Raw genomic sequence first — 47,478 nt, forward strand, 5'->3', positions numbered from 1 at the left:
CGATGATTTGGGGCGCGACATGCTCTCCCGGCTGGTGGTAGGAGCACGTCTCACCTTCGGCTGTGCCCTGGTCGTGGTGGCGATCGCCATGGTGGTCGGCTCTGCCATTGGTATCCTCGGTGGCATGAGCAAGGGGCTCAAATCGAGTGTGCTGCACCATCTGCTCGATACTCTGCTCTCCATCCCTTCCCTGTTAATGGCCATCATCATGGTTGCCATTCTGGGCCCGGGCCTTGGCAACACCCTGATCGCCATTACCCTGGCATTGATCCCCCCCTTTATACGGGCCACTTACAACGCGGTGCATGCCGAGATGCAGAAGGAGTACATCATTGCCAGTCGGCTCGATGGCTCACCCCCCTTCAGGATCATGCGTCTGGCTATTTTGCCCAATATCGTCGAAACCCTGGTGGCCCAGACTACTCGCACCTTGTCGGCAGCCATCCTCGATATCTCGGCAGTCGGTTTTCTCGGCCTCGGCGCCCAGTCTCCCCAACCGGAGTGGGGCACCATGCTGGCTGATTCGAGCGATCTCATCTATCTCGCCCCCTGGACCGTCACTTTGCCGGGCATGGCTATCCTGTTCAGCGTGCTGGTGACCAATTTAGTTGGTGAAGGCATTCGTGAAGCACTCAAAGAGGGGAATGACTGATGCCGCTGCTCGATATTCGCAATCTCACCATCGAGATCGACACCCCGCAAGGCAAGGTCAAGGCGGTGGACAAGGTGAGCCTGACCCTGACCGAGGGGGAGATCCGCGGTCTGGTGGGTGAATCCGGCTCCGGCAAGAGTCTGATCGCCAAGGTGATCGTCGGCATCGAGAAGGACAACTGGACGGTACGTGCCGACCGGATGCGCTTCAACGACATGGATCTGCTGACCATGGCCCCCAAGGAGCGCCGTCGCATCATGGGTCGCGAGATCGCCATGATCTTCCAGGACCCCATCAGCTGTCTCGACCCCTCCGAGGAGATCGGCACCCAGCTGGAAGAGGCGATCCCGACCGATTCGTTCGAGGGACAATTCTGGCAGCGCTTCCAGTGGCGCAAGAAGAAGGCCATCGCCCTGCTGCACCGGGTAGGCGTCAAGGATCACCGCAAGGTGATGCGCGCCTATCCCCATGAGCTGTCGGATGGCATGTGCCAGAAAGTGATGATCGCCATGGCCATTGCCAACCAGCCGCGTCTGCTGGTAGCCGACGAGCCCACCAGCGCCATGGAGTCCACCACCCACTCCCAGATCCTGCGACTGCTGGACAAGATGAACAAGCTGGGCAATACCACCATCCTGATCATCAGTAACGATATCGCCGCCATCGCCAACCTGACCGATACCATCAACGTGATGTATTGCGGCCAGATGGTGGAGGTGGGCACCCGGGAGCAGATCCTCGAAACCCCGCATCACCCCTATACCGATGCCCTGCTCAAATCGATCCCCGACTTTGACAAGCTGGTGCGCCACAAGTCGCGCCTCGAGACCCTGCCCGGCGTCATACCGCCGCTGCAACACCTGCCCATCGGTTGCCGTCTGGGGCCGCGCTGCCCCTACGCCCAGAAGCAGTGTGTGCAGACTCCGTTGATGAACAAGATCAAGGGCCATCAGTTCAGCTGTCACTTCCCGCTGAACATGGAGGAGCCGAAAAAATGATGACCGTTAATGCCCCCATGAAGGAGCCCCGCTTGTGATCGAGCCATCCCTGTTGCAGGTCAGAGGCCTTAGCAAAACCTACCAGAACCGCACCGGTCTGTTCCGTCGTCAGGCGGTGGAGGCGATCAAGCCCCTCTCGTTCGATCTCGAAGTGGGTCAGACCCTCGCCATCGTCGGCGAAGCTGGCTCCGGCAAGAGTACCCTCGCCCGCATTCTGGCTGGCATGATCGAACCCACCAGCGGCGACATCGCCATCGACGGCCAGCTGATGGTGCATGGCGATTACCAGACGCGCTGCAAACTGCTGCGGATGATTTTTCAGGATCCCAACACCTCGCTGAACCGCAAGATCCGGGTCGGCCAGATCCTGGAGACACCGCTGCGCCTCAACACCGAGATGACTGAAGAGGAGCGCCGCGAGAAGGTGGTGCAGACCCTGCGTATGGTGGGGATGCTGCCGGATCACGCCCTCTTCTACCCGCAGATGCTCTCCTCCGGTCAGCAGCAGCGGGTGGCGTTGGCGCGCGCGCTGATCCTCAACCCCAAGATAGTGGTGGCCGATGAGGCGCTCTCCACCCTGGATATCTCGGTACGCTCCCAGATCATCAATCTGCTGCTGGAGATGCAGGAGACCATGGGACTGAGTTATGTGCTGGTAGCCAACGATTTGGGTATCGTCAGCCATATCAGCGACGAGGTGCTGGTAATGCACGAAGGTCGGGTGGTGGAGCGCGGCAAGACTCTCAAGGTGTTTGCCGATCCCCAGCATGAGGTGACTCGCCGTCTCATCCAGAACTACAACAACGAATACCGCAAATAGAGAGGCGCTGGCCGCTCCCTTGCCGCTGTGTTTCGCCGAGCTCACTCGGCGAGATCAAAAAAGCCCACTGCATGCAGTGGGCTTTCTGTTACCGGCGTTGCTGCTTAGGCTTGCAGCAGCAGACGGTTGATGCGGGAGACGAAGCTCGCCGGATCGTTCAGCCCGCCCTGCTCGGCCAGCTGGGCCTGTTCGTGCAGCAGGGTGACCCACTCACCGAACAGTGCCTCGTCTTCGATGGTGTCGAGTTTCTTCACCAGCGCGTGGTCAGGGTTGAGCTCCAGAATGTACTTCTGCTCCGGTACCGGCTGGCCGGCCGCACGCATCAGCTTGATCATCTGGGTGCTCATACCGTAAGCGTCGGTGACGATGCAAGAGGGGGAGTCGGTCAGACGGTGAGTGACACGCACCTCTTTCACTGCATCGCCCAGGCTCTTCTTGACCCGCTCAACCAGACCGGCATTGGCCTTCTCGGCCTCTTCCTGTGCCTGCTTGGAGGCTTCGTCTTCCAGATCGCCGAGATCCAGCTCGCCACGGGTGACGGAGATGAGCTGCTTGCCGTCGAACTCGGTCAGGTGGCTCATCAGCCACTCATCCACACGCTCCCACATCAGCAGCACTTCGACACCCTTCTTGCGGAAGATCTCGAGGTGCGGGCTGTTCTTGGCAGCGGCATAGGAGTCAGCAGTGATGTAGTAGATCTTCTGCTGGCCTTCCTTCATGCGACCAACGTAATCCTCGAGAGAGACTGTCTGGGCTTCGCCCTCTCCAGCGGTGCTGGCAAAGCGCAGGAGCTTCGCGATCTCTTCGCGGTTGGCGTAATCCTCGGCCGGGCCCTCTTTGAGCACGTTACCGAACTCTTTCCAGAACTTGGCGTACTTCTCGGCATCGTCTTTCGCCAGCTTGGAGAGCATGGTCAGGACGCGCTTGGAGCAAGCTTTGCGCAGGGAGGCGGTCACCTTGTTGTCCTGCAGGATCTCGCGGCTAACGTTGAGCGGCAGATCGTTGGAGTCCAGCACCCCTTTGACAAAGCGCAGGTAGGTCGGCATAAACTGCTCGGCGTCGTCCATGATAAAGACGCGCTGTACGTAGAGCTTCAGACCGTGCTTCTGCTCGCGGTTATAGAGGTCAAACGGTGCGCGGGCCGGTACGTAGAGCAGGCTGGTATACTCCTGCGCCCCTTCCACCCGGTTGTGACCCCACAGAAGCGGGTCTTCAAAGTCGTGGGCGACGTGCTTGTAGAACTCCTGATACTCCTCGTCCTTGATATCTTTCGGGTTGCGGGTCCACAGTGCCGTGGCGCGGTTGACCTGCTCCCACTCGCCCGGGGTGCCGACGATGGTCTCACCATCCTCTTCCCGATCCGGGGTGCCCTCTTTGTACATCTCTACAGGCACGCTGATGTGATCGGAATATTTGCCCACCACGGAGCGCAGACGCCAGTCATCGAGGAACTCGTCCTCTTCGGCACGCAGGTGCAGGATGACATCGGTACCGCGACCCTCTTTGGTCACATCAGCGACGGTGAAGGAGCCTTCGCCTTCCGATTCCCACTGTACGCCCTGCTCCGGAGCAGTACCGGCGGCACGGGAGACCACGGTCACCTTGTCGGCCACGATAAAGGCGGAGTAGAAACCGACCCCGAACTGACCGATCAGTTGGGAATCCTTACCCTGATCGCCGGAGAGGTTTTTGAAGAATTCTGCGGTGCCGGACTTGGCGATGGTACCCAGGTGCTCAATCACCTGATCACGGGTCATACCGATCCCGTTATCGGAGATGGTCAGGGTACGCTTCTCTTTGTCCACCACCAGACGCACACGCAACTGGCCGTCGTTTTCGAACAAAGAGGCATCGGAAAGCGCCTTGAAGCGCAGCTTGTCCGCCGCATCGGATGCGTTGGAGATCAGCTCGCGCAGGAATACTTCTTTGTTGGAGTAGAGGCTGTGAGCCATCAGGCTCAGCAGTTGTTTGACTTCAGTCTGAAAGCCGTGGGTTTCGGCATGAACACTTTGGGTCATGGACCAATCCTCAGAAACATCGGGTTGAACATATGCCCAACCTAGATGGGGACAGCGCTCCAAATATCAAGGGGGCGAATGTGCAATCCTGCTCATTCGCCCCCTTTTTCCATTCAACTGCCGATTTTCTGATCAGGCCGTAATGGCACAATCCTCTCCAGCCCCTTATTTGAGGCGCTGGCGCCCCATCAGGGAGTGGGAGAGCGTGGTGCCATCCACCAGCTCCAGCTCGCCCCCCACCGGCACCCCATGGGCGATGCGACTCACCTCCACCCCGGCGGCACGGGCCATGTCGGCGATATACCAGGCGGTAGCATCCCCCTCGATAGTGGGATTGGTGGCGAGGATCAGCTCGCTGATGTGCTCTTCCTTCAGACGGCGCTCGAGAATATCGAGCCCCAGCTCCTCCGGGCCTATGCCGTCCAGCGGCGACAGATGGCCCATCAGCACAAAGTAACGACCGGAAAACTGGCCGGTCTGCTCGATGGCGGCCACGTCCGCCGGGCTCTCCACCACACAGAGCAGGCCATTCTCTTCCCGCTTGGGATTGGCGCAGATATCGCAGCGATCGTTCTCGGTAAAGGTGCGGCAGTGGCTGCAGTGACCGATCTCGGTCAGGGCGCGGGAGAGCAGCTGGGCCAACCGCAAACCGCCGCTGCGCTCACGCTCGAGCAGGGTAAAGGCCATCCGCTGGGCAGACTTGGGCCCCACCCCCGGCAATACCTGCAGGGCTCTCATCATCTCATCGAGCAGGGGACTGAACTTCATAACACTCCTTACACAGGCCAGCCCCTCGCCACCACCAGGGCCACGACGGGTCAGCAAAACAGGATAACGCCATTGGCGCAGGACTATACCCGAGCCGGCCCATGACTGCCATTTGCTTTGCTGGCCAGCGCAAAAACGCGGCGCTTATATTTGGTCAAAGACAAACGGGTGGTGTAATAAAAGATCGCTCCCCTCATCAGGACAAGGAGGTTAAATGGAGACACAACATATAAAGCCTCTGGTCCGCCGAAACGGGCTAACCCTGATCTGGGCCGGGGGGCTCATCACCAGCCTGATGCTATTACTACTCTGGTTGCTTGTGGAAGGCCCGGTGCTCCCGGCCTATATATTGCTACTGAGTGGCATAATGATAACCTTGATAGGCTGGTTCAAGCTCAATGAGCCCCCGATCAGCCTATCCCTATGCCAGCACTCCCTCCACTATCACCACAAATATGGCGGCTGGGCACTGAAGTGGCACAACATCCAGCGTATCGATCAACCCAGAATCCATGTTGGTTGGGATCTCCAGCCCCTGCCCTATATCGGTTTCAAGATAAAACAGTATGACGAGTTTCTGACACTGATCACTCCCAGACTGGCCGTGCATCTGTTGACAGAGCAGCGCCCTGTGTTGCTGCATGCCCTGCATAATGAGCAGCTCCATGGGCAGCCAGTGCATACCAATGACCCCTTACAAGGCATCGACTGGCTGGAAGAGAGTCACTTTTGCTCCCCGCAAGGGCTGCACTACGATGGAGCATTGGCCATGCTGGCTCAACGGATGATTCGCATGCGCCACTTGCTCGGTTATGACCTGTTGATCCCGGTAGGCAGCCTGGATCGGGAACCGGATGATTTCCTCAAACTGCTGCGCCAATACAGGCAGGAGGCGATCGTCTCTCCACTACCTTCATCAGAGCCACATGCTCAATAACCCCCATGCCAAGTGGTTGTCGCTACGTCCCAGGCACTGAACGGTGAGCTATCCAACGCGGTTGTAACACCCATTAGACGATTGCAGAGAGTGCTGATGAGAACTACCGATTCCCATAACACTAAATACTCATACCCTGAAGTAACCACCCTTCACCATGTGGTGCGGTGTTTATTTGAACAGTTAACTGCCATGGGTCATGGCAGTTAAAGAGGCTCATTTTTCGACATTGGATGCCAAAACGCTCAAGCGCTCTTGGCAACACGTTTTTATTTGTAATGGCTAACCAAAATCTAATTACCATACAAGTAACCCGAATTGCCGACGCACCTCCTACAGCGAATCATCACTTTTATTTAAGCCTTATTTTTTATACACTTAAATACATGTCGGGAGATTATTGGATGGCTTTTCCCTCAGATAACGAAGGATGTCGAGCCGAGTAAAACCAATCAGGAAGCAGAACACGTGTCCTCGAGAAGCAAACAAACCGTCAAGCTTGATGATGTCGCGGCCCTGGCCAAGGTGTCCCCCTCGACAGTCTCACTTTATGTACGTCATCCAGACAAGGTAAGAGCCAATACCGGCCATAAAATTCAGCGTGCCATTGATGAATTGGGTTATGTGCACAACAAAATTGCCAGTCAGTTTACTGCCGGGCGAAGCTCGGCAATGGCAATTATCGTTCCTTCCATTTCCAATATTACCTTTAGTACCTTTGTCCAACAGATTGAACATATCGTGAGTGATGCAGGTTTTCAGCTCTATATTGCATCTCATGATCACTCAATGGAAAAAGAGGAACAGCAGATCCGCTCCATTTTACAATGGTCTCCTGCTGCCATAACCCTCACTGGCGCGAAGCACAGTGATACTACGATTCGTATGCTGGAGCACAGTGCGGTGCCTGTGGTTCAAGCATGGCAAATCGGTGAAGCCAGTCCGTTTGTCGCGCAGGTCGGTATAGATCATTTTCAGGTGGGTTACGATGCCGCATCTTACCTGATACGCTCCGGCTGCCATAAAATTGCCTATTTCACGACCCGTTTTAACGATGACGTGCGTGCGCAGAGCCGCTACAGCGGCTTTTGCCAGGCACTTGAGACGGCGGGTATGGATCCCTTGTTGGTCGAAATCCCTTACAGCGACAATATTTACCCCGCCGCACGCGAACTACTCATCAAGACACTGCTCAAAGAGCGCAAACTCGACGGCATTTTTGCATCAAACGATACCATTGGTACTGCATTGCTGATGGAGGCGATTGCACGCAATATCCCGGTACCAGAGCAACTATCTATCATCGGGTTTGGCGATTTTCCTAGCAGCGGTTATCTGGCCCCCGTGACCTTGTCCAGTATCAATATCAATATTCACTCTGTTGCCAGCCAGGCTGCATCTATGATGTTGCGGATGGCTCGCGATCCCGATTATAAAGGCGAGATCATTGATGCCGGATTTGACTTGATCCCCAGACAGAGTACCCGGTTTGTTTTGTGACCAAGCCAATATAGTCACACCATGAACCATCACAAAACCATGGCCTTGATAAATAGCCCATAAAGATAAATGCCCCCCATGTATCTACCAGAACACTATCCATTGCGTCAGATATTTTTAAGCAGGGCACCAGTCACTGCCAGCGCTACAAGATTTTGGTTAAGTAATATCGCTGATGAAACACCGGGCACTTTTCCAACGTCATCACGACGGAATAACCCCTCGCTTGGTAAAAAGGCTTTGCTTGAAAACTAAAAGTATCGAGCTGTGAAAAACGGCAGCCGCGCTCTAGGGCAGCCTGCTCCATTGCTGCTAATAACCGGCCTCCTACACCGCGCCCCCGCAGGCTACTGGCCACCCACAGATACTCGATATAGAGCCAGTTACCGTAGGTATGGCCACTGCATCCTCCGGCACGACGCATCTGCTCATCCTGATAGAAGATGGCAAGTGGGCGACGTATCTGTTCACCGACAAACTCACGATTGGTTTTGATCAGGTTGTCTCGTAAAAAATCGATGTCGTCCTGGCTGGGGTTTTGCACAACGTCAAGAGTGTCAATCATGCTGCTCTGCTCCTCTGGTGAAACATAATGGCCGTGAACATTGTCACGGCCATGGGTTATCTGGGTCGCATCCTCTATGGCGAACGCCGGTGCGATTTACGCCAGATCCTTTAGCTCGGCAAACAGCGAAGCCCAGGGACTTTTGGCACGATAGAACACCGGGGGCTGGCCAATCGGTGCAGGCAGAGTGACCCGCTGGCCCCCTGTAAAGCGTTGGCCGCTCCAGACATGCGTCCACTGCTCACCTGCAGGCAGGTAAGTTGTCCACTCACGCACATCCCCTTGGTGAACCGGTGCCACCAGCAACTCTGACCCATAGAGGTATTGATCCTGTATGACGTAGGTCTCGGGATCATGTTCAAAATGCAGCATCAGGGCACGTTGAACCGGATACCCTTTCTCGGCCGCTTCATCCACCAGGCTACGCAAGTAAGGAGTCAGGTGGCAATAAACTCGGGTCATCCGGGCAAAATGCGCCAACGTGCTGCCATCCTGGTCAAACTGGAAATTCTCATCAGGGCGGTTACCTTCGTGGGTACGCATGACTGGGGTAAAGGCAGCCATTTCAACCCAGCGGTCAAACAGCTCCTTGGTTCGACGGTTGCCAAACAGTGAGGTGTAGCCACCGATATCCGAGTGGTGATACGCGTTCCCCAACATACCGGAGGAGAGCGCCCCCGAGATCACCGTGACCAGACCGTCGTGACGGCTGAAATCGACACATTGATCGCCTGCCCACAGTAGCGGACAGTATTGCTGCACCCCGGTGTAACCGGCTCGCATAAAGAAAAGGGCATCACCGGTTTGGCCGTTCATCGCGATCGCTTCTGCGTTGCACTGGGCCCACAGAGTCGGCCAGGCATTGTGCATCAGCTTGGCATCGACACCGTTGTGCAGGTAGATGTTATCGGTCGGCAGGTACTCGCCAAAGTCAGCCATCCACCCCTTGATCCCCATGTCCAGCATGTTTTTACGCAGCACGGTATCACGGAACCAGGCCATGGCGTCTGGATTGGTAAAGTCGACACAGCCGCAATAGAATTCGCCAAAGTCGACCAGCGCAACCTGACCATCCTTGTCCAGCGCCATATAGCCGAACTCTTTGGCGATTGGAAACAGCTTGCCATCTTCACACAGGTAGGGGTTGACGTAGGCCATGAACTCGATGCCCTGGTCATTGAGCGCCTTGATCCTGGCGGGCAGATTGGGGTAGCGATCCTGATGGTGCTGCCAATCCCAGTCCCAGAACAGGCGCTTGCCAAACGAGGTGACCCGCAAGCCGCACCAGTCTTCACTCCACAGACCCGAAACCTTGATACCATGGTCAAGGGCGTTTTCCAGACGACTGAAGGTATTGACCTCCCCCCCCTTCAGACCAAGGATCGCCCCCTTGTAAACCCACCCCGGCAACCTGGGCTGGCGGCCAAACCGGGCAGACAGTTTTTCGATAATGCCCAGATAGCTCTCTGCGGTGCGCAACTCGATGGCCTGCGGAATCGCCCACACTTGCAGCTCATGAAACCCTTCGTGACGAAAATCGAAATCGGCATAAGCGGTGGTGTCGATATGGCAGCTGTATTTGCGAGAGGAGACAAACGTGGGTTGCGGATAGTTGGTGTGGTAGTAATCCCCACCGGCTTTGCCCATCACATCGGCTTTCCATTTGATCTCGCTGTGGGGATGGCGACCAACACCGGGCTCTGAGGTCCACAACGGAAAGTGACGGCCACGCAAATCAAAATAGGACATCTGCTCGCCACAACCCCAGACATGCTCTTTACGTTCGGCCGGCAATCTGACCCAAAAGCGGTTATATGCCTCGTCCAGTATGGTCGGATAAAGCATCACATCATCGCCATCACACACCACAGCCACCTGTAGCAAAGCCGGGGTCAAGGCATTCGGGGCAAAAACGAACAGGTTGTTGTCAACCTGTTCGATATGAGTCAATGCGACGCGAGACTCGATATAGTCTTCGATATCAAAATTGCCGCGATAAATTTCCATTTTTTCCCGGCCCTTACCTATATAAAACGCCGGGGCATCCGCTTGATGAGAAAATAACAACTGCTGCTGGTGCTGAATCGTTAACGCCTGTGACGAAAATTCGAGTTGCATTGCATAAGCTCCTGTTTAGTCGGGCCATCCCCGCTTGCTCGCAAACACAATAATAGCGCTACGATTTCATTTCAATCGCGTAAAACCCAAACAGCGATCTCGATCACCAATCAACACTCGCCACACGAAAACGTTTGGCTCGTTTGCAAACACCATTTGTAAGAGAATCCTTAACCACCAGCGCAATCTCTCGATCTGGATCCCACTTTTTAACAATCACCCTTGCGCCCGCAATCGCATCGCTACGATTATTGTCGTGCCGGATGGGTTCCACACTATGGAGAATAAAATGGTTGTTCAGGCGCATATCGAAAGCAGACTGCCTTTTAGGGAAAAACTTGCCTATGGCGTCGGCGATTTTGGTTACAACTTTGTATTGAATATCACCACCCTCTACCTGCTTAAATTTCTGACCGATGTAGCAGGTATCAATGCGGCGTGGGCAGGCGTCATCTTTTTGGTGGCGAAAGTGTTCACCGGCTTCACCGACCTGGGCACCGGCATTTTCCTCGACACACGCAAGAGCTTCGGACCTCGCGGCAAGTTTCGTCCGATGCTGCTCTGGACCATAGTGCCCCTGTTTGTCTGCAATATGTTGCTGTTTTGCAATTTTGAGCTCAACAGCGAGACCAAGACCACCCTGTTCATCGTCTGCTTTATGGCCTTTGGCCTGTTCTTTAGCTTGGGCAATGCCAGCTATGGCGCCATGGTGCCCTCTATGACCAAAAATGTTCAGGATCGCGCAGAGCTGGCAGCATGGCGTCAGGGCGGAGCCAACACCGGCCTGTTGTTAGCCACCGTCGGTTTCATGCCCATCGCCATGTTGTTTGAATCCCAGGAGACCGGCTACATGGTGGCAGCCCTGGCCTACACCTCGGTCGGCTTGGCGGCGGTGCTCTTTTGCTACCTCAACGTCAAAGAACACCACACCATCATAGGTAATGACCCTGACCAGATAGTCGAGAAGCCCACCATCAAGGAGGGGCTCAAGGCGGTACTCAAGAACAACCAGTTGCTGGTGCTGGCAGTAGCCAACCTGCTGACCCTCTCCGCATTCAACGTCAAACTCACCGTGCAGGTCTTCTACGCCCAGTACATTCTGGGTGATGTCTCCATGGTCTCTTACATGAGCTTTGTCAGCATGGGGTGCATCTACCTCGGGGTGTTGTCTGTGCCTGCGCTGGTACGCCGCTTTGGCAAAAAACCTGTCTATCTGGCCGGATTGTGCCTGTGGATCTCCGGCGACATTGCCAACTACCTGTTCGGTGGCACCGTCATGAGTTACGTGCTGTTCACCTCGCTGGCGTTCTTTGGCACCTCTTTCGTCAACAGCCTTAACTGGGCGTTTGTCTCAGATACCGTTGAGTACGGTGAGTGGAAAACCGGTACCCGTACCGAAGGCTTGGTCTACTGCGGCATGACCTTCTTTAGAAAGTGTTCGCAAGCTATCGCAGGGTTCGTCCCCGGGTTTGCTCTGGCACTGGTTGGCTACATGCCCAATGTGGAGCAAACCGATGCCGCCAAAGCCGGGATCACCGGACTGATTTTCATCTACCCGGCAAGCCTGGCCATCGTAACGGCACTGGTGATGGCCCTCTTCTACACCCTCAACGAGCAGCGCTATCAAGAGATCATCGCCAGCCTTGGTGCCCGCCGTGTGGCGACCACCCAAAGCTGACTCTCATGCAACTGGCAGCGGCGTGCTGGCTACGCTGTTGCTCTCTTCAAGGATGTGATCCCATGACATATCGCAATGTGGCAAGTGACCGTCTGGCATGGCAGGAAAAGATGGCCTACGGAGTGGGTGATCTCGGCTATAACTTCCTGCTCAACTGCACAACTCTCTATTTGCTGATCTTCCTGACCGATGTGGCAGCCATTCCGGCAGCATGGGCCGGAGCAATCTTTCTGGTTTCGAAGTTCTTTACCGCCTGCACCGATCTGGTGACCGGCAGCGTGCTGGATAATCGTTCCGAGCTCGGCCCCAGAGGTAAATTTCGCCCCTTCCTGCTCTGGACCATAGTGCCACTGGCTCTTATCAACACCGCCCTGTTTACCAGCGTTGAGCTCCCGGTCATCGCTAAAACAGTACTGTTTACCCTGCTGTTCATGATGTTTGGTGCCTTTTACAGTTTTGGCAATGCCTCCTATGGCGCCATGGTCCCGGCCCTCACCAAGCGACTCCAGGACCGAGCCGAGCTCGCCGCCTGGCGCCAGGGCGGAGCCAATACCGGATTACTGCTCTGCTCGGTGGGGTTCATGCCGCTGGTATTGCTGTTTGACAAACCACAGGTCGGCTATAGCGTTGCGGTACTGATTTATTCGGTCATGGGGGCTGCAGCAGTACTCTTTTGCTACAGCAGAGTTCGTGAACGCCATGTGCTGCCATCGGTTGTCAACGAATCGGGGTTTTCGGCAGTACAAACCAACGCACGGGCCGTGCTGGCAAACCGTCCGCTGGGCATCCTGGCGCTGGCCAATCTGCTGACGCTAGCAGCGTTCAACACCAAGCTGATTGTTCAGGTTTTTTACGCCCAATATGTGATTGGCGACGTATCGATGATCGCCTACATGAGCTTCATCAGCATAGGGTGTATCTACCTGGGTGTATTGCTGGTCCCCTTTGCCGTGCACCGTTTTGGCAAACTGCCTGTCTATCTGGCCGGCATTGGCGTGTGGATATGCGGTGACCTGCTCAACTACCTCTACAGCGAGAGTGCTCTCGATTACATCCTCTTCACCTCCCTGGCCCTGTGGGGATCCGCTTTCGTCAACAGTCTCAACTGGGCGTTCATCTCTGACACCGTCGAGTATGGGGAATGGAAAACCGGCATCCGCACAGAAGGGCTGGTCTACTGCAGTCTGACCTTCTGCCGCAAATGTTCGGCCGCGCTTGCGGGCCTCATTCCCGGGCTGGTGCTGGCATGGTCAGACTATGTTCCCAACGCGACGCAAAGCACCGAGACCCAAAGCAGCATCGCCAATCTGATGTTTCTCTACCCGATCTGTGCCCTGATTTGCGCTGCTGCCTTGATGTTGCTGTTCTACCCGCTCACTGATGCTCGCTATCAACAGATCGTCCGGGAGCTGGCACAACGCCATGCCCTTGCTTCTCCCCGGAAACCCCATCACCGAATGAGTGAACAATCTACTCCATCGCCTGACCCCCCCCCTCTTCGTGCGGGTCAGAATGGCTGAATTTAACATGCTGTTTTTATTGAATTAATCCTTAACCAAATCAGACAAAGAGAGCGCTATTCCTATGTCATTCAACAGTGAAAACCTGGCCAAGCTCGATATCTCGGCGCTGCGTAGCCAACGCTGGTATGCCCCCGACACCATCCGAGCCTTCGCCCATCGTCAACGCAGTCAGCAAAGTGGCTTGAACCGCGACGAATTCATGGGCAAGCCCGTGATCGGGATCATCAATACCTGGAGTGAAATGAGCCCCTGCCATAGCCACCTGCGTGAGCGCGCCGAGGCCGTCAAGCGAGCCGTCTGGGCCGCGGGAGGCTACCCCGTTGAATTGCCCGCGCTGTCGGTCGGGGAAGTATTGGTCAAGCCGACCACCATGCTCTATCGCAACTTTCTGGCGATGGAGGCAGAAGAGCTGCTGCGCCAGCATCCGATCGATGGGGCTGTGCTGCTCGGCGGTTGCGACAAATCCACGCCAGCCCTGCTGATGGGCGCCATTTCGATGGACTTGCCAGTGATCTTCTGCCCCGCCGGCCCCATGTCGAGCGGCAAATGGCGCGGTCATGTCACCGGTGCCGGTACCCATACCAAGAAGTTCTGGGATCAATTGCGCTTGGGGGCCATTACCCAGCATGACTGGATCGAGCTGGAGGGGGCGATGACTCGCTCCATCGGCACCTGCAATACCATGGGCACAGCATCCACCATGACCTCCATCGCCGATGCCATGGGCTTTATGTTGCCGGGGGCCAGCTCCATCCCCGCCGCTGACTCGCGACACGTCCAGATGGCAGCCCAATGCGGCCAAATCATCGTCGACATGGTGTGGCATGATCACAAACCTTCCCGCTGGCTGACCCGAGCCAACTTCCTCAATGGCGTAGTGGCCTACATGGCGCTCGGCGGCTCCACCAATGCCGCGATCCACATGATTGCGATGGCCAACCGGGCGGGCATCAACCTCACTCTGGAAGACATGGAGTCGGTGGCACGGGAAGTCCCTGTGCTGGCCAATCTGTTTCCCTCTGGTGATCAGTTGATGGAGGAGTTCTTCTTCGCCGGCGGTCTGATGGCCCAGCTGAAAAAGGTGGAGTCATTCCTCCACCTCGATGCGATCGGGGTCACCAATCGTCCCGTTGCACAGTGGATTGCCAACGCGACCTGTTATGACGACAACGTGATCCGCTCGCTAGATAACCCTGTGGTACCGCTCTCCCGTGGATGTGCATTGACAGTATTGCGCGGCAATCTGTGCCCCAACGGGGCTGTGATGAAATCATCTGCCGCCAAACCCGAACTGCGCCACCACAAGGGCCCTGCCATCGTCTTCGACAGCCATCAAGAGCTCTCGGATCGCATCGATGACCCCGCCCTGGAGGTAACCAAGGAATCAGTGATTATCCTGCGCAATGCCGGCCCGGTCGGCGCGCCGGGCATGCCGGAGTGGGGCAACCTGCCGATCCCGAAAAAGCTGCTGCAACAAGGCGTCACCGACATGGTGCGGATTAGCGATGCCCGCATGTCCGGTACTCACTATGGCACCTGTATCCTGCACGTTGCCCCTGAAGCGGCCATTGGTGGCCCACTGGCACTGGTACGTACCGGTGACCTCATCGAGCTCGATATCGCCAATGGCCGCCTCAACATGCTGGTCAGTGATGAAGAGCTGGCCGAGCGCCGCCGCACGCTCAAACCGGTACACAAAGTTTATGAACGCTCTTATGCCGCACTCTATCAACAACATGTGACCCAGGCCGATCAGGGCTGTGACTTCGATTTCCTCCAGGCTGGCAGCAAAGTGCCCGAGCCCCCGATTTTCTAAAGGAGCAAACAATGAATCCGTTCAAACTTGCGATTACTCAAGGTCCACGCCCACTGGGCACCTGGATGATGACTGGCAGCGATACGGTGGCGGAAGCCATGGCGACTGTCGGTTTCGATTTCTTGGTGCTGGACCAGGAACATGTGCCGGTCGATAGCCTGGATGCGATCCGTATCGATCGCGCCATTCGTGCCAGCAACCCGGCCACCACCCCACTCTACCGCCTGGCCTGGAACGACACTGTGTTGATCAAACGGGCGCTTGATGGCGGTGCAACGTCGCTGATGGTGCCGTTTGTCAACAGTGCAGCAGAAGCCCGCAAAGCGGTAGAGGCGGCCTACTACCCTCCCCTAGGCAAACGCGGCTTTGCCGCGGTGCATCGTGCGTCCGGTTACGGTGCCGAACCCGAATTCGTGCGTAAAGCCCGGGAAGAGCTCTGCCTTATCCTGCAAATTGAGACCCCTGACGCCATTGATGCCATGGAAGAGATGGCCATTGAAGGAGTGACCGGCTTCTTTATCGGCCCCGGCGATATGAGCGCAGCCATGGGCCATATTGGCAATCCCTCTCACCCCGAGGTGCAAGCCAAGATCCGTGAAGGGCTGGAGAAGTGCCAGCGCTTGGGATTGCCTTGCGGGATCGTCGGTGGAAACCCCGAGCTGGTGAACAAATATCAAGAGATGGGTTTTAGCTTCGTGGCGCTCGGCTCCGACATGAGTTACCTGCTGGCTCGCGCCCGTGAACAGCTCGCCGCGATCCGGGGGGAACGTCTGAGCATATCCGGTGGCGAGGTTTACTGATGAAGAGGCTTCACCGCCAAAGCGGCCCGCTTGATCTGGAGCTCATCCCCGAGCTTGGTGGCGCTATCGGCAAACTGACCTGGCATGGCAGGGAGATCTTGCGCTCCCTGCCCGATGGTCAGAACGTCACAGTCAACCAGGGGGGCTGTTTTCCCCTGGTACCTTACTCCAACCGTATTGCTCATGGACGGTTTCACTTCGCCGGATATGATTACGCCCTGCTGCGTAACTTTGGCGATCATCCCCACTCAATTCATGGCAACGGCTGGCAGCAGCCATGGCAAGAAGGGGATGCAGATGATGACTCTGTCGTGCTGACCCTGCACCATGACGCACAGGGAGCATCCGCGGCGCAATGGCCCTGGCCTTATCGGGCAACTCAGCGCTTCACCCTGCAAGAGAATGCGCTGCATATCATACTCACTTACCACAATCTGGCCGATCACGCTGTCCCGGCTGGGCTGGGCTTTCACCCCTATTTTCCCCGTGCGGCGCACGCCGAGATCCAGTTCGACGCAGGCGGTGTGGTACTCAACGACCACAAGTCCCTGCCCACTGGTCTCGCGCCACTACCGACCCAATGGAACTATCGCACTTGGCGCAAACCTGAACCCGCCAGTGTCGATAACTGCTTCCATCACTGGAGTGGCTGTGCACGGGTGCGCTGGCCAGATGAGAAGCTGATGGTGACCCTGAGCTCACCCGATGCGCCTCACGCCATCCTGTTTCTGCCGCCCGCCGATCGTGACTTCATCGCCATCGAGCCGGTTTCTCATATCAATGATGCCATCAACAACGGTGGCTTTGGTGACCCTGCGCTGGCCATGGCCACTGTGCCAGCCAATGGGCAGTTGCAGATCTCCATGCTGCTTGAGGTTTCTCACTATGCCTAATCCTGCTCTGCTACTTGCCGACTACCGCGGCCATCTGCCCGAGTGCCCGACCTGGAGCACTGATGAACAGGCGCTCTACTGGACCGATATTCTCGAGCGTTGCCTGCACCGCTATCACCCCGAAAGCGGCGCCATGACGACAATCCCCTTCCCCGAAGAAGTGGGCTGTTTTGCCCTGCGCGAACAGGGTGGCTTTATCGCAGCGATGCGCACCGGGATCTATCTGTGTGATCAACACGGGCAAATTGAGCGTAAAGTCGCCGATAACCCCAATAACCCAGCGCTGGCCCGTTTTAATGATGGCGGTACCGATCAGGCGGGTCGTTTCTATGCGGGCACTTACTGGAGCCCACGAGATTACAACGGCGCCCTGCTATGCCGGGTTGATGCCGAGCTGCAGATGTCGGTGATCCAGTGCGACATTCTGGGAGCCAATGGCTTGGCATTCAGCCCAGACATGCGCTGGATGTACACCACTGATACCCCCAACCGCCGCCTTTATCGCACTCCGTTGGCCCGCGACGGTTCACTCGGTCAACGGCAACTGCTGCGCGAGTTTGCAGCCCGCGCCGACGAAGGGCGCCCGGATGGGGCTGCAATCGATGTCGAAGGATGCTACTGGAGCGCCCTGTTTGATGGCCATCGTATCGCCCGCTTCTCTGCAGAGGGGGTATTGCTGGCCGAATATCCCTTGCCGGTACGTTGCCCCACCATGGTCTGTTTTGGTGGTGAAGACATGAAGACCCTCTTCATCACCACCACTCGCGAAAATATGGACGCCGCCGAACTGGCAGCACGTCCGCTCTCAGGTGCGCTGTTCAGCATGCGTGTTGACATCGCCGGTCTTGCTAAACCCACATTTAAGGAAAACAACAGATGAAAACTATTGGCTTTATCGGTCTTGGTCTGATGGGCGAAGCGATGTCAAAGAACATCGTCAAAAAATTTGATGGCAATGTGTTGGTATTCGATATCAATCAGGAGGCTGTCGCCCGGGTGGTCGATGCAGGCGCCATCGCCTCCCCTTCCATTGCCAGGTTGGCAGCCGATGCGGATGTGATCATCTCCATGGTACCGCGCTCCGAACACGTCAAAGCGGTCTATACCGAACTGCTGCCACACCTTGGCCCCGGCAAGATCACCATCGACATGTCCACCATTGACCCGGCAGTGTCAATCGCCTTATCCCGCCAGGTAGCAGAAACCGGTGCCGTGATGCTCGATGCGCCCGTGGTCAAATCCGTCCCTGCCGCCGTGGCTGCCGAGCTCGGGATCTACATAGGTGGCGACCTGTCCGCCTACAAAAAGGTCAAGCCATTGCTAGCCATGATGGGCAGCAACCAGATCCACCTGGGGGGCAACGGCCGTGGTTTGATCATGAAGGTGCTGCACAACACCTTGGTCGCCCAAATTCAGAACAGTGTCAACGAAATGCTGGCCACCGCCGATCATTTCGGCATCGATAAAGAGAGCTTCAACACCGCCGTCTCTTACGGTGGCGGCAGCAACTTCTATCTGACCAGCAAGATAGGTGCCCTGATCGCCGAGAACTACAACACTGTCTTCTCGCTGGAGAACATGGCCAAAGATATCGGCATTATGAAGAACCTCATGGGAGAAGAAGCGCTGACCCTGCCCGGAGTCGAATTGGTGAATAACATTTACCAGCAAGGCCTGAATAACGGTTTGGGCCGTGAGGATTTCTGTGCCACTTATAAGTTGGTAAAGCAAAACATTCAATAGCTGGCTGATAAAAACCATCGCATGAGGTAATTAATTTACCTCATGCCAATCGCTGTACGATTTAATATCAACTTACCATTGGCGAGTCAATCACTATGCGTATCCACCCCAAAATATGCTTAATCCCTCTTATATGCTGCAACGCAGCTTTCGCGGGCGGTTATTTTGAAAGCCGTGAGGCATTTAACTTTGCTACCGACCAACATGAGTTATTGTTGCGACTCGGCTATAACTGGGAATCTGGTGCGGGTATTATGGCCAGCAATGCGTATAATACCGATAAACTAGACAAGCTAAAGCACAGTTATAACGAAATTGAAGGGTGGTATCCGCTATTAAATTTAACCACCAAACTCTCGGTCAATGCCGGTGGTTTGGTTAACTCCTCTAGCTCTGGCTCTGGTGGCTCTGCGTATCTGGATGGAAAGTACAACTTTACCGATAACTTTTCCGTTATTGCACGATACCGTTACAATCATCAAAATTATCTAACTACGGATCTTGATGGTTATGGCGATAATAACGATACCAATGAATACGCACTGTATATTGTCAATAAAATAACGCCAGCTTTGACCCATACTTTTGAATCGCACTATTTTTCTCGCGTTAATAATTTCAACAGTGCTAATGGGAAAGATCATCACTGGGAGCTAACCAGTCAAACCCGCTATCGAATCAATCCACAATGGATGCCTTATCTGGAATTACAGTGGTACGATAGAAATATTGCCTATGATGCAGAGGCATACCGGATCCGTATTGGTGTTAAATACTTTTTCTAATGTTGCCAGATGAATTCAATCTATGACTCACGGAGAGCAGTTATGAACTATTCCCAGCAAGTACAATATCACTCTATTGCCGGCAAGGTCGCCGTTATTACAGGTGGCGCCAGTGGCATTGGCGAAGAGTTGGTGCGCGCATTTGTCAGCCAAGGAGCCAAAGTCGCCTTCCTCGATTTTGATAAATCAGCAGGCGAAGCACTCGCGCATGAGCTCGGCTGCCTGTTTCTGTTTTGCGATGTCACCGACCTGACTCTGCTCAAAGCGTGTTTTACGACCATTGAACAACAGCTGGGCAGTGTCGATATCCTGATCAACAACGCGGGCAGCGATGATCACCATAAAATTGAGGATCTGACCGAGGAGTATTTCGAAAACCGCATCAATATCAATCTGCGTCACCAGTTGTTTGCGATCCAAGCCGTGCTGCCAGGCATGGAGCAAAAAGGGAGCGGCAGCATCATCAATATGGGCTCCATCAACTGGATGCGGGGCCGCCCCGGGAGAGTCTGCTACTCCCTGTCAAAAGCCGCCATCCATGGTTTTACCCGTACCCTGGCGCAGGAGTTGGGCGCGAGAGGCATTCGGGTTAACAGCCTGGTACCAGGCGCAATCCGCACCCCCAAACAGGATGCGATGTGGGCGCAACTCGACCCTGCCGCGGTGAACCAGTTTGTCGAACTGCAAGCTCTCAAATTCCGTCTCGATGGCTCACATTGTGCTCGCATGGCCCTCTTCCTGGGTTCTGACGAATCCAATGGCTGTACCGGCCAAGATTTCATTGTTGATGCAGGGCTTACTCTGAACTAGGGCTCTGTCCCAAGGCTGTCTGCTTGAAATGATGAGGTTTGAGCAATATCTGGCTGGCATGGCATTCAACCATGCCGGGCAATCCAGAAGAGGCAAATGCTGCAGATATTGCTTGTTTTTATAGATACGCGCTTGGCTAGATGGGACAGGTCTCGATGCAAATGGGGAAAACGCCATTAATCCGAGCAAGAGTGGTCTCCATGACCCTCTCTTACATCTGAGGGTACCGGAAGAAGATCCCACCATCTTCAGAATGATGCGATCAACTGATATGCAAACCACCAACAGTTGAGATAGTCGGGGCGCATAATAAATCATGCATAAAGAAAAACCCCTGCTCTAAAGCAGGGGTTTACTGTTTGGCGGTGAGGGAGGGATTCGAACCCTCGATACGTTGCCGTATACACACTTTCCAGGCGTGCTCCTTCAGCCACTCGGACACCTCACCAAATTTTTGCTCACTGTTTTATGTGCTTGAGCTGCACATTCGCTGGCGGACCATGCCGCGGCGACGGGGCGTAATGTAAGGGATACGATGGCTTTTGGTCAATGCAATTTTTTACTTTTTGCGTTCGTTTGCTCAATATCCGAACCAAGTGACCAAAAATATGCCGTTTCGTATCCCTTTCAATCAATTTACTGCCGCTTCGTGCAAATGTTCACCTTTGAGCGCCTCTTCCAGCGAACCGTAGAATTCCAGCTTGCCGGGCTGCGGCCGCACCTTGGCACGGGCCAGGGTCTTGAGCGGTTGGAACTGCAACTCGGCCACCCGCAACTCGACCCCGGCTTTGGCCATCTGCTTGCCAAAGTGGAGGAAGGCAGACAGGCCGCCCGCATCGAGGATGGAAACCGCCTCCATCTGCAACACCAGCACCTGGTGCCCTTTCACTTGCGCTTCCAGCTCGGCAAAGACCCGTTCGGCCGCGGCAAAGAAGAGCGGGCCGTTGATCTTGTAGAGCAGGCCGTTGTCCGGCACCTCGTGGGCATAGCGCTTGTGCTCGGCCAAATCGTGCAGTTTGGTCATCTTGGCGATTTCACGCATAAAGAGCAGGGAGGCCAGGATCACCCCGAAGGTGATGGCGATGACCATGTCGAAAATGACGGTGAGTGACAGGCAGACCAGCAGCACCAGCACATCGGATTTGGGCGCGCGACGGATCAGCTCCACCACCTTGTGCGCTTCACTCATGTTCCAGGCCACGATGAGCAGCAAGGCAGCCATGGCCGAGAGCGGCAACCAGGAGAGCCAGGGGGCCAGCACCAGAATGGCGGCCAGCACCACCAGCGCATGGACGATCCCCGAGATGGGGGACGTAGCACCGGCACGCACGTTGGCGGCAGAGCGAGCGATAGCGGCGGTAGCGGTAATGCCGCCAAAGAAGGGGGCGAAGATGTTGCCAAGCCCCTGCCCCACCAGCTCGGCGTTGGAGCTGTGTTTGCGACCGGTCATGCCATCGAGCACCACGGCGCAGAGCAGCGACTCGATCGCCCCCAGCATTGCCATGGAGAAGGCGGCAGGCAGCAGCCGCTCAACAGCCGCCAGGTTCCATTCAACCGGCAAACCATCCGGTCCGGGCAAGGCCCAGGGCATCACCAGGGTCGGCACGATGGGCGGGATCCCCATCCCTTGAGTGCCATCGGCCAGGGTATAGCTGAACTTGCTGCCGATGGTGGCCACATCCACCCCAAAGTAATGGAGGCCAAAACCCAGACCTACCCCGACCAGCACTGCGGGCAGGTGGCCAGGCACCGGCAGACGCAGGCGCGGCCAGAGCAGCAGCACGGCCAGCGTTGCGACCCCCACCAGGGTATCGCCCCACTGCCAGCTTGGCAGGGCGGCGGCCAGCGCTTCGACCTTGCCCAGATAGGTTTCCGGCATCTCGGGCACGCTTAGGCCAAAGAAGTCCTTGATCTGCAAGGTGGCGATCACGATGGCGATACCACCGGTAAAGCCCAGCGTCACTGACGGGGGAATGTACTCGATAAGGCGGCCAAGACGGGCCATCCCCATCGCCACCAGAAAGAGGCCGGAGATGAGCGTCGCCATCAACAGACCACCGACCCCGAACTGCTGGGCGACAGGATAGAGGATCACCACAAAGGCAGCGGTCGGGCCGGAGATGGAGTAGCGGGAGCCACCGGTCACGGCGATCACGATTCCGGCAATGATGGCGGTATAGAGACCGTGTTGCGGCGGCACACCGCTGGCAATGGCCAGTGCCATGGCGAGCGGGATGGCGATGATGCCCACCGTCACACCGGCGATAAGATCACGGCCGAAGCGGGCCATGCTATAGGGTTCATCAATACAGGACTGGCGTAAGGCTATGGCGAGCTTCACGCTATTTAAAGAGGCTTGCTTGTGCATGTATATCGTAATACCAGAAGAGGGAGATAAAGGCCGGAGAGATCCGGCGCCCGATCATCATCAAGGGCCGGCAGGGCTGTCGACGCGGCGATGGTATCCTGCGTAACCTTACTCCAGACGGGTCATTTTTTCGATGGGCAGGATCAATGAAAAGCACTCTGCCCCATGATTTGGCCCATTTACCGCCAAATCGCCGATCTTGACTCCAGCTCTCCCCCTTTTAGCCACAAAGATTACCATTTGAGCCTCACCTGGTTACCAGCACGTTCGCGACATCATGCTGTCATCATCAGGTTGATGCGAACCGAACCAATGCCCCCTGCGCCGGTTGGGGGGAGCGATGGCAAGGGACTGATTGTGCTGAAAATAAACCGCAAAGCGCAACTTTTGGGCAAACAATCCGAAAATCCGGTTTTCGAGAAATTCGCGGGTTGACACCCGCCGCCCTGGTCATTAATATTCGCCCCGTCTTAACGAGACAGGCAATTCCTCCTTAGTTCAGTCGGTAGAACGGCGGACTGTTAATCCGTATGTCACTGGTTCAAGTCCAGTAGGAGGAGCCAATTCCCTCGTAGTTCAGTCGGTAGAACGGCGGACTGTTAATCCGTATGTCACAGGTTCAAGTCCTGTCTTTGGATTGCGAAAAGAGCCCAGTTTTATAACTGGGCTTTTTCGTATCTATCTCTCCATTGTTTCAAGCTGATCCACCCCCCCCCCACACAGCTTGCTTTGCCACATTCCCCTCGCAGTGAACGATCCACTCTCCCTGTTTTCTCTCAACTCAAATTCGACTAACGATTACTCCGGTCCCTATCCGGTCCGCTCTGCTGGCGAATGGGTCAAGATCTAGCCCAAACCAGAAGCCATCCCCTCCCCTGACGTAAATCCCACCCAGAAAAACCTCCGGTCACAGCTTCCGGTCTTTCGGCTGGGAGACCATGGGGATGCTCAGACCGGAGCAGGCGACTCTGGCGTGGAGATAACACAGATTGAAAGATGGAAACGCTCAGGAAGGGCAAGGGAAGAGGAATGGTTAGTGGGCAAGACCGGAGCAGCTCTGGGGGATATCCGGTCGCGAGATTCACTACCACACAGCACCGCATTTATGACAATATAATCAATTGTCGCGCTTGATTAAATTTGGTGGTGGGAATGGAACAACAAATCTTAGGTTTTTTTGAGGCCAGTGACTTTCTAGAGCATGAAGTTCTCAGGCCTTTATCCCATATCCGCCCCGGATGGGAGCTATTTGTCGACCCGACAACAGATAGATATAAAGATGAGGAGGGCACATTTGCTTGGCTCTTCAATCATTTGATCACAAGAATCTCCAAGAGCACACCTCCAGATAAGTACCACGATTCAGAAGACCGTCTCGCCGAGCATGTGCAGACAAGTCTCAACTGGAAAATATCAAAGCATCGTGGTATCTGGCGTAATGCTTCAGGCCATCGTCTTACCCCAAATGATTACCTAGTAACCTTGGAACAAGGTGGTTTTAAGATTGATGGCATAGAAGACTTGATAGCTGCGGCTTCTGGACGTGTACATGCAGCCCTTCAATACGGCCAAAGGCACTTCGATGATATGGAAAGGGGGCACCAAGTCATTCTTGCGGGGGTTCTTGCAGCAATCCTATATCACTGGGACCCTATAGAGCCCGAGATTAGAAAATTAGAAGTCTGAGGGGTCTCTTCAATTCAAATAGCCCAGAATACCCCTACAGTTGGCCGTTGCACGATTCGCAATGATTTTAGCCTAATGTAACGCGTCGATACTGACGAGGTAGCGGGTCGTCACTCCGACGCGACCGTCGGCATTTTTCGTTTGTTTGGAAAACAATCAGCCTACAAATCCCTAGGTAAAATCACGTTGGATATCGTCCTTACTATCTGAATTTGCGAAGAAATCACTATCAACAAAGTGGTATGCTTCCAACCACGTGCTCTGACCAAGCGTTCCTGCCCCCTCCTCATAGCTTTGGCAAAACAACGGTCGAGCTAGGCTTTAAGCAATTAGGAAGCACGATCAATGATTTCTCATGGCATCTCAATTCCATGGATGTTTAGTACTGAGTGGATCAGACTAGATTTTCAAAACCCCTTTGACACGCATGTAAAGCAAACCTTGGATGTAGACTGCAGCACCGGCGAATTGCGCGTTTTCAATGTAGATTCGCATTGGGACATCGAGGGAGCAAGAGCCGAGCTCACCCTGTCATACTTTGAAGCCAACAACCCCTCTTTTGCTGGTAAGGAATACCTAGAATTTTGGGGGGAGTCTTTGATCGAAATAGACCTTAAAAAGCAATCCGGTAAAGCCACATGGAAAGGCGAACACTCAAAAAAGTGGGACGGCTCCGTTGAATGGACCCGTATTGAACAAGACCTGATAGAAGTGAAGAAGCGTGAAACCGTAAGCCGGATCAAACGTGAGCAACAACGACTTCGTAATGCATTGTTAGCTTTAGACAGAAAGTGCGCTATCACTGGTGAGGAACTGCCGGAGGTTATCGATGCAGCACACATAATTTCCGCAGCTGATGGGGGCAAAGAGGTATTGGAGAATGCAATCCTCCTCCGGGCAGACCTACATCGGCTACTTGACAGCAAGCAGTTCCACATCACAGCCAAAGGAACTATTGTCCCCAATCCGTCGCTGCCATCTAGCTACTTGAAACTACTAGCAAACAAACAACTCCCCACAGAAGTTCACCTTCGGGTTAGGAACGCTCTTCTCCAGATACCCTAGAAAGACAATCCCCCGAAAAACTGGGGGATCACGAGTAGAGCACTCCCGTATCTTGAACGCAGAGACTATTGTCGTTAGAACTTGGAAAAATAGTGTCTGTGCTGACAGCTTGGGATCTGAAATAATTATGTGTAACAGCCTATTCTGACCATCATCAGCATCAGCATCAGCATCAGCATCAGCATCAGCATCAGTCACAGATAACACAGTTCTTGCCAAAAGCTCGAAAAATCTCGTCGATGCCGACGAGGTGACGGTCGTCACGCCGACGCGACCGTCGGTCACTTTCACACCTGATGAGAAAAATCCATTTCAGACGGCATGTATGTCGTAACCAGATAGGTCATCTATACGGTGAAGGAACATTTCGTAAATTTATTACCACACCTCACTCATATGAGGGAATGGTTAAGGAGACTAAGGTGAGGGATGACGTAAAAAACACGTTTAACAATAGACCTTTATCTCAAAAAGAGGTAAATTTTGACTTTCAGTTATGCTTGGATAGGTAGTATGGAAGAGCGTCACCATAGTTATGTAATTAAAACTGTTAATGAAATTGGTCGCGGTGGTTTTGGTTTTGTGGAAAAGGTAGAATTATACACGGCCAGCGGAAATAAGTGTGGTGATTACGCTAAAAAAGTTTTATGTCCCGCAGAGGGGTTGAATAAAGAAGAATTTCGTCGGCGATTTCAGCGCGAAGTTGTTTATCAGGCTCGATGCGTGCACCCCAACATAGTTCCGGTATACCTCCATAACCTTCATCAAGACAGCCCTTGGTTTGTGATGGATTTAGCTATTAGCGATTTAAGTTCAGACCTGGCATCTGGAACGCTTGATAATCCCCAAAAAATGAGAATAGCTGAGATGATAATGTCCGGTGTGTATTACATGCACGCCGCGCTAGGAGAAGAATCTAATCGAAAGCCTTCCTACTTACACCGCGATTTAAAACCATCCAACATTCTTAATTTCGGAAATGGCGTATACAAAATATCCGACTTTGGATTAGTGAAAAATGCTGACAAAGACAATCCAGCATCAGAGATCCTCACGAAAGTAGCTATGGCGATGGGAACTGATAAATATATGGCTCCTGAGATAAAAGCTGCAGGCATATATTCTGTGCAAACTGATATTTTTGCATTAGGCGTGATTGTTGATGAAATGAATTTTGATAATATAGACGGCATTCGTGAATTAGTTGATAAATGCACAGCATGGAGACCAGCAAATCGTTTCAATTCTGTTGAAGAAATCATTCAGGAGCTAGCATCTATTAAAAAAAGGAATAAAATATGATATCAATGCTTTCTTGTGGTCTTTTCTCTTATGCAAAGACATCATCGCGAACAAATCAAGATACCATTCTTGCACCTCACTTTATAAAACAGGGCTATTTGTTGGCGATTGCAGATGGTGTTGGGTCTTATTCTGGTGCAGAACATGCGTCTAGAAGCGCCGTTCAAAGTTTATTAGATGGGATTGATGCAGGCCATATTGATAATATGGATTTTCTATTCGCATCTATTAAAAATGCAGTATCTGATTTATCTTCAACAAATGAGATTTATCGTGAAGCGGCGACAACTCTGACGTTTGCTTATATAAATTCATTTGGTCTCTATATCGGACATATCGGTGATTGTCGTTTATACGTCAATTCAGGTTCTAGACTAGTGCAACTGACTAAAGATCACACTCAGCACCAAATGTTACTAGACCAAAATATTTATAGTAAAAAGGATTTGAAAAACTTAGGTGGAAAAAACACATTAACATCCGCTATTTCTAAATACATACCACTTAATTTTCAAAGTAAATTTATACCTATGAGTGATTTAGTACAGGATGGTGACGAAATAAACATTTATATTATGTCTGATGGTGCCTATCATCATTGGGATCTGCGCCCACGTTTTGCAGATAGCACGATCATAAATCCAAGCTGTTTCACCGCTAGCCTTTATAAAAGAATACTTCGGAATGGCCCAATAGATGATTATTCATTGGTCGTTGCAAAGTTCAAGGTTAGTTCAAAATCGCATGGAGAATCCAATTAGTTTTTGAAAAAAACAATCATCACAAAACAGTTTGGCGAGCTATCTGACTGCCTAAGGCTTAAGCCAATCTTGGCTAATGTCGAGGTAAATTTTTGCTTTTCGCTCAGGACTCCTAAACTCTCGTCGATGCCGACGAGGCGTCGGACCGTCACCCCGACGCGACCGTCGGCAACTTTCACGAAAATTTCCACTAAAGCCCCCCTACTATCCCCCAGCAGTTCAACCTACAAATGCTGTCAGAAATGGCTCCTTTGGGTATCCCATGTTTTGAATGAAACCCAAAGTATGGCAGACTGCCTGCTCACAAAAACCTTTGCGTTTAAAAGGAGTTGTTTGCATGGCGACCAAAAGTATTGGCGAGCTGACCCAGGATGAGTTCTTGAGAATACTAGGCCCAGACCAAGGTAGTTCTAGGGATGGCAGCCGTGTAGCTGTGGGCCGATCGACTAGAGATAGCTGCGTAAACGTGGTCGATGGAAAGTTACAGGTAAATGGAAGTGACGAGTTCCGTCGCACAGTTGAGGCAGCCTATGAAGCTAAGAAGACTCCCTCAAGTGGCTTTGGTTCTGCACCTTACCGCCCAGAACCGATACCAGAACCCGAGCCGACTCTCAGCAAGTTGATGCCAAAGACTCAAGAACCAGTCATTGAAGAGTTTGACGTTGGCTACTACTGGAACGAACACCACCAGAGCAAAGACGCTATCTACAAAAAGCTGTATGGGCCGGAAGCCAACTTCCAGCAACAGTCTATGTTTGAGCGCAATAACGAACATCTTCAGGATATGGTTTTGCCTGGAGAGCTTGTTATTTTAGCTAATGAGCCAAAGACCTTGGCGGAGAAGGATCGGCTGATCCTACTTAACAGACAAGCGAAAGTGGCAAGTAGCGCTCTGCAGAAATTAACTCCAGAAGAAGCCTCAACACTCAAACAACATTTCGATGTCTTCGATTGGGTGGCTGCTCATGACCTAAGTACTACATCAGCCACATTTGGAGCAATTAGTACCGCCGCATCCAAAAAGCTAGAGCAAGTACAGAATGTGCTTAAAGAGCTCAACACCCTTTATGTCGTTCACGTCAGTAACAGCAAAGGAAAGCCATTTCCCCCCGAATTTTACCTACAAAGACAAATGCTATTCAGCAAACTGGATGGGTACTTGTCAAAACTAGCCGTGTCTGGAATCAGTATTGCAGACTACAGCACCATCAAAAGACGACTCGGCCTATCCACAAAATCGGTGCTCCATAACTGGCGCACAGTCTCACGTCATGGAGAAGTTCCTGCACTGGGGGAACGGATTGCTCACATGAGTAAGTTCGTTGCAGGTGCAAACCGAATTGGATATGTCAGTATCGGGCTTGATGCCGCAACAGGGTTAACCAAGATTCATAACGCATGTACCGAGGGTTCTCAATGCCAGAAAACTACAGCACGTGAAATTGGGCGCTTTAGTGGAGCTGTCGGCGGGGGCATATGGGGAGCGGAAGTTGGTGGCTCTATCGCAATTGGGGCTGCCAGTAGTGTAGCTATCGCCTTTGGCGTTGTGCTGTCAGCTCCTGTTATTGCTGTGGTTGGTATCAGTGGAGCTGTAGTTGGTGGTTACTATGCTGGTGACAAGTTCAGTGACATGGGGGCCCAGGTTGGCGAAGTTATTTCTGACGCAGCCGACAAAGGATCAGAAAAAATTATGGACGTGCTTTATAAAATGAAAGGTGCTCTCAATGACTGACGTACTGGATCTAATTGGTGCCATCAGTAGCTTAATATTATTAGGATTACTTTTCACCTTACCGTTCACTTTACTGATGATGATTTTCATGACACCAAAGCTGGACCGGTACATGTCTAATAATCCTAAATTTGAAAGCCAGTGGTTCGTGAATCGGTTTACGAGATTCCATAAGTATGGAGTTGTGTTGATGTTCGATGCTAAGCGCTACAAATGCCCCATCGGATTAAAATGGTTAGCGATCATATCAACCCTGATGAGCATTGCCTTTCTCACAAGCTGCATTGCCACTCTTTTGTTGTTCTGATCACAACTCTGGAGAAACATGATGACCCAATCCGACATGATTGCATTTGAGTATATACGCTCTCTGTGACTAAAAGCTGAGTTTGCCAATAGTTGCGAATAATCGCGTCGATGCCGACGAGATGACGGTCCGTCACGCCGACAAGATCGTCGGCAAGCTAGGTAAACTTCAACCAATTTTTGACAGTAACATCGTCCGACAAGACTCGCACTACCCTCGTTGGTTGGCACGACTGAGTGTCATAGGTAACTAGACACTCGCGGCTAAGCAAATCTCCACATATGCCAATTCTTGGGCAACTTCCTCCGCACGCTTTTTTAACACGGCCAATCTCCTTTCATGAGACTGCTGCACCTCTATCGGAGCCCTATCAAGCTTTTCTAACTTACTAACAGAGACACTAATTTGTTTGTTCAGTTCTCCAAGCAGATTCTCACAAGACTCTTGTTTCCTTACAGGAAAGAGTTGGCACTCAAGTAGACGGATCGCATCGTAAATCTTGATGACTTCCTTACTGGTTTTTGAGTGAACGAAATTCAGACTACCTTCATCAAATGCGTGGTGTTCTTGGTTTTGTCCACCCCAATTAACGAGATCGTTCTTAATCAAGTGAAAGTGTGTGAGGTCATAGGAGATCTGGGCCTCCACAAGCGAGAAAGTACGTTCCAAACTGAGTTGTAGGTAGCTGTTCTTCTTAAGCTGAGATCTCCCAAATTGAGCAGTGATAGACACACAGTTATCCACGCAATACTCTAACACCATGGACTCGAACCAGATGCGGCAGTAGATCAAAGCCTGCCTAATATCATATACACCAAGGGCACGGTGGACCTTCTCTTGGAATCCCCCTGCATGGTCTATCATGACGATACCTTTGTTCGTGTAACTGAGAACGTAGCTGCCATGCTGGTCGGACTGTGGATGACGCTCCGCGATTATGCAGAACCGCTCCCAAAAAAGACGATCATGTGTCGTTACAACCATCTGCGTACGCCGGAGATATGGATCTGTGAAGAAAAGATCAATAATATTTGAACGGTGCTCACTATCTATAGCGTTTACTACATCATCAAAAATAATCACAGGAAATTTATTCTTCTCTGCCATCGCCAGCAATAACGAAAGACCTAGAGCTCGTAGATGGCCTTCGCTCAGAACCGAAAAAGCGTCGAGAGATGTCCCATCAGCATTTGATATTTTTATTCTGTAGCTTTCGTTGTTCTTTTCGAAGCGGAGGGTGTCTATGCTTTCGTGTTCATCATCATGCTCATTGATTGCTTTATAATATTCGGCGGCCTTTGCCTCGATGCCTGCTATGCGGGCCTGTTCCAAAGATAATTTGTAGTTAAGCAAATCGCGATGGAGATTGCCGTATTCTAGCTGAATCTGATGGATGAGTGAGTTGAACCGCACATTGTCAGCGCCGTTACCTTTGAGAGTTGCTCGCCGAAGTTCAAGATCAGCCATACTCTTACCAACACGGCTAAACTCTTGCTGCGAAGCTTTCTTTTTAGCGAACAACCCTCTAAGCATCTCAACTTCGTCTTTCAGGGCTAATGCCTGCTCCTCCAAGTGTCTTACCCGACAGTCAACCCGAGTGACCTCCTCGTGCTTTCTTTCGCAGTCATAAATATAGAGCTCTATCCCTGCGAGGTTTTCTGCAACAAAAATGGCCAAAAAATGGAGAACCTGTGCCCCAACCACTGCTCTATCTGTTGCATTAGAGAAATTTGCGATAAGTGATTGGAGGTCACGAATTGGCAGGGTACAAGGCACACCTATTTTCGTGTTGGTGTCCACTCCAGAAAAACAAGTTGCAATCCCCACTGCCATCTGTGAAATACGTTCATCGGTACGTTTCTGAGCTATATTAAGTCGCTCAAGCACCCCCATGGTTTGCAGCTCACGCCGAGCTTTCTCAAATGGATTTTCAGCAACGCTATGTAAAGGCGTAGAGCAGGCAGGACAGATGCCATCATCTCCAATGTTCTCTATAACCTGGAGGGCCTCATAAATGACACGGTAGTTGATAGCACTAACATTTTGAAGGAGTGCAGCTTCGATTTTCTCTTTTTTCTGGAGTAGACGACGAGCGACTCCAGCAGCGTGGAGAATCCGCTTTAATGGAACGATTACGGGAAGCTCCGCTAACTTCAGTCGTTCAGCTTTACGGATTTTGAGGTCGGCCAATTTACCAAGGCGCACGAACCTAGCTCGAACGGCATTTTGCTGATCTATTTGCAGTCCCAGACGCTCACATACTTGAAGGTTCAGCGTCTTGACCTCGTTTGCAAGGCGATTGCGTTCTTCAAGTAGCCCGAGTTTATCGCTTTCTAGTGTAGCCATCTCAACTGCTAGCTCGGATCGCAGAAAGGGCGTCAGATTGAAGCTTTCTGGCCTCACAAACCGCGACATGACTTCCTGAAACTCTTCAAGCCCAAACAAAGCGGCGATGACGTCATTCTCTGCGCTACCAGTATCTTTAGAACCCAGTAACGAAAATTCCTGTAGGCGGTTACGATCGATGAAACAGCTTGACCACGTGAGGCTACGGGTCACTGGTTTTTTATCTGTCCCCATCAAGGTGAGACGGGTTTTCCCCGCCCCCCGAGCAATGTATTGTCTAACCTTGGTTTTTCGGCGATCAGCTTCTTTGATGTGACCTGTAGTGGCGAATTCCAATGCTTCACACAAAGACGATTTGCCACCGCCGTTGGGGGCGTAAAAGATATTCTTGACCTTACTAAACCTCAAGAGAGCCCCCCCGTCATCGGGCCCAAATTCCCCGAAGCCTCTGAAGTTTTTAACTTGCAAATAATCTAACGTGCTAAGCCCAGCAGGAGCAACCCAGTCCAATTCGGGCCGTGAATCCAGAACCTTCTTGAAACGAGTGGCTATACGTTGGTAGTCCGTACCAAGCAACCGGTCAGCAGTTGTGGTTAGATATGACATGATGTGATCTGAATACCGGCCTTTGCTTTGGTTGGCCTTATATATACACCACAGGAGTGCGAGATAAGCATCTGACTTCCCTACCAGATTCTCCCTTGCAAAACTCAACAAATACTGACTCATCTCTATTCCCTACGTAGTAACTTGTTTTGAGCCTGCTCAGATCGAAGACGCTTCCACTTCTATTTTTTCGCTCGAATATAGAGAACTTTTTGAGTAGATCCTGGTGCATTTCGTTCTTCGGTGACAAACAACTCCGTCTTGGCTTTGACTAAATCTGAGAGTTTTTTGTAACCGTAGATTCTAGAGTCAAAGTCAGGCTGCAATTTAGTCAGGTAGCTGCCAAACGTGCCTAAATGTGCCCACCCTGCTTCATCCCCCGATTGTTCTAGTGCTTCAAGTACGAATCGCTTTGGGAACTCAATGATCTTTGCGTCTGCAGGTGCACTCACAAGACGGGATTGCACATCCCCAACTTTGGGTGATTCTGTTGCTGGAGTCATGGTGGCTGTTGGGCGCAGAACCTCTGTGAACAAAAACTTGTGGCAGGCACTACGAAATGCTTCTGGGGTCTTATGTTCACCGAAACCCAGTACCGTCAATCCTTCTTCACGTAGGCGCATTGCGAGACCAGTGAAATCACTATCGCTAGTAACTAGGCAAAAACCATCAAATTTACGCGTGTAGAGCAAATCCATCGCATCAATGATTAGCGTACTGTCCGTCGCATTCTTCCCTGTGGTGTATGCAAATTGTTGAACAGGTTTTATGGCATGTTTTTGAAGAACCTTTTTCCAAGAAGCGCTCGTTGGCGAGGTAAAGTCGCCGTAGATCCGCTTGACCGTTGCTTCCCCAAACCGAGCGATCTCGGCAAGTAATCCTTCAATAACAGCAGCTTGTGCATTATCAGCATCAATGAGCACTGCTAAACGTAGGGTGGACTCTTCGGACTCAATTTTTGCAATCAAACGCTGCGACCCCATCTTACCTCCTGTAATTATTAGGCGCTGCAATCTGGTTGCAATATAAACATTCACAACTAAATGCACCAGATTTAACTATAAAATCAAACACATATTAAAATCATGTTCATCCCGAACATCAGGCCCTGAGTTGCCCACTCAGGGCCTTTTTATATCCAAAATCCAAAGGAACGAACATGTTTATCCGTCACATTTTGAGCAAACAAGTAGCCGCGATCAGCATCAAGCCTATGAGAGACGGTGGGCTCGACTTCACGGTCAAAGGCAGCACCAAAGGCGCAGTTAAAGGAGCTATCACCGGTGCCGGTATCGGTGCCAGAGGCGGTATACCAGGAACCGTCGCTGGCACCATCATCGGCGGCACCATCGGCTATATCACTGGGCCAGCGGACTGAGGGAGGTCAGCCATGGATGAGTTCATTCAAGAAGGGAAATACGCATCCCACGAAACGCTCAAGGGGTATGCCTACAGCTGGCGAACGCTGAGCTTGCTGATGCAGGAGGTCATCACATATGGAATGTATGTTCCTGAGTTCCTGCCAGATGAAAATCAGCCTGTGCTGCTGGTCGTGATCAAAGAGGCGACCGTGCTCAAGGCCAAGTCCCTGCACAGTGAAGCGCCTGAGGTATTGATCTCGATAGCTTCCCACACAGGCGAGTCAGTCCGGGATGACGACAACGGTTACTACGCTGACTACTGGCGCTTAGCTGCAGGAACCATCAAGCTGATCGACTGTGCCGAAGATGCCGTGTTCTGGCTGCCTCTCCCCGCTGTCGAAGCATGGGAGCCATACCGCTTCTCTGGCTATGGCTCACCGTTTGATGCCTTGTCTGCGCCACTCCCTGTATTCCAGCATCTGGCCTTTGCTCTCAAGCCAGCTCAAACCTCGCCTGATTTGGGCACCACTATCTACTTGAAATCCACTATCTGACGATCTCGAAGGACGCTAAGCATGAACACCAAAACCGATAAGCAAGCAGCCAAACAGCAAGTAAATACTAATGCCACAGCTAAGTTTGATGGCATACAAGCATCACCAGCCAAGGAGGTCTTGGTCAGTGGCGTAGCCACCCTCCTTTCGCCAGGCTCTACAACTACCGTGGGCTATGAGATTGGCCATGAACCCGAACAGGCTGAACTTTTGATCCGTCTGACAGGTAGCAGTGGTGGTGGCCTCTGTTCCAAGGAGTGGTTCGGTCTGGCGCAAGTCGTCGATCTGCTAAACGAACAACAACCTGACAAGGCATTTACCTCAGGCCTGTTCAAGGTGATCTGGAACTTCAAGGGCAGCAGCAATAACGCAGGGTTCCTAGCTGCTGTACTGCGCCATCTGGAGTTGACCAAGGCAGCACCGGAAGTACGGTTCGGCCATCTGATCACAGGCAAGCATACCGAGTGGTTTGATAGCCTCAAGGCCAAACTCCCAGCAGAGACCAACGCAGCCCAGTAACCCGTTCAAGCCTCCCTAACTCTCCTCCACCCCTTTTACTCAATCTCAACGAGAACCGAGATATGAAACCGACCCTCGTTATCACGGGCTTGCCTGTGAAGATAAGTCACGACCTGAAAACGCTACTGGAGCAGGCCATCAGCTCAGCGTTCGAGGATTTCCCTGATGAGATCCCGGATGGCACAACACCAGCAGCCCTGACCCTCAACTATCGAGATCCAGACTACAGCGCAACCACTGGAGGCTATCACCCTGTCGAGATCCGTCTTGAACGCTGGGATGACGGCTGGCATCTGCGCTATGTCACTGACTTTGCCTATGTGGGCCAAGGCTGGTGCACTGAGTTGGCCAAAGAGTTGGACTTCGATTTCAGCATGGGTGAGTACACCCACTCGTTGATGGGGAAAATGTCACTGGCAGAGGTGCATGAGTGGTTTGAGCTCTGGCAGCTTAACTTTTGCTGCTATGCCCAGATGGATGTATTCACCCTGACGGTGACACCTGACTGATCCCGTTCAGGCAAGAAACTCAAAAAGTCGCGTCGGTGGCGACGAAGCGTCGGGAACCGTTTAGGTCAATTCGTCAGCTCGTCGCCACCGACAGCAAATTTCTACGTTTGGCGAATTTTCCCGCACAGAAGACCAGATATCGACCGGAAGTAGGCCAAGCCCTGTTCCACCTCTGGCTTGAGACCAACATTAGGCTCAGCCAATCCCCAATCTCATCCCGGCAGCACAAGGAATTGACATCCCTGTGCTGTTTTTTCTTGGGCAGACCAACCCTACCCCCACCCATCAAATGACAGGAGACAGACGATGGCAAATGCTCCCTCCCGATTTCGCTTCACTCAAAAAGCCATTGAGGCGCTACCACCGAACCCACCCCATGCCAGATCAACTGAAGCCGAATACAGTGACACCCAGATCCCAGGCTTTAAATGTCTGGTAGGCAAAGGTGAAGGCTCCAAGAAATTCCTGCTGCGTTATCTCTGGCAAGGACGTAAACGGGCTATATCCATAGGCCGCTTTCCCGATGTTGACCTGAACACAGCCAGAGAGATCGCCACAGATTATAAACGGCTGCTTTCGCAAGGCATCGACCCCAAGCAACAGAAGGAAGATAAACGGCAGGAACTCACCCTGACCGAGTTTTTTGAGCAGCATTACTTCCCCTATGCCATGCACCACAAACGATCATGGCGAGATGATGCACAACGCTTTCGTGACCACCTAAAGCCAGCCTTGGGATCACGGTTACTCTCGGAAATAAAACTGGAACAGGGCCAGGCCCTGCAAACCAACTTGCTGAGCAAGGTAAAGCCAGCCACCAACAACCGGATCACCACCTTGCTCAAAGCGATCCTGACTTGGAGCGTTCGGATGGGTTATCTGGAGCAACACCCAATGAGGCACCTCAAAAGCCTGACCGAGAACAACCAACGTACCCGCTATCTGGACAAAGGGGAGATCAGACGGCTGTTTATGGCTGCGGATATCGATGAAAACCGTTATGCCGGTCAGTACGTCAAACTGCTGTTGCTGACAGGGTTGCGTAAGGACGAGTTGAGGCTGGCTAAGTGGGAACACCTCGATCAATCCCAGCTGACCCTGTTCATCCCCCACACCAAGAATGGGAAAAGCCGGATCCTCCACCTCAACCATATGGCCATGCAGATCCTCAAGGAGACCCACCCTATAGAAGGAAACCCCTATCTGTTTCCAGGACAGAAACAGGGTCAGCCGCTGAACAACGTTACCAGACCATTTAACCGGATGCTCAAGCGGGCGAGGATTGAGGGGCCAGTCTGTATCCATACCTGCCGCCACTCAGTCGCAGCCTTGATAGTCTCCAGTGGCGGAACCTTGTATGACGTGCAAGCTCAGTTGGGCCATGCCAGCAGCCAGACCAGCCAACGATATGCCCACCTGCACGCCAGCAGGCTGCGGCACACCAGTGCCCAAGTGGCCAACTGTGTGGAACAGGCATTGATTCCCAGCAACGCGGCTCACTCAACCCTACCCCAACTCAACCAAAACGGAGGAATTTAGGGGAAAAATGCCGACGGTCGTGACGAGCTGACGGGCAAACTCGACGCCTCGACGCGATCGTCGGCATTCCATCAACTTTTCCGCATTTCCAGATACCAAAGTCCACACTGCTATACCAACTCTGCTTACCCAAACACTCACCTGTCGTGAAGATCCAAGTCGACACGCCCTGTCGGGCACCTCCGTGACACTTGGATACCTTTGACTACGATGCTCCCCTGGATGGCAGTACACGACACCCTAGCCCAACGCCTCGGCGTGATCCTGACCAAGCTCAACAACGGGCAGCGGTTGGTGATCTCTGAGTTGGCCCACGAGTTCAATGTCTCGGCTCGCACGATCCAGCGAGACCTGAACGTCAGACTGGCTTATCTACCGCTGGAACGTGACGGACAAACCTATTGGCTTGACCCCAGCTATCTGGGGAGAACCACCACTCCCGCCATTTTGAGACTGTGTGAGCAACTAGGTGCCAAAGCGTTGTTCCCGGATGATCACGATACCCTGATCAAACACTGGCTCAACCCTGCATCAACACCTGTATTCGTCCTTTCCGGCTTTCAACTCGATGAAGACGACAGCCATCACCAATGGCTAAAGCCACTTGCCAAGGCAATCAGCCAACAGCTCAAAGTCAGGCTGTCATGGGTCGGTGAGCAAGCAGAGCAAGAGATTGAGCCATACCGCTTGGTCAATAAGAGGGGCCGCTGGTACTTGGCAGGGGTAACGGCGGATACGCCATTTATCGAACCCTTGTCGAGTATCGCCAACCTCCAGCAGATAGAAACGCCAGCAACGATCAGCGAGTCACAGCAGAGCTTGCTGCAAAAGCTCATCGAGCAAGAGGCCATCCCTACTCACGAAGTCGTGATCAAGGCAGCTTCGCCTATCGCCCACGAATTCAAGCTCAGAAACATCCTTCCCGAGCAGGCTCTTATCAGAGAGCTGGAGGACGGTAGCATCTTGCTGGCAAGCCGCGTTTTCGATGGTGCCCAGCTGCTGCCAGTGATCAAAACGTACCTGCCGCACCTTGAGGTGATCAGCCCAGCTGGGCTCCAAACATTGGTCAAACGTGACCTCAAGACCCTGCTCAGCCGGATGTAAGCCAATTTTCACGCCACTAATTTTCAACCCCCGACACCACCTGTCGGGGCAAATCACCACTATCTGTAGTTCAACCAACAAGGAGCAAAAACATGGTTTCTCCCACGATAACCAAGCTATCTGACCTCGTTCTACGTAGTCATGCCGACTATGAGGTCGTCTTCGAGCACGTAGCCGCTCACCTGCAAGCAGAAGGTGGCACTATCAAGGTTGCTGACCGAGCCAAGGGGACACTGGAAGCATCCTGGAAGTACGGTATCAATCCATTCGGATTGCGCGTGACAGTCCATTTCAGTTCACCAGAAGAAGGGAGTGTTGAGCTATCGCTGACAGGCTCCTTCGTTGATGCGATCGACACATGGGGCACCGCTAAGAAGAAGGCCAAAGCGATCGCGGAGGTGCTCCCCTCACCTATCGATGTAGCCGCGTGGCCTATCCGTGAGCAAGCCCCGGTTCCAGCTTCAACTCAATCAGCACCAGCGGGAGGCACAGTTCACCATAGAGGTAAGCGAAAGGTCTTGATGGCCCTGTTGGTCTTCTTTGGTGGTGGAATCGGCCTGCACAAGTTCTATGCCGGTAACTGGGGCTGGGGTCTGATCTATCTGGCCGCTTGCACCACTGGGATCCCGGTTCTGCTCTCACTGGTCGAGTTCATCAAGGTGCTTTGTCTGTCCCAAGAAGAATTCGACAAGCGTTACAACTATCAGGCTGTGAGGGCATTTCAATGGGTATGGTAAGGGTAAAGAGGCTCGTTCTGGCGGCCAGCGTTTCACTGCTGATGGCACCAGCGGCTCAAGCCGGATTGCTCAGTAAATGGGATGAACTGACCGTGAAAAGGGGAGAACTGGAAAGCTGTCCAGGCGTGACCTTGGAGCAGCAGGCCGATAGCTTCTTCAAAGATCCCGAGTGGTCGGCAGGCAAAGCCACTGATGGCCGCAAGCTGGTCAACGTGAGTGGCACGTTCACATATGGAGATAGACCTGTCCGTGGCTTGCTCCAGATGTGGGTTCAAGGTGAAGAGTTCAGCGTGGAAGCATTGGAGATAAACGGCCAGCCACAATCTGACCTCATGATCGATGCTCTGCTAGATAAGATGTGCGAAGCAGCAAAAGAAGAAGTTGCTCCCCAAACAGCTCTACGTGGGAAACAGCCCCTCCCCTTCATCGGCAAGCGCAGCTTTAACTTTGCAGGTGGTAGCGGTACTCAGGAGTTCATCACGATCCAGCAGAGCGGCCTGACGGTGATCGAAAGCTGTGGGGCATCCCTGATGGACCACAATGGCAACTTCCAGGAGCCAAGCTGCTCTGTGGATTGGAAAGGCCCGTTCTCCATCCCCCTCAAGACAAGCTCAGCTATATATCGAGTAGAGAAGGATCGGATTTATCAGATTGAACAAGATGGCAGCCCAGCCCGAGACTGTATGGCATCCAGAGAGGATTGCAGCGTCAGTTTGTACGAGTAGAGCAAGGTCGGTAGCATGAAAGCGGGAGCAATCCCGCTTTTTTTCATTCACTACCAGTCAACAGAGTAAAAGTCTCGACGAGGGTAGTTCGACGCCTCGTCACCACCGTCACGACTTACCCCCATATTTTCTTCACGAGACCTACGCCAGCATCATTCCATCAATTTTTCCACCATCACAATACACAACCTTGCAACAAACGACCCAAGCAAAAACAGCGTCAATGGAAGCCAAAAATAAAAACAACAGCCTCTGGGCCATTGTTTTGTATTTCTAACTACAATACCGTCCACATTTATATCGATGCAACTCAGAAAGTATTTTAAATATTATTTAACTAATCGTTCGCTGGCATTTTTATAGCGAATTTATGCTTGCACATCCTTTTGAATTTGGTAACATTCATCTCGCTGGAGGTGCTGAGCGCTTAGCATCATCAGTATAGTTTATATATTGCCTGCGCCATTTAATTTTGGCAGGTAATATATGTAAAGAATATGCTCTTTAACAATTCGCAAAAGTAATCTCTCGGAATGTTAGAGAGCATGAAAATCAATTATTTATTGGAGTTTCTATGTCTCTTATTTTAGATTTGCTTAAGCCATGTCTGGTAGACCAAATTTCTTGGACCCAAAGCCAATTAATAAAACTACCGCCAAATGATGTAAATTTCATGCTGGACACAGCTCGAACCCTACATGTGCTTATAGTTAACGATAAATCAGAGTTCACGAGACGTTTATATGCTGTTGATCAATCTCTGGCAAAAGAATTTGGCGATTTGATCAAACCGTATGCGTTTGTACCGTACCGCTCAGAGCTCGGTACGGTGGGTATGATGCAGGTGAATCTTCAATCAAAGGATGGTTACAGCTCTGCCAAAAGAGAACTTATTGAGGCAGGCTCTAAAATTTATTCTGTTACTCGCCTTATTGATGCTTACGACTTTTCCGAACGGACAGACGCTTCGGATATCGAGCCTATATCAGACATAGAATACGAAACTGTACTAGATCTCGTATTTTCTCGTTCAATTGTATCTAACCGGGAGCACCCAATATTCAAGAAGCTCACGAAACCAACAACAACCATTAATGAGGATGGTAAATGTAATGAAAACAACCATGACGAAGGTTGCAATGCCATGAGTCCGAATCTGGCAGATGATTACGCGTTAAACATCGACATTAATCTTGACACGATCAATGATATTATGTAATTCAGATTACCATACTCCATTTGCCAAAATACTACTTTCAAATACAGTTACTAGCAAAAATCCATTCTACAATACCTCCCCCAACTTCTCACTACCTCCCAAATATCCCCCATCATCTATTTTTACAGAAATCCAATCAAAATACGCCAAATTCAATTGTCAGATCCATCAACAGGGCGTAGAAATACGCCCCACCCTATCCCCAATCAACAATGCTCAGGGGGGTCATGTTGTTCTTGATGCCCTTGGGCGATCCAAGGACTTTATCAACATGAACACCGATGACGTATTCATCCTTCAGCATACCTCGAAACCATTCGCAACGACGACAGGGAGAAATGTGACATACGGACCAAGTCTGACTTCCCTAAAAAAGAAGTTCTGGTCGTCTATCCTCAATCCAACCACTGGATGTTTATACATACTACTGGACTACGGGCAAGAAGAAGCTGCTATAGCGGCCTGTTTTGCGAATGACCAAGAACTCATGGCAGCTTACCTAGCTGGCGACCTATATCTTCATATTGGTAGCCACCCTCATCTCGCTGGTTTGGATAGGGATTCACTTAAAAAGCTAGTCCTACCGTACTCTTACGGTCAATCCGCTGCTGCCTATGCCAAAGAGCACAAGATACCCCTTGAAGTAGCGCAGCGTTACTGGCGAGCATTAAAAGAAATATTCTACCGTGTCGATGCAGAGCTGAACCACCGCTCTCAGCTGGCTTTCCGTAACGGCTATGTCAGCTGTCTGGACTGGGCAGCCCGTGTTACACCACTGAGTAACCCTCTTGCTGTTCGCAACTGGCCTGTTCAAGCGGCTGGCGCAGACATCATGCGTCGTGCAGTTATCGGCTTAGTAGATGCAGGTATCGACCTACGCCTGACCATCCATGATGCGTTCCTTATTCGAGTTCCTATTGCTGAGCAAGATCAGCAGGTAGCGAAAGCGATCGCATTGCTCAAGCAAGCCAGTGCCTTAGTGCTGGACGGTTTTGAGCTGAATGTGAAGGTGGATGGGATTTACGACGGGCAGATTTCTGGGGAAATGATGTGATGTCTAAGAATTTTGATGCGGTGAAATTCGCCGAGATGTTCAAAGACCGTGTTGAACTCAAAAAGAGCGCCTCCGGTCAAATATTTATCACTTTAAAAACCCATAGGGGAATCTGCTATCCACTTCACTCAGATAGGGTCAAACGAGAGCTGCGTAGCTTTGCCAAGTTGCGAGGTGAGCGACTAAGCGAAAGCCGACTCAAAGACGTGCTCGACGAGCTGGACTCCCTTGCATATGAGGAGGGAGAAAATGTGGTATCTCACTATCGTTTTGCCCCCTATGCAAATGGCTACATTTATCATCTCGGGGAAAATCGTTTCCTACAAGTTACAGATGGTGCTGTGTCCAACATCACGGATTTACCTAGCGGGATCTACTTCACGGAAAGCAGTACTATGCTATCCGCTCCAGAGCCTGAACCGAAGGTAGACGTTAAGGCTCTCTTAAGGTGGTTCAACTGTTCCGATGCGGAAAAATTACTGTTGTTAGCATGGCTGACGTACACAGTGGCAACACCGAAAGCGGCCCAGTTGCCGTACCCCATTCTGACAATCAGGGCTCCCGCTGGTTCTGGCAAGACATTCATGTGCAGTAAGTTGATCAGACAGTTGGTTGACCCGAGTTCAGTTGCGAGTCAAACGATGCCTAAAAGTATCAAGGATATCGCGATCTCGGCCCAACTAAACCATGTCCTCATCTACGATAACCTCCGGTTTGTTCGGCGAGAGCTTAGCGATGATCTATGTTTGGTCTCGACTGGCGGCTCCGTTGCAGGCAGGAAACTCTACACCGACGGGCAGGAATTCAGCCTGGAGCTACGGTGCGCTCTTGTGCTAAATGGCATTCACACATTCGTAACAGAAAGTGATCTTGTTAGCCGATGCGTCAATATCAGCCTTCACCCCATAGGAGACAGGCAGAGACAATCCGAAGCTGATCTAGGGGCTAAGTTTGAAGCCGAGTTGCCGTCACTTATCTACACCCTACATATCCTCGCGGCTAGAGTGCTAGCCGCGACAGACTCCGTGAAGGTCAGCTACAAAAGCAGAATGGCAGATTTCTCATGTTGGGTGGCTGGTCTGGAGGCAGTGCTCAAGTTACCTCAGGGCGCTCTCCAGCAGGCGTACAAAACCAACGTTGAACAGGCGAAAGTAGCTGGTGTTGTGGACGACTCTCTCTTTGTGGCTTTGACCACGTTCGCGAAGCGCTACTCCAGGAGCAATCCTTGGCACGGTACTCCCCATGAGTTGCTCAGCGCTTTGGAAGCCCAGACATCTGTTAGTCTTGGTTCAGATATGCCTCGCAACGCGGCAGCGATGTCTCGAAAGCTACCAATGATTCATGACGCTCTCGCCAGCAACGGGGTACATGTCATCCGTGGACGTGCCACTGATCGGTACTACGATGTCTGGTTTGAGCCAAAAACGAGTCAAAGTCGCGACGATGGCGTCGAGGCGACGGAACACCCAGCAGTCCCGTCGAGTTCGTCCCCACACGTCGATGCTACCCATGCAAGTGACTTTGACAACGTAGAGGAGTTGCTCGGATGAGTATGCAACCGACAGACTGTTTGCGAGATATTCTTGCCAAACTGCAGACGACCCAAGATGTTAAGCCCAAGAAGCACCCCGCAGTGATACTGGCCGAGAAAATCGAGGTCCGCCTGTTCGCCAAGAACAAACTCAGGCAGACCAAGACCATCTACCCCACTGATGTGCTCTGGGACTTGTTCAGAGTCTTATTCATCAACCATTTCGGCCCCTGTGAGGAGGCGCGGCTGAAAGCTTGGACTTACAGCCTCAAGTGCAAGGGGCGAGTGCAGGTGCTTAATGCCTTGTACGAGCTCCTAGAGGAACGCTACCCCGAAGTGAAGTTTGAGCGTAGGGAGGCAAAACCAAAGCGGAAGTAGTAACAACACTTGCCCCTGCTTGACGGCAGGGGCCTTTTTACTTTATGGCATTCACGACATCCCAGTTCAGGTCCCTATCCGGATCACCTAGCAGTTTTTGTCGTGTCCTCTATCACTCATCCATCCAACAATATCTATCTCTTGGAGCAACAATTCTCCGGACGATATCCGGTCAGACAGGATGACAGATGGCTACAAAATCTCGACGGACGCGACGGCTCGGCGGTTATCCCAATCCGTTGATAAATGAATGAAGTCCAGTAGGAAGGTGCAGAAATGGCAAGCTGAGCTCAATTTTTAGACGAAACAAGTAAAAACTTACTTCTGCATGTCTTTCTGATTGACTTTTATTAGATAGATTACTATTATCCGTCCCGTCTTAACGAGACAGGCAATTCCTCCTTTGTTCAGTCGGTAGAACGGCGAACATCCAATCCGTAGATAACGGGTTAAAGTCCTTAGGAGGAGCCAATTCCCTCGTAGTTCAGTCGGTAGAACGGCGGACTGTTAATCCGTATGTCACAGGTTCAAGTCCTGTCGAGGGAGCCACATTTGAAGCCAAGTTTTCGAGCTGGGCTTTTTCATATCCATCTCTCCATTGTTTCAAGCTGAGCCAGCTCCCCCTCACCGCTTGCTCTGCCGCATTCCCCTCGCAGTGAACGATCCACTCTCCCTGTTTTCTCTCAACTCAAATTCGACTAACTTCCAAAACGTCCTACTACAGCCAAGTAGCAGGCTCCTTGTGCCTTAGTTGGTTACCTCGCCACCGGCAGGTCCTCCCAGCGTGTGGTGTAACAGGGGCTCAGGTGCTCTTGTCTCATCATCCACTCAGGCGACCCCGTGCCTTGGCTGGCAAAGCCTACGCGCCCCAATCCCTTGGCTTTGATCTGGTCCATCACTGCCATCAGCGCATCTGATTGAGCGAAGGACGGGGCAAAGAGATCTGCCTGTTGTTGCCCCTTGGGGGTGAACTCACTCAGCATGACGCCCGCCTGCTCACTGTAGTAAGGGGCTCGTTCATCAAAGGGGCTGGTTCGCACGAACAGGTGCACCCGCTGGCAACACATCCCCTCGGCCCGCAGCTTCTCGGCTGCGCGAGCCATAAAGCCTGACAACGCCTGGGCCATTTCTCCACGGTCAGTCACGCGCTCACCAAAGGAACGGCTCGAGAGGATCTGCAGCTTCGCCGCCGGTTCAACGGTCAGCTCTGCGCAAGGCAGGCCACGCAGTTCCTGTACGATCCGCGCGACCACCACGCCGTATTGGGCGCGTAGCCCTTTGGCGTCGCTAGCCACCAGGTCAGCCACGGTGTTGATGCCTTGTGCCACCAACTTGGTTCCCAAGCGCCGTCCTATGCCCCACACCTCGTCCACCGGGGTGATAGCCATCAGCCGGGCACGGCGCAGCTCGTCACGCAAGTCCACGACGCCGCCAGTGGCAGGCCACTTCTTGGCTGCATAGTTGGCCAGCTTGGCGAGGGTCTTGGTGGGGCCAATCCCGACCCCTACCGTGAGGCCGGTCCACTGCCACACTCGCTGCCGGATCTGTTGCCCATAGGCTGTCAGGTCCCCGGCAAACGACTCCGACAGTGACAGGAATGCTTCATCAATGGAGTAGACCTCCAGCTCGGGGGCCATGGTCTCCAACGTGCTCATCACTCGGCCAGACATATCGCCATAGAGCGCGTAGTTGGAGCTGAACACCACACCACCATGCGCTTCGAACTGCTCGCGGATCTTGAAGTAGGGACCGGCCATCTTGATACCCATCGCCTTGGCTTCGGGGCTGCGCGACACCACGCATCCATCGTTGTTGGAGAGCACCACGATCGGGCGGCCACGCAGCTCAGGGCGAAACAGCCGCTCACAGCTGGCGTAGAAGTTATTTACATCAACGAGCGCTATAGCCATCACGCTGCCTCAGATTGCCAATCACATGGGTGACCACTCCGAACAACTCCAGGGAGAGGCTCATACAAGGGTCGATAGGCGCGAACGCCGGATTGGCTGGCAACAGCCGCAACCTCGGCTTGAGCTGCAAGGTCTTTACCGTGAAGCCGCCATCGAGTAGTGCAATCACCACATCACCATGGCGCGGGGTGAGGCTCTTATCGACCACCAGCAAGTCACCGGGAAAGATGCCGACCCCGGTCATGCTCTCCCCCTCGGCACGCAGATAGAAGGTGGCTGCAGGGTGCGGCACGCAGTGGGTGTTGAGGTCCAACTTCCCTTCCAGATAGTCGCTGGCTGGGCTGGGAAAGCCGCAAGAGGCGCGGTGCAAGAACAGCGGGATGGTCACATCGGCGGGTGATGGGTCTGGGGTTAACAGCTTCATGGCAACAACGCCTGTATTTATATACAGACATTATAGCGCACCACCTTTGAACCAGCGCAAGTCCTCATCCACAGATGCATGAATCACACGCACACTCACAGTTCCAATGCTTCCACCAACAAAAGGGCATGGCAGGAAAAGCTCACCGCGTGCTAATTTTTGCTTTCTGGCTAGGAACCCCGCAGATAATACCGTAAAGGCAGAATGTGGTTTCCCAGCCTAACGTGGCATGTTCATTTCCATTTGTGATAGCTGTTTGGGGGCATCTCCATAGATATAAAGGAATCCTGCAGCCAACATTTCACCTTCGAGATGCTGTTTCACTGTGGTGAAACCTGGCAACGCATCCAATGCCCAAACTTGCCTGAACAAGCCGAGAGCTGGCTGGCCTACCGTGAACTGGCAACGTATATTCTCGACCCTCTGGTAGAAGAATTTGGTCACCCATTGCTGACCTATGGGTTTTGCGGGGTAACACTGCGCAAAGCTATTCTTTCCAACGCCTCGCCCGGTATAGCCCCCACACTGGATCAACATGCGGCCTGTGAACTCAATCAGCGAGGAAGCGTTATCTGTCCTCGGCAAGGGGCCGCGGTTGATCTGATATACCCAGGGAAGAACAGCTATCAGGTAGCCCTTTGGTTGGCGCAGCACACCCCGTTTGATCGTCTCTATCTCTATGGCCCAGACCGGCCACTGCATATCAGCTATGGGCCCGAACAAAACCGCGCCTTGGTCAAACTCACCACTCACCATGGAAGACGAATGCCCAAGCGGCTGACACTCACCCAACTCAAAGGAATGTGCTGATGCTGACCCCCGAGCGCTTCACGCAACTGGTCGCTGCCCTGCCATACAAAAAAGTGCTGCCCGACGCGGTCTATCTGCACAAAGAGACCCTGGCCACAACCAGCCCACAGCTCTACCGCTTTGTCTGTGCGGTGGCACAAGCGCTCAAACTGCCGGAGTGTGAATGGGATCTGGTGAAGTTGGCAAAGCAGGACTTTAGGCTGTCCCTGCTCAGCTACCCCACCTTCTTCGAAGAGGCCTACCCCAGCCTCAAGCAGAGCGTGACCGTTGACCTGGCCAAACTAAGCCATACCGTTACCCGCTACGACAGCCAGGACAATCCCCCCATTCTGCATCGCAAAGAGTGCATGCTGACCCCCGATCACCCACAGGCAGAGAGCTGTCGCCAGATCACCGAAGAGGGGGAGTTGGCGGGACTTTACGATCATCCTGTAGTGGTCTAATCATCCCGGACACCATTTTAGGTGGTACAGTCGCCACCATGACCTGAGGTGTTCAATGACAAGA

General features: G+C 52.6%; 44 protein-coding genes and 5 tRNA genes (1 of these 49 cut by a window edge). 37 read left to right on the forward strand and 12 right to left on the reverse strand.

Annotated elements, in window-relative coordinates; all coding sequences use genetic code 11:
* The 3 genes in view from G5137_RS12165 to G5137_RS12175 are tightly spaced (at most 34 nt apart) and all read left to right on the forward strand, a layout consistent with a single transcriptional unit that may run on beyond the window.
* On the forward strand, positions 1–652 hold the 3' portion of the coding sequence (locus tag G5137_RS12165; protein ID WP_005346264.1) for an ABC transporter permease subunit. 242 nt of this gene lie to the left of the window's left edge; only the last 652 of its 894 coding nucleotides appear in the window; its start codon lies beyond the left edge, outside the window; it ends in the stop codon at positions 650–652.
* Entirely contained in the window at positions 652–1,650 is a 999-nt protein-coding gene (locus G5137_RS12170; protein WP_005333679.1) for an oligopeptide/dipeptide ABC transporter ATP-binding protein, read from the forward strand. Before G5137_RS12165 ends, G5137_RS12170 begins: the two co-directional genes overlap by 1 nt.
* Before the next feature lie 34 nt (positions 1,651–1,684).
* Complete coding sequence (locus tag G5137_RS12175; protein ID WP_005333681.1) at positions 1,685–2,470, forward strand: ATP-binding cassette domain-containing protein; 786 nt, start codon at positions 1,685–1,687, stop codon at positions 2,468–2,470.
* A 104-nt stretch (positions 2,471–2,574) separates the two neighbouring features.
* On the opposite strand, the gene htpG is transcribed toward G5137_RS12175, so the two are convergent.
* Positions 2,575–4,488: a molecular chaperone HtpG gene (gene htpG, locus G5137_RS12180; protein WP_005352676.1), complete on the reverse strand. Its 1,914-nt coding sequence runs from the start codon at positions 4,486–4,488 to the stop codon at positions 2,575–2,577.
* A 165-nt stretch (positions 4,489–4,653) separates the two neighbouring features.
* On the reverse strand, positions 4,654–5,256 hold the full coding sequence (gene recR / locus G5137_RS12185) for a recombination mediator RecR (protein WP_128835526.1): 603 nt from the start codon (positions 5,254–5,256) through the stop codon (positions 4,654–4,656).
* 214 nt (positions 5,257–5,470) lie between these two features.
* On the opposite strand from recR, the gene G5137_RS12190 reads away from it, so the two are divergent.
* Both G5137_RS12190 and G5137_RS12195 read left to right on the forward strand, forming a co-directional pair.
* Positions 5,471–6,193 carry a DUF2982 domain-containing protein gene (locus G5137_RS12190; protein ID WP_421255448.1) on the forward strand — a complete coding sequence of 241 codons (723 nt, stop codon included), beginning with the start codon at positions 5,471–5,473 and terminating at the stop codon, positions 6,191–6,193.
* 468 nt (positions 6,194–6,661) lie between these two features.
* On the forward strand, positions 6,662–7,693 hold the full coding sequence (locus G5137_RS12195; protein WP_421255449.1) for a LacI family DNA-binding transcriptional regulator: 1,032 nt from the start codon (positions 6,662–6,664) through the stop codon (positions 7,691–7,693).
* Between the two features lie 145 nt (positions 7,694–7,838).
* Here the strand turns inward: G5137_RS12195 and G5137_RS12200 are convergent, their stop codons facing one another.
* A complete protein-coding gene (locus tag G5137_RS12200) occupies positions 7,839–8,258 on the reverse strand; it encodes a GNAT family N-acetyltransferase (protein ID WP_421207032.1) in 420 nt (139 codons plus the stop codon).
* A gap of 96 nt (positions 8,259–8,354) precedes the next feature.
* A complete protein-coding gene (locus G5137_RS12205; RefSeq protein ID WP_421255450.1) occupies positions 8,355–10,376 on the reverse strand; it encodes an alpha-glucosidase in 2,022 nt (673 codons plus the stop codon).
* 289 nt (positions 10,377–10,665) lie between these two features.
* On the opposite strand from G5137_RS12205, the gene G5137_RS12210 reads away from it, so the two are divergent.
* From G5137_RS12210 to G5137_RS12250, 9 genes are all read left to right on the forward strand, one after another.
* Positions 10,666–12,054 carry a glycoside-pentoside-hexuronide (GPH):cation symporter gene (locus G5137_RS12210; protein WP_421207035.1) on the forward strand — a complete coding sequence of 463 codons (1,389 nt, stop codon included), beginning with the start codon at positions 10,666–10,668 and terminating at the stop codon, positions 12,052–12,054.
* Between the two features lie 62 nt (positions 12,055–12,116).
* The gene (locus G5137_RS12215) at positions 12,117–13,574 is read left to right on the forward strand and encodes a glycoside-pentoside-hexuronide (GPH):cation symporter (protein ID WP_421255451.1); all 1,458 of its coding nucleotides are present in this window, start codon (positions 12,117–12,119) and stop codon (positions 13,572–13,574) included.
* A 64-nt stretch (positions 13,575–13,638) separates the two neighbouring features.
* Positions 13,639–15,393 (forward strand): L-arabinonate dehydratase, encoded by a 1,755-nt coding sequence (gene araD, locus G5137_RS12220; protein WP_216978944.1) that lies wholly within the window; start codon positions 13,639–13,641, stop codon positions 15,391–15,393.
* A gap of 11 nt (positions 15,394–15,404) precedes the next feature.
* Positions 15,405–16,193: an HpcH/HpaI aldolase family protein gene (locus tag G5137_RS12225; RefSeq protein ID WP_216978945.1), complete on the forward strand. Its 789-nt coding sequence runs from the start codon at positions 15,405–15,407 to the stop codon at positions 16,191–16,193.
* Entirely contained in the window at positions 16,193–17,086 is an 894-nt protein-coding gene (locus G5137_RS12230; protein WP_216978946.1) for an aldose 1-epimerase, read from the forward strand. The genes G5137_RS12225 and G5137_RS12230 overlap by 1 nt, the downstream gene beginning before the upstream one ends.
* Positions 17,079–17,966 carry an SMP-30/gluconolactonase/LRE family protein gene (locus tag G5137_RS12235; RefSeq protein WP_216978947.1) on the forward strand — a complete coding sequence of 296 codons (888 nt, stop codon included), beginning with the start codon at positions 17,079–17,081 and terminating at the stop codon, positions 17,964–17,966. The genes G5137_RS12230 and G5137_RS12235 overlap by 8 nt, the downstream gene beginning before the upstream one ends.
* Positions 17,963–18,829 (forward strand): NAD(P)-dependent oxidoreductase, encoded by an 867-nt coding sequence (locus G5137_RS12240; RefSeq protein WP_069556391.1) that lies wholly within the window; start codon positions 17,963–17,965, stop codon positions 18,827–18,829. Before G5137_RS12235 ends, G5137_RS12240 begins: the two co-directional genes overlap by 4 nt.
* 95 nt (positions 18,830–18,924) lie before the next feature.
* A complete protein-coding gene (gene ompL / locus G5137_RS12245) occupies positions 18,925–19,614 on the forward strand; it encodes a porin OmpL (protein WP_216953422.1) in 690 nt (229 codons plus the stop codon).
* A 42-nt stretch (positions 19,615–19,656) separates the two neighbouring features.
* Positions 19,657–20,424 (forward strand): SDR family NAD(P)-dependent oxidoreductase, encoded by a 768-nt coding sequence (locus G5137_RS12250; protein ID WP_266134800.1) that lies wholly within the window; start codon positions 19,657–19,659, stop codon positions 20,422–20,424.
* A 360-nt stretch (positions 20,425–20,784) separates the two neighbouring features.
* Here the strand turns inward: G5137_RS12250 and G5137_RS12255 are convergent.
* Positions 20,785–20,872, reverse strand: a tRNA-Ser gene (locus G5137_RS12255).
* A 183-nt stretch (positions 20,873–21,055) separates the two neighbouring features.
* Entirely contained in the window at positions 21,056–22,792 is a 1,737-nt protein-coding gene (dauA, locus tag G5137_RS12260) for a C4-dicarboxylic acid transporter DauA (RefSeq protein WP_421209241.1), read from the reverse strand.
* A 487-nt stretch (positions 22,793–23,279) separates the two neighbouring features.
* Between dauA and G5137_RS12265 the strand changes: the two genes are divergently transcribed.
* The 6 genes from G5137_RS12265 to G5137_RS12290 all read left to right on the forward strand — a co-directional run bounded on the left by G5137_RS12265 (position 23,280) and on the right by G5137_RS12290 (position 27,606).
* A tRNA-Asn gene (locus G5137_RS12265) sits at positions 23,280–23,355 on the forward strand.
* A gap of 10 nt (positions 23,356–23,365) precedes the next feature.
* A tRNA-Asn gene (locus G5137_RS12270) sits at positions 23,366–23,423 on the forward strand.
* Between the two features lie 521 nt (positions 23,424–23,944).
* Complete coding sequence (locus tag G5137_RS12275) at positions 23,945–24,478, forward strand: hypothetical protein (RefSeq protein WP_421255452.1); 534 nt, start codon at positions 23,945–23,947, stop codon at positions 24,476–24,478.
* Positions 24,479–24,823: 345 nt separating this feature from the next.
* On the forward strand, positions 24,824–25,543 hold the full coding sequence (locus tag G5137_RS12280) for an HNH endonuclease (protein WP_421255453.1): 720 nt from the start codon (positions 24,824–24,826) through the stop codon (positions 25,541–25,543).
* A gap of 513 nt (positions 25,544–26,056) precedes the next feature.
* Entirely contained in the window at positions 26,057–26,845 is a 789-nt protein-coding gene (locus tag G5137_RS12285; RefSeq protein WP_421255454.1) for a serine/threonine-protein kinase, read from the forward strand.
* On the forward strand, positions 26,842–27,606 hold the full coding sequence (locus G5137_RS12290) for a PP2C family protein-serine/threonine phosphatase (RefSeq protein WP_421255455.1): 765 nt from the start codon (positions 26,842–26,844) through the stop codon (positions 27,604–27,606). Before G5137_RS12285 ends, G5137_RS12290 begins: the two co-directional genes overlap by 4 nt.
* Here the strand turns inward: G5137_RS12290 and G5137_RS12295 are convergent.
* Positions 27,603–27,785 (reverse strand): hypothetical protein, encoded by a 183-nt coding sequence (locus G5137_RS12295; RefSeq protein WP_421255456.1) that lies wholly within the window; start codon positions 27,783–27,785, stop codon positions 27,603–27,605. The two genes, G5137_RS12290 and G5137_RS12295, sit on opposite strands and share 4 nt — an antisense overlap.
* A 158-nt stretch (positions 27,786–27,943) precedes the next feature.
* Here G5137_RS12295 and G5137_RS12300 point away from each other — a divergent pair, with 158 nt between their 5' ends.
* Positions 27,944–29,338: a hypothetical protein gene (locus G5137_RS12300; RefSeq protein WP_421255457.1), complete on the forward strand. Its 1,395-nt coding sequence runs from the start codon at positions 27,944–27,946 to the stop codon at positions 29,336–29,338.
* The gene (locus G5137_RS12305; RefSeq protein WP_245094592.1) at positions 29,331–29,645 is read left to right on the forward strand and encodes a hypothetical protein; all 315 of its coding nucleotides are present in this window, start codon (positions 29,331–29,333) and stop codon (positions 29,643–29,645) included. The genes G5137_RS12300 and G5137_RS12305 overlap by 8 nt, the downstream gene beginning before the upstream one ends.
* A gap of 249 nt (positions 29,646–29,894) precedes the next feature.
* On the opposite strand, the gene G5137_RS12310 is transcribed toward G5137_RS12305, so the two are convergent.
* Positions 29,895–32,720 (reverse strand): AAA family ATPase, encoded by a 2,826-nt coding sequence (locus G5137_RS12310; RefSeq protein WP_421255458.1) that lies wholly within the window; start codon positions 32,718–32,720, stop codon positions 29,895–29,897.
* A 59-nt stretch (positions 32,721–32,779) separates the two neighbouring features.
* Positions 32,780–33,580 (reverse strand): NYN domain-containing protein, encoded by an 801-nt coding sequence (locus G5137_RS12315; RefSeq protein WP_245094599.1) that lies wholly within the window; start codon positions 33,578–33,580, stop codon positions 32,780–32,782.
* Positions 33,581–33,756: 176 nt separating this feature from the next.
* Here G5137_RS12315 and G5137_RS12320 point away from each other — a divergent pair, with 176 nt between their 5' ends.
* From G5137_RS12320 to G5137_RS12385, 14 genes are all read left to right on the forward strand, one after another.
* On the forward strand, positions 33,757–33,975 hold the full coding sequence (locus tag G5137_RS12320) for a hypothetical protein (protein ID WP_245094601.1): 219 nt from the start codon (positions 33,757–33,759) through the stop codon (positions 33,973–33,975).
* 12 nt (positions 33,976–33,987) lie between these two features.
* Entirely contained in the window at positions 33,988–34,512 is a 525-nt protein-coding gene (locus G5137_RS12325) for a hypothetical protein (protein ID WP_421255459.1), read from the forward strand.
* A 21-nt stretch (positions 34,513–34,533) separates the two neighbouring features.
* Positions 34,534–35,031 (forward strand): hypothetical protein, encoded by a 498-nt coding sequence (locus G5137_RS12330; protein ID WP_421255460.1) that lies wholly within the window; start codon positions 34,534–34,536, stop codon positions 35,029–35,031.
* Positions 35,032–35,093: 62 nt separating this feature from the next.
* Entirely contained in the window at positions 35,094–35,540 is a 447-nt protein-coding gene (locus G5137_RS12335) for a DUF2787 domain-containing protein (protein ID WP_421255461.1), read from the forward strand.
* Positions 35,541–35,846: 306 nt separating this feature from the next.
* Complete coding sequence (locus G5137_RS12340) at positions 35,847–37,079, forward strand: tyrosine-type recombinase/integrase (RefSeq protein ID WP_421255462.1); 1,233 nt, start codon at positions 35,847–35,849, stop codon at positions 37,077–37,079.
* A gap of 222 nt (positions 37,080–37,301) precedes the next feature.
* Positions 37,302–38,183, forward strand: coding sequence for a helix-turn-helix transcriptional regulator (locus G5137_RS12345; RefSeq protein ID WP_421255463.1), 882 nt, complete (start codon positions 37,302–37,304; stop codon positions 38,181–38,183).
* A gap of 92 nt (positions 38,184–38,275) precedes the next feature.
* Positions 38,276–38,920 (forward strand): TM2 domain-containing protein, encoded by a 645-nt coding sequence (locus G5137_RS12350; RefSeq protein WP_421255464.1) that lies wholly within the window; start codon positions 38,276–38,278, stop codon positions 38,918–38,920.
* A complete protein-coding gene (locus G5137_RS12355) occupies positions 38,908–39,645 on the forward strand; it encodes a hypothetical protein (protein ID WP_421255465.1) in 738 nt (245 codons plus the stop codon). Before G5137_RS12350 ends, G5137_RS12355 begins: the two co-directional genes overlap by 13 nt.
* 574 nt (positions 39,646–40,219) lie before the next feature.
* The gene (locus tag G5137_RS12360; RefSeq protein ID WP_421255466.1) at positions 40,220–40,864 is read left to right on the forward strand and encodes a hypothetical protein; all 645 of its coding nucleotides are present in this window, start codon (positions 40,220–40,222) and stop codon (positions 40,862–40,864) included.
* Positions 40,851–41,918, forward strand: a complete 1,068-nt coding sequence (locus G5137_RS12365) for a DNA polymerase (RefSeq protein WP_421255467.1) — start codon at positions 40,851–40,853, stop codon at positions 41,916–41,918. Before G5137_RS12360 ends, G5137_RS12365 begins: the two co-directional genes overlap by 14 nt.
* Complete coding sequence (locus G5137_RS12370) at positions 41,918–43,468, forward strand: hypothetical protein (RefSeq protein WP_421255468.1); 1,551 nt, start codon at positions 41,918–41,920, stop codon at positions 43,466–43,468. Before G5137_RS12365 ends, G5137_RS12370 begins: the two co-directional genes overlap by 1 nt.
* Positions 43,465–43,827: a hypothetical protein gene (locus G5137_RS12375; RefSeq protein ID WP_167558343.1), complete on the forward strand. Its 363-nt coding sequence runs from the start codon at positions 43,465–43,467 to the stop codon at positions 43,825–43,827. The genes G5137_RS12370 and G5137_RS12375 overlap by 4 nt, the downstream gene beginning before the upstream one ends.
* Before the next feature lie 396 nt (positions 43,828–44,223).
* A tRNA-Gly gene (locus G5137_RS12380) sits at positions 44,224–44,298 on the forward strand.
* A gap of 2 nt (positions 44,299–44,300) precedes the next feature.
* Positions 44,301–44,376, forward strand: a tRNA-Asn gene (locus G5137_RS12385).
* Between the two features lie 206 nt (positions 44,377–44,582).
* On the opposite strand, the gene G5137_RS12390 is transcribed toward G5137_RS12385, so the two are convergent.
* The 3 genes from G5137_RS12390 to G5137_RS12400 form a co-directional block, all read right to left on the reverse strand.
* Positions 44,583–45,737: a DUF4113 domain-containing protein gene (locus G5137_RS12390; RefSeq protein ID WP_421255469.1), complete on the reverse strand. Its 1,155-nt coding sequence runs from the start codon at positions 45,735–45,737 to the stop codon at positions 44,583–44,585.
* Complete coding sequence (umuD, locus tag G5137_RS12395; protein WP_421231539.1) at positions 45,718–46,161, reverse strand: translesion error-prone DNA polymerase V autoproteolytic subunit; 444 nt, start codon at positions 46,159–46,161, stop codon at positions 45,718–45,720. The genes G5137_RS12390 and umuD overlap by 20 nt, the downstream gene beginning before the upstream one ends.
* A gap of 219 nt (positions 46,162–46,380) precedes the next feature.
* Positions 46,381–46,917, reverse strand: a complete 537-nt coding sequence (locus G5137_RS12400; protein ID WP_421255470.1) for a hypothetical protein — start codon at positions 46,915–46,917, stop codon at positions 46,381–46,383.
* A 53-nt stretch (positions 46,918–46,970) separates the two neighbouring features.
* Between G5137_RS12400 and G5137_RS12405 the strand changes: the two genes are divergently transcribed.
* Positions 46,971–47,414 (forward strand): hypothetical protein, encoded by a 444-nt coding sequence (locus G5137_RS12405; protein WP_421255471.1) that lies wholly within the window; start codon positions 46,971–46,973, stop codon positions 47,412–47,414.
* Positions 47,415–47,478 lie beyond the last annotated feature (64 nt).

Source organism: Aeromonas sp. 600282, assembly GCF_049175755.1.
Classification (GTDB): Bacteria; Pseudomonadota; Gammaproteobacteria; order Enterobacterales; family Aeromonadaceae; genus Aeromonas; species Aeromonas veronii_A.

Coding starts and splice junctions, on each gene's coding strand:
- G5137_RS12315 (WP_245094599.1), bottom strand. CDS start 33,580: ATGGGGTCGCAGCGTTTGATTGCAAAAATTGAGTCCGAAGAGTCCACC.
- G5137_RS12230 (WP_216978946.1), top strand. CDS start 16,193: ATGAAGAGGCTTCACCGCCAAAGCGGCCCGCTTGATCTGGAGCTCATC.
- G5137_RS12340 (WP_421255462.1), top strand. CDS start 35,847: ATGGCAAATGCTCCCTCCCGATTTCGCTTCACTCAAAAAGCCATTGAG.
- G5137_RS12250 (WP_266134800.1), top strand. CDS start 19,657: ATGAACTATTCCCAGCAAGTACAATATCACTCTATTGCCGGCAAGGTC.
- G5137_RS12205 (WP_421255450.1), bottom strand. CDS start 10,376: ATGCAACTCGAATTTTCGTCACAGGCGTTAACGATTCAGCACCAGCAG.
- G5137_RS12305 (WP_245094592.1), top strand. CDS start 29,331: ATGACTGACGTACTGGATCTAATTGGTGCCATCAGTAGCTTAATATTA.
- G5137_RS12365 (WP_421255467.1), top strand. CDS start 40,851: ATGATATTATGTAATTCAGATTACCATACTCCATTTGCCAAAATACTA.
- G5137_RS12390 (WP_421255469.1), bottom strand. CDS start 45,737: ATGGCTATAGCGCTCGTTGATGTAAATAACTTCTACGCCAGCTGTGAG.
- umuD (WP_421231539.1), bottom strand. CDS start 46,161: ATGAAGCTGTTAACCCCAGACCCATCACCCGCCGATGTGACCATCCCG.
- G5137_RS12290 (WP_421255455.1), top strand. CDS start 26,842: ATGATATCAATGCTTTCTTGTGGTCTTTTCTCTTATGCAAAGACATCA.
- G5137_RS12240 (WP_069556391.1), top strand. CDS start 17,963: ATGAAAACTATTGGCTTTATCGGTCTTGGTCTGATGGGCGAAGCGATG.
- dauA (WP_421209241.1), bottom strand. CDS start 22,792: ATGCACAAGCAAGCCTCTTTAAATAGCGTGAAGCTCGCCATAGCCTTA.
- recR (WP_128835526.1), bottom strand. CDS start 5,256: ATGAAGTTCAGTCCCCTGCTCGATGAGATGATGAGAGCCCTGCAGGTA.
- G5137_RS12190 (WP_421255448.1), top strand. CDS start 5,471: ATGGAGACACAACATATAAAGCCTCTGGTCCGCCGAAACGGGCTAACC.
- G5137_RS12325 (WP_421255459.1), top strand. CDS start 33,988: ATGGATGAGTTCATTCAAGAAGGGAAATACGCATCCCACGAAACGCTC.
- G5137_RS12215 (WP_421255451.1), top strand. CDS start 12,117: ATGACATATCGCAATGTGGCAAGTGACCGTCTGGCATGGCAGGAAAAG.
- G5137_RS12400 (WP_421255470.1), bottom strand. CDS start 46,917: ATGGTGAGTGGTGAGTTTGACCAAGGCGCGGTTTTGTTCGGGCCCATA.
- G5137_RS12360 (WP_421255466.1), top strand. CDS start 40,220: ATGTCTCTTATTTTAGATTTGCTTAAGCCATGTCTGGTAGACCAAATT.
- G5137_RS12375 (WP_167558343.1), top strand. CDS start 43,465: ATGAGTATGCAACCGACAGACTGTTTGCGAGATATTCTTGCCAAACTG.
- G5137_RS12280 (WP_421255453.1), top strand. CDS start 24,824: ATGATTTCTCATGGCATCTCAATTCCATGGATGTTTAGTACTGAGTGG.
- G5137_RS12350 (WP_421255464.1), top strand. CDS start 38,276: ATGGTTTCTCCCACGATAACCAAGCTATCTGACCTCGTTCTACGTAGT.
- G5137_RS12200 (WP_421207032.1), bottom strand. CDS start 8,258: ATGATTGACACTCTTGACGTTGTGCAAAACCCCAGCCAGGACGACATC.
- G5137_RS12335 (WP_421255461.1), top strand. CDS start 35,094: ATGAAACCGACCCTCGTTATCACGGGCTTGCCTGTGAAGATAAGTCAC.
- htpG (WP_005352676.1), bottom strand. CDS start 4,488: ATGACCCAAAGTGTTCATGCCGAAACCCACGGCTTTCAGACTGAAGTC.
- G5137_RS12345 (WP_421255463.1), top strand. CDS start 37,302: ATGGCAGTACACGACACCCTAGCCCAACGCCTCGGCGTGATCCTGACC.
- G5137_RS12320 (WP_245094601.1), top strand. CDS start 33,757: ATGTTTATCCGTCACATTTTGAGCAAACAAGTAGCCGCGATCAGCATC.
- G5137_RS12370 (WP_421255468.1), top strand. CDS start 41,918: ATGTCTAAGAATTTTGATGCGGTGAAATTCGCCGAGATGTTCAAAGAC.
- G5137_RS12405 (WP_421255471.1), top strand. CDS start 46,971: ATGCTGACCCCCGAGCGCTTCACGCAACTGGTCGCTGCCCTGCCATAC.
- araD (WP_216978944.1), top strand. CDS start 13,639: ATGTCATTCAACAGTGAAAACCTGGCCAAGCTCGATATCTCGGCGCTG.
- G5137_RS12210 (WP_421207035.1), top strand. CDS start 10,666: ATGGTTGTTCAGGCGCATATCGAAAGCAGACTGCCTTTTAGGGAAAAA.
- G5137_RS12225 (WP_216978945.1), top strand. CDS start 15,405: ATGAATCCGTTCAAACTTGCGATTACTCAAGGTCCACGCCCACTGGGC.
- ompL (WP_216953422.1), top strand. CDS start 18,925: ATGCGTATCCACCCCAAAATATGCTTAATCCCTCTTATATGCTGCAAC.
- G5137_RS12330 (WP_421255460.1), top strand. CDS start 34,534: ATGAACACCAAAACCGATAAGCAAGCAGCCAAACAGCAAGTAAATACT.
- G5137_RS12300 (WP_421255457.1), top strand. CDS start 27,944: ATGGCGACCAAAAGTATTGGCGAGCTGACCCAGGATGAGTTCTTGAGA.
- G5137_RS12310 (WP_421255458.1), bottom strand. CDS start 32,720: ATGAGTCAGTATTTGTTGAGTTTTGCAAGGGAGAATCTGGTAGGGAAG.
- G5137_RS12170 (WP_005333679.1), top strand. CDS start 652: ATGCCGCTGCTCGATATTCGCAATCTCACCATCGAGATCGACACCCCG.
- G5137_RS12235 (WP_216978947.1), top strand. CDS start 17,079: ATGCCTAATCCTGCTCTGCTACTTGCCGACTACCGCGGCCATCTGCCC.
- G5137_RS12275 (WP_421255452.1), top strand. CDS start 23,945: ATGGAACAACAAATCTTAGGTTTTTTTGAGGCCAGTGACTTTCTAGAG.
- G5137_RS12285 (WP_421255454.1), top strand. CDS start 26,057: ATGGAAGAGCGTCACCATAGTTATGTAATTAAAACTGTTAATGAAATT.
- G5137_RS12355 (WP_421255465.1), top strand. CDS start 38,908: ATGGGTATGGTAAGGGTAAAGAGGCTCGTTCTGGCGGCCAGCGTTTCA.